This window comes from Psychrobacter immobilis, assembly GCF_904846235.1.
Taxonomy (GTDB): domain Bacteria; phylum Pseudomonadota; class Gammaproteobacteria; order Pseudomonadales; family Moraxellaceae; genus Psychrobacter; species Psychrobacter immobilis_C.
Genome location: NZ_CAJGZN010000012.1, coordinates 1 through 57,671 on the forward strand (window position 1 = coordinate 1; position 57,671 = coordinate 57,671).

Here is a 57,671-nt window from a genome sequence, read left to right on the forward strand (position 1 = left end):
TACTCATATCTTGTTGTTTAACACTTTTAATCACTTGAGCACGGAAGTCTGCTGAATAAGTCATAATCTTTTTACTTTTCGCTTGTTTTAAAACGACTGTACCACTTTTATAAAAGATCTACTATATACTCAGCTCAAATAAAACTGCACACGATGTTAAGCATTTTTGCTGCTACTAAAAAGTTATCTAGCAATAAATACGAATCAATTAAAGTTCGATCATGTGACGGTTTAAAACATAAAATTATTTGGGTTGGCATCTTACAGGCAGGGTGCTTATCTGACTGCCAGTACAGAGTATAAAGAATGAATGACGGTGATGTGTTTCGCAAAAGTGATGTGGGTAGAGAAGAGATAAAGTCTCAAAGTCTTGGTGTATTACCAAGAGAGGCAAGAACGTTGTTGATTATGATCGACGGTAAGCGAACCTACCAAAACTACCTAGATACACTCGATAATAGCAAAATGTTTGCTGACTTTGGTGGTGTTGCACCTCTATTCGAGCTGCTTTTAGAGCTCGAGTGTATCGAAGTGGCGAATACCACGAATACGCGTGCCCGTATCCAGATAGAACCTCAAACATCTAGCAGCACGCAAGTGCCAGAGATCTTGCGATCTCAACCAACACAAAACTCGTTTGATACCAGTACCGAGACAGAATTCGATCGTACTTTTAATAGTAAATCACCTAGCAACGTTATAGACGCTGGTAAAAAATCGCTAGGCGGTATTTTTAAGTCAAAAGTATCTGATAGCAATTATGGAACGATAAAATCGGACTTGGCGACTTATATCGAAAAAAACGCCCCACCTGCGGAGGCTTGGGGTTACCTGTTAAGTTTGGAGCAGTGCAACGACAGCTCGCAATTGCTGCGATTGGCACAAGAGATACAAAAGAGCAGCAACGCAAATTTATCACGCGGTATGAATGAGTTTATCAAAAGAACTCAGTAGCAGAGTGGATAAAACAACTGGCTCGTTATCAAAAGTAAATAAGCTGTCTTTGCTTATCGGGCTATCAAATGTGTAAAAACTATTAAATATCTACAAGCTATTAAATATTTACAAGCCTAACAAACTAATTGGAAAAACCTATGGAATCAGTCGATCTTTCAGAGTCAAATCGTCAAAAAATGCAACATGGAGAGCATCTCATTGTACGTTTGACTTATATTAGCCGTTATAACAATGATAATCTCAACGGTGAGGTGACTCGTATTCTTGAGCAAGCGCAGCAAAACAACGAGCGCAATGGCATTACTGGTGCTCTGGTATTTAACCACAACTACTTTTTGCAGAGTATTGAAGGGGCAAGACCAGTGATCAATGCACTGCTTAGAAAACTCGTCCAAGACGATCGCCACCATTCTTTACAGATCGTTGAGTGCCGCGAAGTTGATCAGCGTCACTGGAACAAATGGTCAATGAAATACTTGATTCCAAGCGATGAGAACAAAGGGATTGCTCTGAAGTTTTCGACAGGTAATGAGTTCAACCCTTACCTGATGAGTACCAACCAAATTATGATGTTGATTGATACGTTATCGGAGCTTCAAGAGCAAGAAGGTCAGCGTACTTCTCAAAAGAAAAAACCTTGGTATGCTTTTGGCTAATTGGTTGATGCCTATAGAGTCTACCTGCTTCTATAACTTTTTTATAAGAGAAAAAATATGACATCAGTAAATACAGATGCTCACATCTTAATGAGCATGACCTATGCCAGTCGCGCAAACCCAGATGTATCGGCTACTGACTTCAATGAGATATTACAGCAAGCACAGATCAATAACGCCGCCAACGGCATTACTGGCATGCTGACATTTAATAAAGATTATTTTTTGCAGACCGTAGAAGGTCCAAGAGCGCAAATTAATCGTTTGCTATATAGCCTGATTGCTGATGAGCGTCATTACGATTTACAGGTTATTGAAACGCGAGAATTAAAGCACAGAGAATGGTCAAAGTGGTCTATGAATTACGCATCTCCAACCGAAGAGAACGCTGCTGTGTATCTAAAATACTCTACTACGAATGGGTTCAATCCGTATTTGTTGAATGCTGACTCTGCCAATGGCTTGATGAATGAGCTGAGTGCTCAAAAAGGTTAGATAAAATATCTGGGTCTCGATAGCAGTCAAATACCCTAGAGTTAATCAAAAAATATTTTGAGATAATAATTAGGATAACAGTCGATTGATTTTTATTATATCTAGTATAATGAATATTTGTTGTGACCAACAATGCTTCATTGCCAATAACGCTCAATTGATAGTATGACAAGATATCAAAACAGCAACGAATGATTTTTAATCAATGAATGATCAAGCAAATTTTCGAAGATACGATATTGATTTAGTTACAAATAGAGTTAATGATGAATGAACATTCATTCAGGTTCTCAATAGGAATGATAGCTCTATTGAGGTGAATAACTTTTATACAATTGGATTTATTATGAGCAAAAACAACGCAATTGATTTAGACAACCTAAACGTAGACGAGCTACGTGCTATTACTGAAAATGCACAACAGCTTATCGCCAAAAAACAGCACCAGCGTTTATATGACGCTTATATGCAGTTCGAAAAAATCGCAAAAGAGAGCAATGCGACTATCGAAGAGATCCTAAAAGCTGGTGAGACGTTAGAGAAGAAACGCAGTATCAAGTACCGCAATGGGGACAATAACGAAGAGACTTGGACTGGTCGCGGACGTAAACCAACGTGGTTGGTTGAAGCCCTAGCAGCAGGTCGTGATCTTGAAGACTTTGCGATCTAATGGTGTAGACCTAGGCCGCCATACAGCACGCAGACGAGCTTAGCAATCTTGTAGATAGTGGTTTATTTACAAGTATTTAGTTGTAATTGACACGGCACCACAAAATAGAAAAGCCAGTATCTATGTTGCCAGTATTTTGGCAAAAAGATACTGGCTTTTTTTCTGTCATCTATAGGCCATTGTTTGTTATGATAATGACGTTTTGGTCTTATATAAGAGTTGTGCAACTGTGGCCCAAGTATCTGAGTTGTCTCATAAACGTCCTCGTAAGCTTTGGTGGCTGATCGGGTTCGTATTGTTTGCACTATTTGCCGTATTGCAGATGCCAGCGGCGTGGCTACTTGAGAAATACGCGCCCAATACCCCATATGTACAGCATGTATCAGGAAATGTCTGGCAGGGCTCTGCTATCTGGCAACTTCCCATATCATCGACACCGCTCATAGGTATGGCCGACTGGTCGTGGCAGCCATGGCAACTGCTCACAGGCAAGCTTGGCGCAGATATCAACATAAAATCAGAACAGACAAGACTTAATGGACAGGTAAAGCTTGGTTTTAACTCATGGCAAGTCGACGATATGAGTGGGAAAATCGCGCCTGAGACTCTAAAAAGTGTCGTTGACTGGCAATTACCTAACACGCCCATTCAGGTCAATGGCGTCTCATTGACGCGTCTATCTGATGACTCTGACAACAATGTATCATCAGAATCTCCTAACAGCGCATCTGCTCAAAGTACTACTGGATTCAGTGCTGCAGAGGGACAGCTGACTTGGGTAGGCGGCGAGGTGGGCTATCCAAGTGGTGGTAAGGTTTTTTATCTGACTATGCCTGCATTACGCGCTGAGCTGAGTGCAGAGCAAAAAAACAATAGAAACCTGTTGCATATCAACCTGTTGAATAATCAAGATAAGCGTCTGGGTGATCTGTATATAGATGGTGATAATATGCTAGATGTCAGTCTGACTCAGCGCTTGCTAGAGAACATGCCTGAGTATAAAGGACAAGCCCCTCAAGATACGCCAGTTGTCAGTGTGCGCCAGCCAATGTTAGCTGGTCTGGGGGCGAACTAAATGCTTAATATCGCCGCAAGCTTAAAACCTGTTATCAATACTCTCAATCGCCTTTCAGCTTGGCTATTATTGTTAGCTATTGCTTGGCTATGCTGGACAGCCGCTCGTCTTTTATGGTTGTTATTAGCAGCGCCTTTAGCACCTGCATTACCGCTAGCCCCTTTGCAAAATAATGCAAAGTCCACCAATGATTATAGTAGTTTGTTTGCGATATTTGCTGATCCTGATCCCATTGCAGCGGCAGTCCAGCCACCGCCCAACGTTGAGCTCAAAGGGGTACTGCTGGCGTTACCTGATAGTATGTCTTCGGCATTACTGAATATCAATGGTGAAGTCAAAAATTACCGCATCGGTGATGGACTAAAGGACAGTGATTATACGCTCGTGGCTGTTGATTGGAATTCAGTCATCATCGCTGATGCTAACGATAAAGAAACCGTTATTAAAATGCCAGAGGCGATGCCATTAGATCAAAGTGATATGCTAGCAAGCGGAATAAGTAATCAGCGTTTGCCAAACAATAGCATGTTGCCTACAGCGCCCCAGCCAGTACAAAATGCTGTTCCTGAGGTAGAAGGGACAACTGGCGCAGACACTTCAAAAAGTCCACAGTCGGCTATCGAAGAAGCGGTTACGGCTTTGCAAGAAAACCCTGCCAGTTATCTAAGTAGAATGGGGGTGATGGCATCGGGCGAGAGCTACCAAGTCACAGCGGCGATGCCTGCTGGCCTACGTAATCGTTTAGGGCTTGAGCCAGGCGATAAGGTACTGACCGTCAACGGACAGAGCGTGGGTAATAACCCAGCGCAAGATGCTGGTGTACTTCAGCAAGTACAGCAAGCAGGTGAAGCGCAGATAGAGGTTCAACGTGGTGAGCAAGTTATTACGATTCGCCAGCAGTTCTAGCAAGGTAGGTTTTTAGCAAAATTGCTCCTTAAAAATTCAGCACATAGTAAGCAATATCACTGTAGGTAATCATCAATATGGTAAGTTTTCAGAATTTTTCAGCCACGCCTTTGTACTGTAGCCTGCAGCGTTTGATGCGCCTGTGTCGTCCACTTTGTCTAGCAGTGCCATTATGGGCTGCTGGTATTGGTCTTGCCAATGCTGAGAGCTGGAAAGTTAATCTACAAGATGCTGATATCAAAGCCTTTATCAATGAGGTCGCGACCATCACGGATCAAAACTTTGTACTTGATCCGCGTATCAATGGCAACGTCACGGTCATCTCCAATAAAGCCCTGTCCCGTGATGAGATTTATCAGCTATTTCTGAGCGTGATGCAAGTGAATGGTATCGCTGCGATTGAATCGGGAACGACGACAAAACTGGTGCCAGATAATATTGCTAAGCAATCTGGTGTGGCGGTTGATTTACGCGGTGATAGTGTTGGCGAATCGCTCGCCACTCGAGTTATTTATTTGACCAATACCCAAGCTGCAGAAGTATTAGGTGTTATTCGCCCATTGATGCCGCAGTCAGCTCACGCGGCCGCTGTACCTGGTGTCAATGCGCTAGTATTGTCCGATCGAGCAGACAGTCTTAATCAGCTGACAGCTCTTATCCGTGACTTAGACAGTAATGTAAATGACAGTTTGCAAGTGATACCACTACGCCACGTCGATGCCGAACGTATGATGGAGTTGATTAGCGCCTTAGTCTCAAGTGCGGGTAGCGGGCAAGCTCAAGGTGGCAACAATCAGCTAAAGGTGATTGCTGATACGTCAAGCGATAGACTGCTAGTCAAAGGCAGTCCTGAAATGATTGCTAAAGTCCAAGAAATGGTCAATCAGTTGGATACCACGCCGACCAGACGTTTAAGTGGTCTACGTGTCTTTCGATTAAAGTATGCTAGTGCTGGTCATATCGCCGATATGTTACGCGGTTTACTCGCTAACCAATCTATCAATAGTGCTGGCGCGACCTCGACACTAGAATCAGCCTCACTAAATGATGTAAGCAGCACAGGCGCTGCAATTAATAATGCAGCTAGCGATAGCCTTGGTAGTAGCAGTGCGGCCGCTGTCTCGACTAGCAGCACAAGCGGAACAAGCACAGGGGTGGGCGGTCGTCCGTTTAGTATTATCGCTGATGAAACTCAAAATGCCGTTATCGTTAACGCCGCACCTGAGCTCATGTTCGAGATTGAAGATGCAGTCAACCAATTAGACAGTCGCCGCGCACAAGTATTAATTCAAGCTGCCATTGTTGAAGTGTCAGGCGATGATGCCACCCAGCTAGGTGTTCAGTGGGCGCTAGGTAACGCCAATAGTGGCTATGGAGTGGTCAACTTTAACAATGTGGGGGCGAGCGCAACGACGCTTGCGGCGGCTGCTTTAGCAGGGACAAGTACGGCAGGCATTAGCGCTGCGGCCAGCTCTATCGCAGGTGCATTGATAGGAATTGGAGACAGTCGTAAAGACAGTCAGGGCAATACAGAGTTTTATGGTGCTATTTTACAGGCGCTTGACTCATCTACCAGTGCCAACTTGCTATCCATGCCATCGATTTTGACATTGGATAATGAAAAAGCCAGTATCTTAGTTGGTCAAAACGTACCTTTTGTTACGGGTTCTTTTACTACCAGTGGCAATAACTCAAACAACCCATTTCAGACAATTGATCGCCAAGACATTGGTATTAATCTGAATGTCATTCCTCATATTGGTGACAATGGCACAGTACGATTAGAGGTATCGCAAGAAGTCTCGTCAGTCGTGCCAGGTAGTACGGGTAATGCCAGTGGGCTAATTACCAATAAAAGCCTTATTAATACGACCATTCTAGCGGATGATCAGCAGACGATTGCCTTGGGCGGATTAATGCGTGATAACACCACCACACGTCAACAGAAAGTTCCTGGACTGGGTAATGTTCCAGTCATCGGTAGACTCTTTCGTTCTGACAATGACAGCACCCAAAAGAGCAATTTGATTATCTTTTTACAGCCGACTATCCTACGTGATGGCGGCGCGGTAGCGAGTGTGACTGAACGCAAGTTCAATCAAATGCGAGTGTTGCAGTTGGTCATTGATAAAAACGGTACGATTAAGCAGTTACCATTGAGCGGCACTGAAGGTTGGAATGGTAATGTCAGTGCAGATTACGAGCTTATGCCGCTCAATCCCCTTATCCCTAAACGTGATCAAGCGCCAAAATCTACTTCGCAAGGTTTTACGAGAGTAGATAGTCCTAATAGCGGTATCACGACCTATCCTCTTAATCGTTAAAATATTAGCTCTATATATAACGGTTAATATGATTCAACCGACATAAATTAATGTACGATGTGATAGATAATAGTTACATCGTACATTAGCTTGCGTATTCATAACACAGATAAACATAGCTGCTTTTATATTTGAGTATATTGGTTACTAATAGAATAATGAATTACGTATCTTACTTTCCACGACAGTAAATCAGAAGCTAAAATGACAGATGATAAAAATACAAAAAAATGGCTTTTACTAAGTGTGGCTGCAACTGCACTATTACTCATCCCTAGGCGCAGTAGTCGAAAGGACAATACGAAGACAGTAAATAATCATAATACCGTATCTAAAGGTAATGATATCAATGATGCTCGTGAAAGTGCAGCTAATAAATAGAAGCTAGTAATTAGAAAATAGAAGCTCAATAATGCGTCTATAGCAATATTCTTATATAAAAATACTTATATAGTAGACCTCTTGCAAAAGTACCAGTTCATTGACTTCCACTGACGGAGTCACAAGGGCTGGCGATGACTTATGCAAGAAGTCTAGTAAAAATTGCTTAGTGTTTATTACTCAATTCTATGTTCTGAAAAGTCAGTTTTGGAGTTTATTAATGTGTGGCAACAAATCAGTGAATATGGCTGAGAGAACAAACGCTAGAGAAGCTTTAGAAAATGTCTATCCTCTTATAGATACGCATACACATTTTGATGCTCCAGTGTTCGACAATGATCGCAGACAACAGGTAGAGCAGGCTTATAGTCAAGGTGTCCGTCACTTAGTGCTAGTAGGTTATTTATACCAGTATTTTGATCGAATGTATGATACTCAAGACTTTATCAATAAACTGTCACAGTCGTCTGCGACCAAGGCAAACAACCAAGATAAATGCAATGTTACAGCCCATATCGCACTTGGCTTACACCCATTTTATATTGAGCAGCATACTGACGATCATTTGATACAACTTGAGCAAATGGTGATAGAGCGTCGTCCATTAGCTATTGGTGAGATTGGATTAGACACCTTTACCGATGCAATGAAGCAGCCTGATATGTTTGCTAAACAAAAAAGGTTCTTTGCGGCGCAGTTGGATATAGCAGTAACCCACAATCTGCCAGTGATGCTGCATATTCGTAAAGCGCATGCTGAAGCGCTCGCAATATTAAAAGCGCATAAATACGATGCGCATAAATTAGGTGGTATTGCCCATAGCTTTAGCGGGGGCGAACAAGAGGCGGAGGCTTTTGTAAAATTAGGGTTTAAGCTTGGTGTCACGGGTCAGATTACCAACCTGAATGCCAAAAAACTGCGCCGTGCTATTCAAGTAGCAGTTGAGAGTCATGGTATCAAATGCTTGGTCATTGAAACGGATTGTCCAGATATGACACCTACTATGTGTCAGACAGCGGATGATACTGATTCACATAATAGAAATGTACCAGCCAATCTGCCATGGGTATTATCAAGCTTGAGTGAGCTATTAGAAATACCACATGATAAACTTGCTAAGCAATTGTGGCAAAATAGCTGTGATGCTCTAAAAGTAGACTGGGCTTATTCAATGTAACTGTGCTATTGATAAGAAAAGCATCGTTGTAATTAGAAGCTAAAAGGTATGAGCCGTATAAATGACAACCAAAATATTTGAAAAGAGAATTTGATCTGTTATGAGTGACACGCGACAATTTGAACAACCAGAATCCGTCGAAGACAGTCTTGCACAAGATGGATTAAACCAACAGGATGAGCAGTACGATCGTCGTTTTCAAGGTACACGGACACTATATGGTACCTCTGCGGTTGATACTTTTTCGGCAGCTCATGTCTATATTATTGGTGTGGGAGGGGTGGGCTCTTGGGCAGCAGAGGCGCTGGCTCGGACAGCAGTGGGAACGATTACGCTGATTGATTTGGATGTATTGGTTGCTTCTAATATCAATCGCCAACTGCCTGCATTGGACAGCACATTTGGTCAAAGTAAAATTGAAGCAATGGCAACTCGTATTAGAGAAATTAATCCCACAGTAACCTTAAATTTAGTCGATGACTTTTTGACAGTAGATAACGTCGCCACACTCCTACCAAGTCGTGAAGCAGTCAGATCTGCCACTGCTCAGGGGAGACCGATTGTTATTTTAGATTGTGTAGACGATATGAATGCTAAATTAGCAATCGCTTTACACTGTCGTTTTAATAAACTAAAGTTGGTCTGTGCGGGCGGTGCAGGTGGTAAGATAGATCCAAGTCAGATTAGAGTAAGTGATTTGCGTGATTGTTATCAAGACCCACTACTAGCAAAGCTACGTAACAAGTTACGCCACGAAAAAGGCATTAATAGTGCTTTAAAAGAAAAATTTGGTATCAAATGTGTCTATTCGACAGAGCCGCCAATTGTAGATAAAAGCTGTCAGACAGGTGGTCTGCAGTGCGGTGGTTATGGCTCAGCAGTGGTCGTTACGTCAGTGGTGGCGATGATTATGGTGAGTGAAGCATTACAATTATTAATAAGACAGACGAGTCGTAACTAATACGTCTGATATTATTTAATGGAGTTTACCTTGTCTATATCTAACTCACCTCAGCAGAGCTACCCTGTCGCGGTAGATGAATTAGAACGTGTCAACAAGCTAAAGAAGTACCAGGTACTCAACGAAGATGATGAGCCTGCGTTCGATCGACTGGTTGCACTTGCAAAACTGTTTTTTGATGTGCCAGTCGTTACGATCACTTTTATGGATGAGGAAACACAGTATTTAAAACCAGCTTGTAAATTTGATAGTGAACCTGAAAGTGTATGCACGACATCACGTGACATTGCTTTTTGTAACTATACGATATTGTCCGATGACGTTTTTATAGTGCCAGATACTTGGAACGACGATCGCTTTAGCCAGAATCCCATGGTCACAGGTTCTCCATATTTACGATTTTATGTTGGTGCTCCTATTATCTTATATGAAGACAATAAAAGGTATCGTCTAGGTACTTTATGCCTTATGGATACGAAACCTAATCATAGTTTTAGTGAGCAACAATCAGAGATCTTGGCAGAGTTTGCAAAAATGGCAGCTGATGCTTTGCAGTTGCAAGATAAGCAGCGTGATGCTAAGCGTGCTAATGAGATGAAATCGAGCTTTTTGGCTAATATGAGTCATGAGATTCGTACACCGATGAATGGTATTATCGGTATGGTAGAGATGTTAGGCGATACCGAACTCAGTAGCGAACAGCGAGAATACGTTGATAACATTAAAGTCTCCAATGAGCATTTGATGGTCATCATTAATGGTATTTTGGACTTATCGAAGGTTGAGTCTGGAAAAATGACGATTGATTCTATTCCATTGAATTTATCTAGCTTATGTAATGAGGTCGTCAGTTTGTTTGCGATTAAGGCACGTCAAAGAGGCCTGACCTTAGATTATCATTATACTGAAACACTATCACCTTATGTAAACGGTGATCCTGTACGTCTAAAACAGATTATTGCAAACTTGGTCAATAACGCGATTAAATTCACGCGTGAAGGTGGTCAAGTAAGTATCGATGTTAAACATATGGACAATTGCTACTGTCCAAATAACATTAACGAAAAATTCGTGAGTACGAGTCAAGAAAAAGAAGCAAGCAAAATAGAATGCGATGAAACTGGTCAGAATATAACTTTGTGTATAGAAGTGAAAGATACGGGTGTTGGTATCAAAGAAGAGTCGTTAGAGGCGATATTTGACGCTTATGACCAAGCAAATAAATTTACTCATCGTATTTACGGTGGTACCGGACTTGGACTGTCTGTTTGTAAGTCTCTGGTCGATTTGATGGGTGGTCGTATTCATGTAAATAGTGAAGTAGGAGTCGGTACGACATTTAGTGTTTTATTACCGTTAACTACTATTGACGAAGACAAGTATGAGGTATGGCAAGACTCTAACGATATGACGATGATTGAACCTACGCATGAGCGGTCTGGCCATATCTTGTTGGTCGAGGATGATGCTGTCAATGCGATTATAGCCAAAAAATCATTAACCAGCAGTGGTCATACTGTCACCCATGTTACGGATGGTCAGCAAGCAATTGAAGCTTTTGCTTTATTTCCTGACCGTTATGATGTGATATTGATGGATCATCATATGCCGATTATGGATGGAGTACAGGCAACTATCAAATTGCATGAATTGTATGATCCTCAAGTATTGCCGCCCATTATTGCTCTAACTGCCAATGCAATGGACGGCGAGCGTGAGAAATATCTGAAAGTTGGTATGCAGGACTATTGCACCAAACCTTTTAAGCAAGAGCAGCTAAATGCCTTGGTACAGTATTGGCTGATACAAAAGCAATCATTGGAAGAAGAGTAACTTACTAAATATTAGTATTGGCGCCATTGATTAGCATTTTAATGTAACTATGATCGGTAAATATAAAAAAAGCTTAACCGCCTATATGGTGGTTAAGCTTTTTTATTGATGATAAAGATATCAGTAAATATCAACTACCAGTCATGTTTAGAGCGATATTAGTTCACGCGAGTTTGGTAGTCGCCAGTACGCGTATCAACACGTACCACTTCACCTTGTTGCACGAATAATGGTACACGTACAACAGCACCTGTCTCTAATTTAGCAGGTTTGCCACCACCGCCTGAAGTATCGCCGCGTACGCCAGGATCTGTTTCTACAATTTCTAACTCAACGAAGTTAGGCGGCGTGACTGACAGAGGAGCGCCATTAAATAACGTAATGGTACATAGAGCATTACTGTTTTCTTTTAACCACTTGATTGAATCACTCATTGCGTTTTTGTCCGCTTGAATCTGCTCAAAGCTCTCAGGATGCATAAAATGCCAAAACTCGCCATCGTTGTATAGATAGTTCATTTCAGTATCCATCACATCAGCAGCTTCTAGGCTGTCACCTGATTTGAAAGTTTGTTCCAGTACTTTGCCACTACGAAGATTGCGCAACTTAACACGGTTAAAGGCTTGACCTTTACCAGGTTTGACAAACTCGTTTTCAAGAATGGCACAAGGGTTGCCATCAAGCATCACTTTTAGACCAGCTTTAAATTCATTAGTAGAAAAACTTGCCACAAGAAACTCCTAGGGGTTGTAAATATAATAGTAAGACATAGGGCTGACTGTACCAAAATTTTCTGTTATGCCAAGTATTTACGGATTAACGAGGATACTTTGATAGGCTAGACATTAAGGGCGTATAATATCGGATTTTGGGCACAGGTAATAGGCTGTCATGATAAACCATTTAATCACACAAAAAAACTGGCAAACGCAATTATCGGAAGCTATTACATCTGTTGATGAGCTATTGAGTATTCTGCAGCTTGAATCAATGCGTGCAGAAGTTTACGTACCTAAGCATTTTGAACTGCGTGTGCCGCGTGGCTTTGTGACAAAAATGGCTATTGGCGACCGTAATGATCCCCTGCTTAAACAAGTGTTGCCAGATCAGCAAGAGCAGATTAACGTCACAGGCTACGTAGCAGATCCGCTAAGCGAAAACACTCAAAATCCTGTAAAAGGCTTGCTTCATAAATATCAGTCAAGAGTATTGTTAACAATTACAGGTGCGTGCGCTATTCACTGCCGTTACTGCTTTCGCCAGCATTTTGACTATAGTGCCAACATGCCAACTGCCGATGCAAAAGAAAATATCATCAACTATATTAATGCAAATCCTGAGGTCAATGAGGTGATTTTGAGTGGTGGTGACCCACTAAATGTGACCAATCGACGTTTGTTTTCATGGTTAGATACTTTGGAGTCTCTTCCGCAGATTACTACCATTCGGCTGCATACGCGTTTGCCATTGGTGATACCCGCACGCTTGGACGCTGCATTGTTAGAGAGGTTATCTCAAAGCCGCTGCCATATTGTCATGGTCATTCACTGTAATCATGCCAATGAGCTAGATGCACCAACTGCTGAGTATTTGCAACGTGCTAGAGCAGCTGGAGTTACGCTATTAAACCAAGCCGTGTTGCTAAAAGGTGTCAACGATACCCTTAACGCGCAAGTACAGCTTAGTCAGCGTTTGTTTGCTTCTGGCGTACTACCATATTATTTATATGTGTTGGACAAGGTGGCTGGTGCGGCACATTTTGATAGTAGTGAGCAAGCAGCGATTGAGCTTTATTGGTCATTGCTAGCATCATTGCCAGGCTATCTTGTCCCTAAGTTGGTTAGAGAGTTACCGAATAGACCTTTTAAAGTGCCGATTGATATTTACAGCAATAGCTAATGTAGGGCACTATATCAATTTAGGAGAATTAGTAAACAAAGAGCGGCTCTTAAAAAAGATACGGATAGTATCTTTAAAAACGAAGATCTAGGATTTATGCTTTTTTATAAGTATAAATAGATATATGATTGGAACAGAATATAGGCTGTCTGTATGTAATCTAACTAAAAAGCATATAACGTTAACTACAAGACTTTGAAAATATGCAGGTATTGTCAGAGCGTACTACTAGATTTAGGCTCACAATAAATAGATATCATCACTTTTCTATAGTCGAGCTTAACAAACATTTTTTATGCCATACATGTATTTGTACTGCTGCATATTACTGATTGCCTCAGAGTGACTAATAGAGAGTAAAGATACTGATGATAACGTTATCAATGCTTCAAGAGCATTTAGATTCTACAGAGCCACTACCTCCGCTATCTAATCGCTCAGTAAATGGTCAAGAACGTTACTTGTTAAAAATGTTGGCAACGCTACCGGCGCTCAGCCAAGAGCAGCAAACAGAACATTTAGAGAGTCTACTGACAGTATTACGTGAATCCAATATGGATGAACAACAGCGTCTTAAATTAATGGCAACAGTCGTTGATGCCTCAGACCGACTGATTGCAGCTTTTAGGCAGCACTATATCTATGAGACAGGCGCGCTTAGTCAGGATCAGATGTCTTATATCGCTCAAATGCAATCGCTACATTATTTAATTATCATGGTTTACGACAAAGTCATACGTCGTGAGACGCAGTTGTCAGAAGCCTCCCTAAACCAATCTTCTGGTAAAGGTTGGCAGCGTTTTTTTGGTGCTGAGACTAAACCTGATAGCACGCTTGCCATTGCGATTTATCAATCACTATTAAGATACCAAAAACTATTAGCAGAAGAAGCACTGTGCTATCGAAAGCCATCAGATTACCTGTGGTCTAAAGTCAATCAGTTATATTATCTGGCTCATCAGAGAAAAGTAGCTGATATTGATTTAAGCATACATACTGTCACGAACCAAACAAACAGTATTCATCAGCTATATTGCCAAATTTGTTTGCATCACTTGTTAAATTTGCGTGCTATGAGGCGCCCGAATATCTTACTCGTACAGCGTCTATTGCCTGAATGGGCTAAACACATGGTCGCGACAATGGAACCTGCCACCGAGACAAAGGTTTTTGTTGATCTTCATAGTAGTAATCCACCAAGCTATCTAACCGTCAACTCTCATATCAACCCATATGAAGATCGTCATGATTGTCTATTTATAGAACTGACACCGATAGTTGAATATTTTGAGTCCCGTAAAAAAGATTTTATCGAGGAAGGTGGTACAGTAGAATATAGTCTGATTAATGCTATTTCGATGACCATCAGCTATCGCTATTTGCAGCCGCCAATTACCTTGCCAACCAAATATAGTAGCAAACAGCAGGCAAAATTAATCACTAATTTTAATGATATACACTACCATGTAGGTCATTCAAAAACTTTCGCCAATCTAATCGCTATCAAACATCTACGAGAAGAAGATAGGCCTTTATACGATACATTTGATAACGAGCGTGGCCGCAGTAGCATCATAAATATTGAGACATTTGATGACCATGACAGTTCTTCAGCATATCGCACACTGCATTTGTTGCCAAAAGATGATGAGCTCAATAAGAATGGTGTCGATAAAAACATTCTCAATCAAAAAGGGTTTAACGTTGAACAAACTGACCCTGACGTTTCTCTAACAGCACCTCAGCCTTTACACATAATGAGTTTGATTTTAGTCTATGGCTCTGAAAGTACAGAACAACCTAATTGGTCAATAGGGGTGGTACGCTGGTTCAATGTCGATACTAAAAATCCAGAAGTGGAATGGCAGATACTCGGGCACAAAATTGTGGCATGTGGATTACGTTTGGAAGGCAGTAAAACGCGAAGTCATCATTTTGTACCAGCATTTATTCTCGGTAAAGATGAACAGCTACAGACGACTGGCACGCTAATCGTACCACCTTCGTACTTTCAAGTTGATGATAGAGTCGTCATGCGTATTGGTAATAAACAAACCTCCCTACGATTAGGACGTAGGCTGATGATGACTGATAAGTTTAGTCAATATGAGGTGGCTCAGTTATAGCGCTTAGGGATGCTTAGATGTGACAGGAGTTTCAGGCCATAACGAAGAATTTATATAGATTGTCACCAGTAATATAGTAGGCGACAAAGGGCATAAGTTAATCTGCAGTTGGTCTAATTATTGTCTATAATGATAAATATTGTTACTCTGACTTTTATGATATCTCTAACTATAAAATAATTATCATAGTGAAAACTCAGTCTATACTGATAGGATTCATAGAATATTAACGTTAGCGTCTTTTATGTGCTAGGTTAGTTTTAGACAAAGATTTAAAGTAGCAAAATAATAGATAACAATACGTACGACTAAAAGGCTCCTTATGCGCTCTCAATCTCTTTTAAATTTATTGGTGATCAATGACGATCAGCTCTATGCTGAACGTCTTGTTCAGTTATTGAGTCCTTATTATGATAGTGTGAATTTGGGGTTTTTGGACGATAAAGAAGAGCTATTAAAACTTCTGCGCCAACCGTGGGATGTACTGGTATTTGGCAAAGCTTATAATATGAGCTTTACAGATGTGGTGAGCCTCGTACAAGAGCAAAACATCGATCTGCCAATGATCTGTTTAACGAATGAAGAGATAGCGTCGACTGCCTACAATGAGTATGAGCTACCGACTGTGATTAGTGGCACGATGGTCAAAGCGCTTGAAATGGATCAAGAAATGCCAGTGGTAATGGCTATTTGTCTGCAGCATAGTAGTTTGCGCAGTCGCCGTGAGCTAAAAACTTTACGCCAAGTGCTTTCTGAAGCAGAACAACGTGCCAATGTATTGATTAAGAACTCTAAGAGCGCGGTCGCTTATATAGACGAGGGTATCCATATATTTGCTAATGAGCCCTATCTTCAGCTATTCGGCTTTAAATCGATGAATGAAGTGGTAGGCGTGCCTATTATTGACCTGATTTCAGGTAGAGATAATGTTCAAGGGTTTAAACAGTTTTTACGTCAGTTTGACAAAGGTAGTCGCCAAGACGTTGAGTTTAATTTTGAAAGTGTACGGACAGATGGTAGTACTTTTGAAGCAAAGCTACAACTAGCATCAGCCACGTTAGAGGGTGAGCCAGTCATTCAGATTATTATTCAGCAGAATAGTAATAATAGTGCGGAGGTTGCTAAGCGTTTAGCTGAAGCTGAACGTAAAGATAATTTAACTGGCCTAGATAATCGTCGCGGTTTTGAAGATCAGATGATAGCGATACATCAGCAGGCGTCCCAAGGACTAATAACCGCAGCCCTGCTATATGTGCAGGTTGATAATGTAGGTAAGATCAGAAGTAGCTTAGGTCTACAAGGAATAGATGCAACGGTCAAGCAAGTTGCCCATACGTTGACTGAGCTAGTACCTGATGGGCATGTAAGCCGTTTCAGCGATACCGCATTCACGATTTTAGTAAAAAACAAGACGACGAGTGATATTGAAGAACTTGCTGCGCATATCGGTTCGTCAATCAAGGGTATGTTTATTGAAGTTGATAAACGTACAACCAATACAACAGTTAGTATTGCTGTTGTCAAGATTGAAAAAAATCCTGTAGAGCCTGTCATCATATTAGAACGCGCCATGGATGCTATCAGCCAAATCATGGTAGAGACTTCTAATAGTGGTGGGTCTTACCGTATATATGACCCAAGCGAACATGCCAATAGCGATGATCATGCACTTGCTGAGTCATTAGTGGATGCCATTACTAATAACCGCTTTGAGCTATCATTTCAGCCGATATACGACATCAACAACGATCGTAGCGACTTTTTTGAAGTGTATCTACGGTTACCGCTGTCAGATGCTGACAATACGGTATTAACCCCTGATCAATTTATGGCGGTGGCTAAAAAACATCAACTGTTAGAAAAGATTGATCGATGGGTGCTTATCAATGCCTGTAAGAAAATCAATGACGTCCGTAAGGTTCATCCTGAAGCCAGATTGTTAGTACAATTAACTAATGCTTCACTGGTTGATAAAAAACTGCCGATTGTCGCCAGTCAATTGATAAAAGCGGTAGGCGGCGCAGCTGGTGTATTGACACTCCAGTTTAATGAAATAGATATCTCTGATCACTTAACCGTCGCCAAATCTCAATTTTCCGCACTCAGCGATGTTAGCTGTCAACTAGGTATTAATAATTTTGGCTCTTCTGTCAAATCTATTGAAATTGCCAATTTTGTCCAGCCTGATATGGTACGCTTGGCGCGCAGTTATATCCAAGATATTGGTTCAGCAGAAAATCTAGAAACGGTTAAATCTCTTATTGCGCGTACTAATGATATCAAGGTTGATGTGCTCATGCCTTATATCGAAGATGCAGCAACGATGTCGGTCGCTTGGAGTGTGGGCGCGCGCTATTTGCAAGGGTATTATTTAGAAGAGCCTAGTAGCACAATAAAGGTAGCGAGTTAAAAGGCCAATACATCATATCGTTTATGTTATGGCGATGATATTCCTCAACCAAAGATTGCTAAAAATGTCCCTTATCAATAGATATCAAATGAGCAGCCTTTTGGCTGCTGTTCTGTTGCTCACAGCTTGTGAGAAAACACCACCTGACCACCGTGCTCCTGTGACTCTACCCTTATATACTGATGGCGATGCAGACAACGGCTCGATAATTTATAAAGATGCCTGTGGTCAATGTCACCAACGTAATGCGGGCCTGAATAAGAAAGGCCCACAATTAATGAATATATACGGTGCGCCGGCTGCCGAGTTAAAAGATTATACCTACAGCAAAGGACTAGAAGATTCAGGTTGGGTGTGGGACGCAGAGACACTCGATCCATATATTGCAGATGCCCAAAAAGCCATGCCAGACTCCAAAATGCTGTCTGACCCGATGCCAGATGCGAAAGAGCGTGCCGATATCATTGCTTATTTATCTACGCTCCGTGCCGCTGCACCAACCGTTACAGATGATGTGAACTGACTTATCATCGCTATGACCTAAAAAATGAGCCAACAACCTACTATGACCCATGCAGCTAACGATAGATCATTATCCATCTCTCAGAGAACAGCGAATCCGCTTAGCCAGTCCATCCCTAGTACGGCTGATTTTCAACGCAATCAGCAGAAAATTGCACAGCTGTTAGCGCAATTAAATCAGATTGTATTGGACAAGCCGCAAGCAGTTAGGCTAGCGCTCAGTTGTATATTAGCGGGCGGTCATTTGTTATTGCAGGACTTGCCTGGTATGGGTAAGACGACTTTGGCACAGGGCTTGGCACAGTTATTAGGTTTGAGCTTTAGCCGAGTGCAATTTACCAATGATATGTTGCCTGCTGATATTTTAGGTATGAGCATCTACGACCAAAGTAAACAGCAATTTGAGTTTCGTCCGGGACCTATCTTTACTCAGTTATTACTTGCTGATGAAATAAACCGTTCCAGTCCCAAAACGCAGAGTGCGTTACTTGAAGCGATGGAGGAGCGCCAAGTCACGCAAGATGGCCAGACTTATCCTTTGCCGCAGCCGTTCTTTGTCATTGCCACCCAAAATCCATTGCAACAAGCAGGTGTCTATCCGCTCCCAGAGTCGCAGTTAGACAGATTCTTGTTATGTTTATCATTGGGTTATCCATCGCCTGCTGCAGAGCGTGAGCTGCTAAAAGGTAAGGACCGTCGCGAGCTACTCAAAGACTTGAATACGGTACTTGATACTGAAGCTGTACTACTGGCTCAGCACGCTGTCAGGCAAGTTTATGTAGCAAATACAGTACTGGATTATTTGCAAAGACTGGTTGCAAAAACTCGTGCAAGCCAAGAGTATCATGGCTTATCGCCTCGCGGCGTGTTGTCGCTACAGCGTGCTGCCCAAGCGCATGCCTATGTATCGGGATATATGGAAGTGACCCCTGAAGATATTCAAGCGGTGTTTGCTGCGGTCACTGATCATCGCCTCGGTCAGCGTTTCGTACCTGCGCATGTGACTGGTGGTCAAGCAACAAAAACCATCGCCCAACGCATCCTAGCAGAAGTGTCAGTCGTCGCTTAGCAGCTAATATGCTGTTTGACCCTATTGATTAACTACATCGCTGAAATATAGTTCTACACACAGTCAAAGCTATATAACTCATAACGAAATATCAAAGTCACTCAGTTCACTATTTACGGTATTTTCGCCCGCTTTTCTTGTATTCTAATTGTCCGGAATCAACTATGTCGTTCTATTCGTGAGTTTGTTTGTCAGTCAGATATAAATACAAATACCGACAGCATTGTCAATCAGATGGTAATAATAGGGTAGTCATGAGCTTGTTACCAAAGGCCTTAACCGCACCAATAAAATTAGCTCTGAGCCGCTGGTTTGCCGCGCGCGCACCTAAGAGTGACAGTGCTACGCTTAATTTGCGCAATGTCTATATTTTCTTTAGTCGTGAAGGGATGCTATTCGCCGTATTGTTAGTAATTACCTTTATCGCAGGTATCAACTATGGCAACAATTTGGTGCTTGGTTTGTGCTTTTATCTGGTCAGTATTTGGCTAATTAGTTTTCATGTTACTTTTGCTCATATATCTGGTCTGCAAGTGCGTCTGTTAGAAGTCACTATGACAGAAGCAGGCTTGCCTGTTTGGGTGACGCTACAACTAAATAGTGATAGTCGCCAACCACGGCGTCAGTTGCTATTTGAATTTGAGCTGATAACCAATAAGAAAACCAAAAATGGCATAAATGCGCAAAGTTCAGTGCTTATCACGCGATTACAAGGTGAGCAAGTCATCCGACTGCCTATTCAAACCAATACTCGTGGTCAGCTTGAACTGCCGCGGTTAAAAATAAAAACAGTTTATCCTCTAGGTATCATGCGTGCATGGTCTTATGTTTACTTTGCGCGTACAGCTTGGGTATATCCAAAGCCTGAAGTCTTTGACTGGCAAGCAAAATATGCAATCGCAAGCTTAGAGGACTTACCAACAGGTGGACAGTATAGACAGGGTCAGGACGACTTTGAGCGACTAGATAACTATGTCGAGGGTGAATCATTGGCCCGAGTCTCTTGGGGGCATGTGGCGCGGGGACAAGGTATGCTAACCAAGCACTTCGCTGATCCGGTCGGTCATGAGCAAACGCTTGATTATGCAGATATGCCAGCTGCACATCACGAGCAAAGACTTGCACAATTGGCTTATGGGGCATTGACGCTGGGTCAGCTAGGCGTGCCGTTTCAAATGCGTTTACCTAGTGATACTCCTGCTACTGCGGAGATGGGTAACGGGGAATCCTTTGCGCAAGCATGCTTGCTAAGGCTTGCGAAAGCACCATGACCAACTCTAAACGCTCATCTTCTGCTGATGTTGATACACTGTCCACAGAGTATTCTGCGGTCGATGCTACAAAAAGGGCTAGCTTTGAGCAGTTGGCTTTAGGTCAAAAAGTCTCGTTTCGACCTGAGCGAAATGACGATAAATGGTATCGTAAGTTATTTGCACTGCCAGCTTATTATTGGGTATTAATTGCCCAAGTCGTCGTTGTGTTACCGCATGCCGCACATTTACCATTATGGTTGATAGGATTTGCCGCCGTCAGTATCGCCGCTCAATTGCCTTATATCAAAGCTAAATTCAAAAAACTATCGCACCTAAAGCGTATTTATCAAAGTGTACAAATGCTAGGCTTTCTGCTGGGGCTATTAGGTCTGTGGCTAACCTACAATACAGCATTTGGGCTCGATATGGGTGTGGCATTTCTAGTGCTATGCCTAGTTAGCAAACTGTGGGAGCTGTATAAGCGCCGTGATGCTTATGTAGTGTTGAATCTATCATTGTTCGTGCTTGCGGCATTGTTTTTGATGGACCAAGGTTTACTGACTACTTTAGAAGTGATCGTTGGCGCAGTCATTGTATTGCTAGCATTTATTGCGCTTAATGATGATAGCAATACTAGCGGTAATGGACGCTTGCGGACATTGGGCGTGTTAGGGGTTGGCGCCTTGCCATTATTGGTGGTGCTATTTTTGTTTTTTCCGAGACTGCCCCCACTGTGGTCTGTACAGCTCTCCGGTCAGCAAGCTACTACAGGTGTGTCTGATAGCATGTCTCCTGGTGATTTTGCCAATTTAGGGCAGTCAACTGAGCTAGCCTTTCGCGTAGAGTTTGCTGATGAGCGTCCACCGCAACAGCAGTTGTATTGGCGCGGTTTGGTATTTAGTGATTTCGATGGGGTTACATGGCGTCCGGCCCCTCAAAAGGATCAATGGTCGTCGAGATTGCAAGCACCTGCATGGATTCAGAATGCCTTTGCTACAGTACCTGATGAATCAAGGGCGGCACCTGTCAATTACAAGGTTATCTTAGAACCCACTCAGCAAAACTGGCTATTTGGTCTTGATTATCCGTTCTCCCAGCAGCCAGATATCAATACTACCTCTGAATTTACCTTATCAAAGGATCAACCTGTTACGCAGCAGCTTCGCTATGATGTATTGCAGTTTGCACAGATGCGTATTGATCCAGTTCTGACAGAGGCATCAAGACTTGAGAACCTTGCCTTGCCTAATGAAGGTAACCCTCAATCGCGCGCGCTTGCTAAGCAATTATTTGAGCAGTCAGGTTCAGACCCTGTGCGCTACATAGCGGCTATTGAGCAATGGATCAATCGAACCGAGTTTCGCTATACGCTGTCGCCACCACGGCTCAACACCAATCGCATTGACGAATTTTTATTTGAAACCAAAGCAGGGTTTTGTGAGCATTACTCGTCAAGCTTTACCTTTATGCTACGCGCCGCTGGCATTCCTGCACGAGTAGTAGCGGGCTATCAAGGCGGTGAGCCAAGTCGTAATGGTAACGTATGGGAAGTGCGGCAAATGGATGCGCATGCATGGACTGAGGTTTGGCTTGAGGGCCAAGGCTGGGTACGTGTGGATCCGACAGCCTTTGTGGCGCCTGAGCGAGTAGAGCAAGGTATGAATACGATGACCCAGCAGCAAGGGGCGGCTATGTTTGGCAATGGCGCCAGTGCACAAATCAGCTATCAGCAGTATCAAATGCTACAAACGCTACGCCGCCTATCAGACCAAGCGAGCTACTACTGGCAAAAAGACGTAGTCGGCTATGACCAAGACAAACAGGCAGATTCGCTACTCAAATGGTTCAATATCAGCTCAATCATGCAGCAAATCACTTGGTTAGCCACCAGTGCGGTTTCCGTTATGGCTATCTTAGTTTTTGTCATTTGGTATCGCCGCCGCAAACGCTGGCACCCAGCAGACCTACCTCTTGCTCAGCTCTCAAAACGTGTTGCCAAACATGATAAGTTATTAGCTCGCAATGATAATGAGGGGCAGCTAGCTTGGCTGGAACGTTTGGCATCAGCTATTGATAGCCGTAAAGATAACAATGCTCACTCTGCTACAAGTCAGCTAACAGATAGTAGCGACCCAATCGTTATTCAGACAAAGCTTATTGAAATTAGACAAAACTACCGTCAGTTACGCTATGGACGACTGAGTACATTTGATAGCAGTCATAGTGAATATCAAGAACGACTCAAACAACTTAAAAAAGATGTACGCGCATTGTTATAGAGATTTTGGGTGATAGTGTTATTAAGTTGCTAAGGTATCTTGAACTGACGACAAGTTAGATAAGCGAATTAGTGGATAAGTAGAGAGGCGGTTATATGGCGATATATGTAGATTTTGTGCAGATAAAATTCAAAGGCCATAAGTGGTGTCATATGCTGGCGGATAGCTTGCAAGAGCTGCATGATTTTGCGGCATTTATTAATGTGGATGCGCGTCTATTTCATCGTAATGCTAGCTATCCTCATTATGATATCACGGTTCAAATGCGTGAAATCGCTATTGCACAAGGTGCTATTCCTGCCGATAGAAAAAAGATTATTGAGTGTGCAAAGAAATTAAAACTAGAGCTGAATGACCAGATAGAGCAATCTAGTCATTCTTGATATGAAAGCTTTTTAAGTAAATAAGTAATACTTCCGTAGCACATTTCACTTATTTACTCGAATGTATATTTATTCAACTATATCGATCGCATTATTTTGCTATTGCTGCAGTACTGATAGCGTTAAGTGCTTTTGAGATATTAGCAATCTCGGTATCGCAACCTTTGATATTGTGACGTGTCTTGAGGTAGTCAGGGTTGTTGTATGACAGCCATACTTTTTTATCGGCATCTTCGCTAATTAAGATTTTTTGCGGCAAATCAATGGCAACAGTTTGCTCACAGTTCATTAATGGCGTACCCGCTTTAGGGTTGCCAAACATAACGACTTGCGTTGGTCTCAATGATAAGTCGATACTCTGTGCATTTTTCTGATGATCGACTCGTGCAAATACTTTCATACCCTTGCTTTCGATGACTGAGACCAGTTTGTCTGCGGTATCTTGAACGGAGTGATCACTTTGCATAGTTACCAAGCCTTTTTCGGCACTAATAGAGGTTGTGGTGTCTGTCATAGCACCAGTGCTCTTGGTTTTATCCAGCAGCGTATCGATACTGGCACAAGAGGAAACGGCCACTGCTAGGGCAGCGATAGAGACGATTTTAATCATAATTACACCTATAAGTTGTCTGTAGTATGGTCAGTCCTAACTATAATGAGCAACATCGAATATTCATTGTGCGTAATCAGTTTTGTGATTGCAATACGTCTTAACAGAACGTTAAACCAAATGTTCTGCCAAATAATCTACGAGCAGCCTAATTTTTGGTGATAAATGACGGTTGTGCGGATAAATAGCCCAAATGCTTTCTTCGGGCTCTCTATAGTCATCAAGTAAACTGACCAACTCGCCGGACGCTAAATACTTTTGTACATAATAATCAGGCAGCTGTACGATACCCAGCCCTTTTAGTGCAGCATCGACCAGACTATAGCCGCTGTTATATTGCACCGTACCAGAGACACGCAGGTTCCGCTCTATACTTGCTTGTTGGTTGTCCGTCTTACCATGAGTATGACTGTTCTCTTTTACTTTAGCAGTATCTATAAAGTGCCAGTAATCACGAGTACCCAATAGGCAGTTATGTTGACTTAAATCACTTAGATGGTGTGGTACGCCGTGTTTTTTTAGATAAGAGGGTGCCGCGCAGACAAAGTTAGTACGCAGGCTAAGTTTCTTTGCCATCATCGTCGAGTCATGCAATTTGCCAATACGAATGGCCAAATCATAACCCCCTTCAATCAAATCAATTTTCTGATTACTCAAAAAGGCAGTCACTTCGATATCGTGATACTGCATCATAAAATCATTGATCAGTGGTAATAACTGCTGCTCACCATAAGTAACGGGCGCTGTTAGTTTTATCCTGCCTTGGGGCTTTGATTGTAAGTTACTTACGGCTTGCTCAGCGGCATCCAAACCATCGAGCACACTGCGGCAATGCTGATAGAATACTCGGCCTTCTTCGGTCAGTGAGACCTTGCGTGTGGTTCGATATAGCAGCTTTATATTTAAACGTTTCTCTAACGCGCTGATCTGACGGCTGACTTGTGCAGTCGAGATACCCAACTCTTTTGCACCACGTGTAAAGCTCTCATATTCTGCGACATACACAAACTCACTAATCCCTTCCCAGCGCATGATTATTACCAATATGTAAAAGATATTTGCAAATATAGCATATTGTTATCCGCTCAGAAATAAATATAATGGTTAGTATCAATGTAAACAGATGGTGTTTTACTGTCATCGATGCTTGCCTATAGAGGGCAGGCAAGATAAGCTCAGTCTATCTTTATTTGTTTTAACTATAGATATAGTAAACGCCAGAAGCCATAAAATGCGTTAGCAAGTGACTAGAATGGCTTGCACTTATCGTAAAACTGTTATGTCATTACCTATAAAAAACAATCAATTAAAAAGAGAGATTCTTATGTCAGATAAATTTATTAAATCAAAAGCCGCCATCGCGTGGGGTCCAAAGCAGCCGCTATCTATCGAAGAAGTGGACGTCATGCTGCCACGCAAAGGTGAAGTGTTGGTAAAAATCGTTGCCAGTGGTGTGTGTCACACAGACGCTTTTACCTTATCTGGTGAAGACCCAGAAGGCGTGTTCCCTGCGATCTTGGGTCATGAAGGCGGCGGTATCGTTGAACAAGTTGGCGAAGGCGTGACCAGTGTTCAGGTCGGCGACCATGTCATTCCGTTGTACACGGCGGAATGCGGCGTTTGTAAAATGTGCCGCTCAGGTAAAACCAATCTTTGCTCGGCAGTGCGCGAGACTCAAGGTAAGGGTTTGATGCCAGATGGCACAACGCGTTTTTATAAAGACGGTGAGCCTATCTATCACTACATGGGCTGCTCAACGTTCTCTGAATATACGGTGCTACCAGAAATCTCATTAGCCAAAGTCAATAAAGAAGCGCCATTAGAAGAAGTTTGCTTGCTTGGTTGCGGCGTGACTACCGGCATGGGCGCAGTCATGAATACAGCAAAAGTTGAAGAGGGCGCTACCGTTGCTATCTTTGGTCTAGGCGGCATTGGACTATCCGCAGTCATCGGTGCTGCTATGGCAAAAGCCAGCCGTATCATTGTGATTGATATTAACGAGAGCAAGTTTGAGTTAGCTAAAAAACTAGGCGCAACCGATTGCATCAATCCGAAAGATTACGATAAACCAATTCAAGAAGTGATCGTTGAGCTAACCGATGGCGGTGTTGATTATTCGTTTGAATGTATCGGTAATGTCGATGTTATGCGTTCAGCGCTAGAGTGCTGCCACAAAGGTTGGGGCGAGTCAGTCATCATCGGTGTGGCTGGTGCTGGACAAGAAATCTCAACCCGTCCATTCCAGTTAGTGACGGGTCGAGTCTGGAAGGGCTCCGCATTTGGCGGTGTAAAAGGTCGTACAGAACTACCAGGTTATGTCGAGCGCTATCTAGCAGGGGAGATTCCTTTACAAGACTTCATCACTCATACGATGCCGATAGAAGACGTCAATGAAGCGTTTGACTTGATGCATAAAGGCGAAAGTATCCGTACAGTTGTACACTTCTCAGAGTAATCAACAAAGACATTATTGTCTTAGAAATGCTTTATTAAAAACAAAAAGGCTGCTTCAGTATTGAAGCAGCCTTTTTTAATGTTATTTGCAGACATAGCTTAGTGGTTAAATGTATCAAGCATTCTTTTTGCTAATGATTTGATCCGCTAGTGTCGATAAATCTGATGCGGTCAAATCAGGAACTGGTACATTGGGCGCGTTCAGCATTGCATTATACGGTCGCGTGAGAAAGGCCGCGCGACAACCTGCCGCTTGTGCACCTATAGTATCCCAGAGGTGACAGGCAACAAGGCATAAATCGGACGTATCAACAGCAAGCGTATCAGCTACCATTTGGTAGGTCTCAGGTGCTGGCTTGAACTTGCCAACAGTCTCAATACTAAAGTGCTGCTCAAAGAATTGACTGAGATCTGCTTTTTCTAATGGCGTTGGGGACGCACTGCTTGCTGAATTGGTCAGCGTGACCAGTCGAAACCCTGCATCGCGCAAACGAGTCAGTGCTGGCGCTGCATCAGGATGCGCCGGTAACGCGCTCATTCTTTCTTTGAACTCATTGATATCAGCATCTGTCAAAGTCACTTGTCTGATATCAGCAACCATTTGCAGAGCACCAACGCCAAGTTCACCAAAAGGCGTATAGAGACCGGATAACGTCATAGTTTGCGAGTACAGTACTAGCTGAGCGAACCATTCTCGCAGTACTCTTTGCTTGCCAAAGACGCGTATGAATAAAGGCGTTAGCGTGTCGATATCGAGCAGTGTTTCGTTGACGTCGAACACAATAATCGAGGGAAAGCGTTCAGAAGACATAAAGTATCCTTTTATAGAGTGACATTTTTATAACGTCAAGTGGTTTACTCAGTCATGTTGGCCAATTGCTCTAATATACTGATGTAGTTCTCGACCCCTTGCGCACCGCTGACCAAATGACGCTCATTAAAGATAATCGCTGGTACACTTTGGATGCCTTGCTGTTGCCAATGCTGCTCTTCTGCTCGTACTTCTTTTGCAAAGAATTGACCTTCCAACACTGCTAATGACTCACTACGATCAAGCCCAGTCTCTGCTGCAATATCGGCAAGCACATTGATATCTGAGATATCTCTGTTATTGGTGAAATGCGCGGCAAACAAGGCTTGCTTTAGCTCATGCATGCGGCCTTGCTGATCAGCGAAATGTAGCAGCTGATGCAAATTAAAGGTGTTGTGCATACGTGTGTCATCATTGAAGTTAAACTCAAAGCCAACTTCCTGTCCAGCTTCAGTCATTCTGACTCGGCTAGCATCTGACTCCTGCTTGGTAGAGCCATACTTCTCGATGATGTGCTCACGTAGGTTTTGCCCTTCGCTTGGCATGTTTGGGTTTAGCTCAAACGGATGCCAGTGGATAGTGTGAGCGGTATTGGTTTGCTCAAGTGCTACTGCTAATTGGCGATAACCGATGACGCACCAAGGGCAGACGACATCTGAGACGATATCTATTCGGAGTGGTTTTTCTGATGTGCTCATATTTCCTCGCGGGTATTATTATTTATGTTTTGTTTGGGATGTATGGATAGAGGCATATCAGTTGGAATCAAGCAGATATACCTAGTTATCAGACAACTATAACTGGTTACCATATATCAAGTCAGTTCATACTAAGAGAATGGCTAAGTGATTACAATGTAGTCTGCGCAGTTGGCGTCGCCAATTCGGTAGCGTAATTGTAATCATTACTAATAAGAAAGTAGGCGTTTTTGCAATACGCTGACTCAGTCATAACAAAACCTACGAATACTTAACCAAGCAGGCATGGTCATAAAATAGCTTTTTATTTAAAGTGGTTTCGTTAAATGGCAATCGAAGAAGAAAAATTCTAAGAAAGAATAAAAAACTAATATCGATAACGGAGTCACAGATGAAAAATATCACTGAAGCAATGAACTGGCGCTATAGTACAAAAGAATTTGATACCAATAAGAAAATCTCAGCAGAAGACTTCCAAAGTCTAAAGGATATTTTGCGCCTCAGTCCTTCGAGTACCAACATTCAACCTTGGCATTTTGTGATTGCTGATGATGAAGCTGGTAAAGCCCGAATCTCAAAAGGCACTGAGGGCATGTATGAGTTCAACGATGCCAAAGTAAAAGGTGCCTCGCACGTCATTGTATTCTGTGGCCGTGTCTATGCTGATGATGAGTTTTTGATGACATCTTAGAAAAAGAAGATGCAGATGGTCGTTTTGCAGAGCCAAAATTTAAAGAGCAAATGCATCAGACGCGTAAAATGTTTTTGGACATTCGTCGTTATGAGCAAAAGGACGAGCCACATTGGTTGGTAGAGCAATTGTATCTTAATATGGGCGCGCTGCTACTAGGGGTTGCAACCTTAGGTATTGATGCGGTGCCGATGGAAGGAGCGGACTTAAAAGCACTTGATGAAGAGTTTGATTTACGTAGTAAAGGCTACACCGCTGTGGCGGTCGTGTCGCTTGGTTATCGTAGTAAAGAGGACTTTAACGCTGAGCTGCCAAAATCACGTTTTGATGAAGAAACGATTATCACGAAAGCCTAGCCAGTTATTATCTAAGCAAAGAACATTTTTAATAGACATATCTACTAAATACTATATGTAAAAAGTCTATTCAAGAGCCTCATAAACTGACTGTTTATGGGGCTTTTTTTAGCCAGATTTACTTTGAAATAACGTTAAAAACTAAGGATAAAAAATATACCACCTATTAGCAGCGCTAACATTTCGATACTCTCGCAGATTAGAAACTACACTGGAATCCCTACAAAGTAAAAACAAAACAACTGTTTTCATACGTCATAATAAATTTATTGACGCTGTCATTTTGAAGCGTATTTCACCATTCTATTATGTTCATCTGCCAGCGAGAAGCCAGCATGTCTACTTTGACCTTAACAATCAATAAGCAAGATTATCAGCTTGAAAATCTTGACGCCCGTACGACACTGCTCGACGTCTGTCGTCAGCACCTACAAATTACTGGACCCAAAAAAGGCTGCGACCATGGTCAATGCGGGGCATGTACCATGCTCATCAATGGACGACGGGTTAATTCTTGTCTGACGCTCGCTGTTATGCATGATGGTGATGACATCACAACGATCGAAGGCATTGGAATGCCAGAGTCATTATCGGCATTGCAGCAAGCATTTAAAGACAATGATGCTTTTCAGTGTGGGTATTGTACGCCTGGTCAGATTTGTTCAGCCACCGCATTGATAGAAGAAGTGAAGCAAAACTGGCCAAGCCATGTCAGCACCGACTTAAAAAATCCTGATGGTCTCCTTGTACAAGAAATTGCTGAGCGCATGAGCGGTAATATCTGCCGTTGCTCAGCTTATCCAAATATTATCAAAGCCATTTCACAAGTGCTTGAAAGCCAGGTATCAGATAGTCAAACACAAGAGCCTAGTACTCAAAAAGCAGACAATACAGTGCAAAACTCAAGCGTGACAGGTATTTGGTCGCCGCCACCGAGCGAGGCGCAACTTGGTAAGACCTCAGCGAATAACAAGACAGCAACTGCTACAACAGGAGGCCGCTCATGAAACGCTTTGAATACAGTCGTGCTGATGCACCAGAGCAAGCGGCAATATCTGCCAGTACTGAGGATGCGTCTTTTATCGCAGGCGGTACCAACTTATTAGACTTGATGAAACTAGAGATTGAGACGCCAGTTAAATTGGTCGATATTACCCGCTTAGAATTAGAGCAAGTTGAATCTACTGCTGATGGTGGTTTGCGTATCGGTACGCTTGTGACCAATAGTGATTTGGCGGCTCATCCTAAAGTTATTGCAAATTACCCAGTATTATCCCGAGCGATTTTGGCAGGGGCGACTGGTCAGTTGCGCAATAAAGCAACGACTGGCGGTAACTTCTTACAGCGTACCCGTTGCTACTATTTTTATCAGACAGATAGCGCATGCAACAAACGTGAACCGGGCACAGGTTGTCCTGCTATTAATGGTGAGAACCGTACGCTGGCTATTCTAGGCACGAGTGATGCCTGTATTGCTCAGCACCCATCTGACATGGCAGTGGCCATGCGCTTGCTGGATGCCACTATTGAGACAGTCAAAGCTGACGGCTCGACTCGTACCATCAATGTGAAAGACTTTTATTGCTTACCGAAAGAGACGCCGCATATCGAAAATGTATTAGAGGCAGGGGAGTTAATCACTCATGTTGTATTACCTGCGCCTATCAAAGGTATGCACACCTATGACAAAGTGCGAGATCGCGCCTCATATGCGTTTGCGCTCGTGTCCTGTGCCGCAGTGATAGACGCTGATGATAACGGTAATCTAAAAACGGTACGATTGGCATTTGGTGGTATCGGTACGGAGCCATGGCGTAATGAAGAAGTTGAGGCACTTTTAACGGATACCGATGGCAATAATGACATTATCGCGCAAGCCGCTGATCTGTTATTGAATGATGCCAAAGGTAATGGTCAAAACGACTTTAAGATACCGTTGACGCGTCGCCTACTAAAACAAGTCATTCAGCGCGCACTAGCGGGCGAGGGAGCATAATCATGTCATTATTTGAATCAATCACTCAGTCAGAACCGACCAAAAAAATGACCATGGATGAACCTGTTGAGTCTTTGTTTAGCACAACAGCGAGCAAACTGGTCGGTAAGCCAATTAACCGTGTTGACGGCTCGCTGAAGGTTAGTGGGCAAGCGCCTTACAGTGCCGAAATTCACTTAGATAACAAAGCGTACGGTGTTTTAGTCGGTGCGACCATTGCCAAAGGTCAAGTCGAAAATATTGATAGCAGTTCTTTAGATGGCATTCCTAATATTATCAAGGTCGTGACAGATCCTAAGCATTTCTTGCGTAATTCTCAGCAAGGCGGACTAAAAAAAGCCCCGAAGCAGGGAGCGACTGAGATCTTTTATCATGGTCAACCTATTGCGGTGGTCATCGCTGAAACCTTTGAATCAGCAACAGAAGGGGCAAATGCGCTTAAAGTCACTTATAAAGATGAAACTGACCAAGCAGCATTAAATTTTACTAAAGAGTTGTCCAACGCTCATGAAGTCGATGAAAAAAAAGGCTCTGACAAAAATTATGTCCAAGGCGATCCTGAGCAAGGTCTAGCTGATGCTGAGGTAACACTAGATCGCTTCTATCATACGCCAAGTCAAAACAGTGCGGCGATGGAACCACATGCGACGTTGGCGCATTGGGAAGAAGATAAGCTGATACTTTATACTTCTAATCAAATGCTAGCTTCTTGTAAGCAGCAAGTGATGGATGCGCTAGATCTAAACAAAGATCAAGTTCAGCTAATCGCATATTATGTGGGTGGTGGGTTCGGTAGTAAGCTCGGTATTGCCCCTGAATCTATTGCCGCTGCCATTGCGTCAAAAGAGCTTGGTCGTCCAGTATTGATTACCATGACCCGTCCACAGGTGATGGAAGCAACCGTCAGACGCTCAAATACTCGTCAGCGCATTGCAATTGGCTGCGATAAAAATGGCGTTATCGATACGTTGATTCACGATACTATTTCTAGCAATTTGCCAGATGAGGCGTTCTTTGAGCCAACTGCCTTGTCTACGCACTATCTATATAGTGGTAAAAACCGCCGTGTAAATTATGAAATGGTCGACATGAACCAAGTGCTATCAGGTTCGATGCGTGCGCCTGGTGAAGCGGTCGGTATGATTGCCGTTGAATGTGCAATGGATGAATTGGCTGCGCAGTTAGACCTTGATCCTCTAGAGCTGCGCCGCCTTAATGAACCCGAAAAAGACCCTAGTAAAGACATTCCATTTTCGACGCGCCAGCTGATTGCCTGTATGGAGCAAGGTGCTGAGCATTTCGGTTGGAGTCAGCGCAACACAAAACCTGCCAGTCAATTAGAAGGCGACTGGTGGATAGGCACAGGCATGGCTGCGGCCGCACGTGGTAATCAGTTACAGTCTTCTGAAGCGCGCGCAACTTTGCAAATCGATAAGTCAAAAGCGCTCGGTGTCAAAGCGGTTATTGAGACAGATATGACAGATATTGGTACAGGGTCTTATACAGTGTTTTCTCAGGTAGCTGCAGATTTATTAGGACTACCTATTGACCATATCGAGATGAAGTTAGGCGATAGTGCCTTACCACCTGCATCTGGTTCTGGTGGTAGTTGGGGCGCAGCGAGTGCAGGTAGTGGTGTATACCTTGCTTGTGAGCAGCTGCGTGAGATGCTAGCAGAAAAAGTCGGTCTATACCCTGATACGATTCAGCTAGATAATGGTCAAATTAAGCAAGTAGGCAAGCATGATCTGACTACAATAGAGGCAGCCAAAGAGAACGGTCAAGCGTTTGCTGATAGCACTATTGATAAGATATCTGAAACGACCGGAGTCTCATTTTCAGAGAATGTATTAGAAGAACAGACAGCATCAGAAAAATATGATTTTGACAATACAGAATCATATGCGCTTGCTGACGTGATCGCAGGCTACGAGGAGCAAAAAGTCAGTGCCAAAGGACAGATAAAGCCAGGTAAAAATGGTAAAAAGTATCGTCAGTCTTCTTTTGGTGCAAACTTTGCTGAAGTAGCTGTTCATAAAGTTACTGGTGAGATTCGAGTAAAACGCATGACAGGCGCATTTGCCGCAGGTCGTATTCTTAACCATAAAACAGCGACTTCGCAATGCTATGGTGGCATGGTATTCGGTATTGGCTCAGCGTTGATGGAAGAGGTCATCCACGATAAACGTGACGGACGCATGTGTAACCATGATCTCGCTGAATATCATGTGCCAGTCAATGCCGATGTACCACAGTTAGATGTGATATTGGTCGAAGAGGATGATCCTTGTACCAACCCAATGCATATCAAGGGTATTGGTGAGACAGCTATTGCTGGCGCTGCCGCCGCGATTGCTAATGCTGTCTATAACGCAGTTGGCGTACGTGTTTATGATTTTCCGATTACGCTTGATAAGCTACTTTACGAGATGCCAGAGTAATTTTTTGAGCCATATGTACGACAGGAACCCGCTTAATGAGCGGGTTTTTATAACTCAATCAGCAGTATATTTCGTCATTTTCAAGAAAATAACTACCAAATAAGAGGCGTTATGAATCAGGTCGCTGACATTCTTAAGCTAGCAATCAAAGCTAAGCAACAAGGTATTGATGCTGTATTGGCAACGGTGGTACGTACTGAAGGCTCAGCATATCGCCGTGCTGGCGCGATGATGCTCATCTGTGAGGATGGTCGCTCAGTTGGGATGATTAGTGGTGGTTGCTTGGAGCCGCATATTATCAAACGTGCCTTTTGGCTTACTCGTAACGGTGCCAATGTGCAAGTTTATCAGACGGGTGATGATATTAAATATGCTGACGATGGCCAAGCGCAAGCAGGTGTGAAGCAAACTAAGTCTGATATATATGATGAGCCAGATAGCAATTTAAATAGCGGCTTAGATGGCGGTTTAGATGAAGCAGACTTTGATGAGCTAAATTTTGGATTGGGCTGTAATGGGCGAGTGCACGTATTGTTTGAGCGACTAATGACAGCTACGCCATTGCTAGAGACAGTCCGTAATGTTCGACGTACTCAGCAGCCGATTATTGTAGCGACTTTGATTCGTGCTAACGACTATCAGCATCAAGGTTCTATATTGCAAGACAGTGGTAATTTGCAAATTGGGATGCGTATTAATTTAGGTGAATACTGCAATTTGGGAAGTGTTTCTGCACTAGGGAAAACAACTTTTTCAAGCATACTTGCCAATACTGTAGAAGAATTAGCAGAATATAAGCTGTCTGATAAAAATGCCGAATATGTGATAGTGGAAAACGGTAAGGTAACAACAGAGTGGCTTGTGCAACGCCTGCAACCACAATTACGTCTATTGATTTGCGGGGCAGGTAACGACGTGATGCCACTAGTGACGATGGCTAAACTACAAGATTGGCATGTGACAGTTGTAGATAGCCGCGCGCAATATGCGACGCGTATGCGGTTTCCTCAAGCGGACGTTGTAATGTCGCTATCTTTAGACGACAGTGAGACTTTGCTGGAGCTCAGTAACAACGCAGCAGTTGCTCTGATGTCACACAGCTTGAGTCAAGATCGCGCGCGGCTAGCAATAATGCTCAAGCATCCAGACAATTATAAATACTTAGGACAATTAGGGCCGCGCTATCGTACCGAACGCTTGATTAATGAAATCAGCACGAATATTAGCAATCCTACTATGTTAGAAGCGGGCATTCATAAACTGCATTATCCGATTGGTTATAAGCTGGGTGGAGACGGCCCTGAGGCACTTGCGCTCGGCATCATGGCAGAGATTAATGCGGTCATGCACAATCAAGACGCTCCAGTAAATGGTTCATATAACAATGTTTCAAATATCCCAGCGGTGAGTAACGATACGGATGCCAATATTGTCCAGAGTGGCGTATGAGTAAGCGTGCATTTACAGAAGGTGCTGAACACACAAAAAGTACTGAACAGCATAGCCAAAACCATGCGGTCATTATCTTGGCAAGTGGTCTCAGTCAGCGTCTCGGTGAACCTAAGCAGCTACTCATTAAGAATGGCGAGCCGTTGATTACTGATATGACTCGATTGGCAATAACGACCAATCCGCAAGTTATTGTCATTGTCATTCCTGATAACCATCGTTTGATTGCTAGTATGATGACAGAGTTGGCCAATCAATATCCAACGGTTCAAATAGTGGTGAACTCACAAGCTGATACTGGTATGGCGCATAGTTTACGTTTGGGTATTGAGACAATTGTTGCTTTTGAATCGACTTCAATCGATCAAGTACTCATCATGGGAGTCGATCAAGTATTGTTAGATAAGCTACATTTAACAGCTTTGCTAGCGGGCAAGCAGACGGTAGTGGCCAGTCGCTATCACAGTTGGCAAGATTTAGCGAAACATCAAAATCGAGATCAAACGGTGTCTGATATTATAGGTCTGCCTTTAGCAGTTAACTATAAATTGCTTAGACAGTGGCAGTCAGAATTGATAGGAGATAAAGGGCTTCGTCACCTCATTAGAGGGTTGCCCGCTGATCAAATAGGTGAGGTCGATAATGACCAACTTAGCTACGATATTGATACGCCCGAGCAGCTAGCATTTGCCAAACAACAAGGCTGGCTTGATAGCTAACCTGATTAATTTAATTTATTTGAATAGTATTCATTTTGAACAACGAAATGCGAGAGAATAAAATTATAAATACGATAGAAACCGAACGACTGTATCTCAGACAGTGGCAAGCGAGCGACTTTGCGCCATTCGCTGAGATGAACGCTAACCCTGAAGTAATGGAATACTTTCCTAAATTATTAACTACTTCGATGAGTAATACTATCGCCAAAAAATGCCAGTCGCTGATTGATGATAATGGGTGGGGTTTTTGGGCGGTTAGTCTAAAAGAGACAGATACTTTTATCGGTATGGTTGGGTTAAATCATGCGTATGCCGATATGCCGTTTTCTCCTGCTGTTGAGATTGCTTGGCGCCTGCATAATGATTATTGGGGATTAGGGTATGCGACAGAGGCGGCAAGGGCTTCATTGAATTTTGCATTCGATACATTAGGACTAGATGAAGTCGTTGCCTTTACTGCCGTTATCAATAAGCGCTCACAATTGGTTATGGAGCGCCTTGGTATGACCAATACACAGGAGGATTTTTTTCACCCTATGCTTGAGTCTAATCATCGGCTCGCTGAGCATGTGCTGTACAAAATCACTCGGCAGCAGTGGCAGGATACGGTGCTCACTTAGCTGCATTGATGGCTGTCTTTTACTCTGTTTGGCTACTATTATCACGCGAAAACGTCAGAATATGCCCTTTAAAAGGTAAGTCTAGATAAGTAGTATTTTCAGGTTTGACATGCTTACTACTAAAGCCAAACTCAGTCATCTTGTTGGTTAACTTGTTTTTGCGACCGCGACCAGGATCGACCACGATGACCTCGCAAGTCGGCATAGCATGACGGTCAATGAACTCAGCCAATATATCAATGTGTTGGTCTTCATATAGCAAGTCACTGCCGATAATCATATCAAATTTACCCAAATGGCTATTGTCTTCTGCCCAATCTAAACGCTCAAAATTAATCTCTTTATTATTATTCAGCGTGGTATTTCTATCAAGGAAATACTCAACCGTTGGATGATAGTCAGTCGCTGTGATGTCCGCATGTCTATGATTCAGTAGCAAACTAGAGAGCGCCATACCGCAGCCAACTTCCAAAATACGTTTGCCTGCAATATCGTAATCGAGCATATGATTGGCCAGCACCAAGCTTGACGGCCATATCACCCCAAACATCGGCCAAGAAGCGGAGCAAATGCCAAGTTTTAACGCTTCGTCATCAGGGTCGCTAAATTGTTGATTGTCACGTAGTGTGCAAATATGAATGTCGGTATTGCCAATTTCAATCGTTTGATAACGCACGCGCACAGTGGTCAGCGAAGTCATAAACTGTCCTAAAAAATAAGCAAGAATGCAAGGTTTGGCAGGGGTTGCCGATTTCGGTAGGGTACAACGTTGGAAAAGATAATTAAAATATTGGAAGCTGTATAGATATTTGAATGATTAGAGGTTTGTGGCAACTTAAGTCGTGGCAAGAAAATACCTAAGCGTCTGAGGAGAGTATGACCTAAATTCTGACAAGTTATTGTTAATTCTGAGAGTATTGTTATTACTGCGTAGAGTAAACTAATATCAGAGACTGATAGAGATAAAGATGGTACGAAAGAGATCTATATGAGAATAAGCGGTGCGCTTGATTTGAGCTAAGCGCACTGCTTATGCTCGCATAAAAGATTGAGATTAGGCATCAAATCAGTCAATGCAACGGAATGAATTAAGCGAGTTAAATCAGTTAAGAAACCTCCTTAGTTAAGAAATCTCAATCCAGAGGTTTTGAGTGCCCATACCAGCTCTACAAAAGCGCGACTGTTGGTCAAAGGTTCACCATCGATGATGAGAACGTAGCCTGCATTATCTATCCATAAAAACACAAAGCTGGTCTCAGGAATGAGTAGGTCGACCTGCTGAAAAAACGAGATGGCTTGGCTTTCTACCGCCCATCCACGTTGCTTTTGGCGAAGCATAAATCCTGAAAAATCAGCGGCGGCGACACTGAGCATATCTGCTTCTTCTTGACTATAGCCCACTCGCGCTAAACAAAACCCTTCATCAGAGCCGATCGCGGCACGGCGTTTACCAGATAAGCTCGCCACGACATAAGGCAAAAACTGGTCCAATGGCAAGTTAGGCGCTGGTAAAAACAGCGACAGCTTTTCAATCCAACCTTGTTCGATAAAGCCTTGTAGCCATTGTTCAGAATAACGCTGAAGCCAGTCAGCAGCGAGCAGTGTCTGATCATAAGACAGCAAATCCTGTAATGCCAGCTGCTCATCAGTTGGTTCGTTCTGTGAAAACGCCTCAAAAATACCAGCTGGCGTCAGGGTAAGATAGGTTTTATCAGCATTTAAGTAAGAGGACATAGTAACTACCATTATGATAAAAGTGATTAATAAGTGACAAATTAAGCTTTCATATCGTTGAGTTCAAATAATTTCGATACAAGGAAACCGAGCGTAAGTTATACATTAGTATGCTTAGCGAGGATAACGATGTAGCGGATTTATATGGATTTGACTATAGTTTGATCGAGATGTTGTTGGCAGTTGTCCCAGCGTGCATCGAACTGCCAATCACTTCTACCCAAGCGAAACCATACTAGCGAAAATGCGAGACGATCATTGCGTGCAGTACAATGGGCAAAAAACTCGTTTTCGATTTGCTCAATCGTACCCCAGTCTTCGTCCTCACGCGCTTGCATCAGCTCAGTGGTGATGTCTTTAGCGATTTCTCGGGCATCGTCGCTGCTGATACGCAGTCGTTGCTTTTGCTCATTGAGAGAAGGAGATATCAGCACACTCCAACGTGTAGCCAACATACTATTGCGCTGGATGTATCTTTTTTTATCAATGCACTCGCGAAAGCCTTGCTGGACATGAGGATACAAACGATCTTTGATACGAGTAAACAGATTGTTTACATCGTATGGGATATCAAACCAGCAACCATAAAAAAAGTCTGCCACTGCACCCTGTAGCGGTTCTTTCTCCGTCAATAGCAAAGCTGCGTTGATACGCTGCTCATGAAAGTGACGGTTGTTAGGAGCTAAAAATACTTTACGAGAGTAAAACCGAAATACTCGATGCGCGACTCTTTCATTTTCTTTGATAAGGTCTGAATCAGACATAATAATACCCTCCTATCATCGCTATTATTACGACGGTGCTTGTTTCAATGATAATGATGTTGTAAAACAAACGATGACTTCATCTCGCAAAATAGCGCTTGATATCAATATAATGATTGAGCGACTAATCCAATAATGTCTGCATCAAATCAATCATAAATTCGGCATCTTCTTCGCTCATTGGCTCAAACCCTTGAGGCATGCCAAGCTCAGCCAAGGCCTCTTTACCATCTGCATCGTTGTGCAAATTCAGGATGGCTTCTAGGAAGATTTGTGCATCGGGAAAGTCTTCTTTAACAAGGAGTACATGACTGATATCAGCCAAGTCACTTTCGATAAGTACCGACAGCTGAGTTTTGGTCAAACGTGAAAAGCTATGAAAAATCTCTGCCAAAAAGAACGCGACTTGGGCTTCACCTTTGATGACTTTGCGGGCAGCCGCTTGATAGGTCTCGGTCACATCCCAGTTGAGATCAGACGCTTCTATATCGACGACTTCTAGCAATCGCAAACCAATCAGTTTGACATCTCGGTTGTCAGCCATCGCGACAGTAGCCCCTGCTTGAATGTCTTCCAAACGGCTGATAGTGCTATTGGCAGCGGCTGCAATGATCATCTCGTCAGATTTACCGATAGGTCGGGCAATGGCTCGATAGCCTTGCTCGCGGATGAGAGTGGCTGCATCAAAAGGGTTGGCATAAATGATTTGAATGTCACCGGCACTAATGACCTGCTCTTGCTCAGCGTGAGAGGCAGGAATATTGAGATGCATGTTTAAGTTGGCACGTTTTTGAATCAAGGTGTTGAACATGTGCCAGCCTGCAAAGCGATCAGGCGAAAAATCAGGGGCGATTAACATATTGTGTGTCGTCATGAGTTAGCCTTCCTCATCTTGTTTCATTTGGGCATATTGAGTCATCGCCGCTTCAATTTTGCTGCGTGATGGTTTGCGTCGTACCGAGGTGTAGCCGACGGTTTCACCGCGACGCACGTTAGGCACCACAGTGGCATAGACCCAATAATGACTGCCGTCTTTGCATAAGTTTTTGACATAGCCATGCCATTTTTGTCCAGACTCGGCAGTACTCCATAAGTCTTTATAGGCAGCTTTTGGCATATCAGGATGACGCAAAATATAGTGCTGTTGGCCAATCAATTCATCTACATGATAGCCACTGATTTCGACAAAGGCGTCGTTGACGTGAGTGATGATACCGTCGAGATTGGTACGCGAGACAATCAGTTTGCCATCTGGGTAGGGGCGCTCTATACCAGTATCATAGACAGTCCGTGACGTGCCATCATGATAAGTCATCGTGATTTGCTCAGCAGGCATATCGGGTTTGTGTGCATCAGGGATTGGAGAACCCATGGTCATCTCCTTCGTTGATCGTTATATCGTCAATCCTCTATAAATTGAACACGGTGTCAGCCTTGCTTAGTCTACTACTTGTAGTACTCTCACTCGGCTTCCTTGTATCCAAATTATATTGAATCAACTATGTTTATAGTAATTAAAAGCTAATAAATTCGATAAGCAGTCGCTAATCAAATGAGCTTTGCCAACGCTTCTGAAGCGCGCTTAATATCTAGGAATATCAAGCCAAGCTTGGCATTGGGCTTTGCCATGATGGTGAGTACGGCTTCATCGCCTGATGAGGTCATGATGACGTAGCCTTTCTCGCCTTGAATCATAATACGATCGATACTACCGCGTGCCAACTCGCGGCCTGCACGGTCACCTAATGATAATAATGCTGCTGACATAGCACCCACACGATCTTCATCCACGCCGGTTGGTAGAGCTGAAGCAATCATAAGACCATCGTTAGAGATTAGCGCAGATGCTTCAACATCTGCTGATGAACTGTTTAAGTCTTCCAATATCTGCTGAAATGAATCTGTACGCATATCGCTTTCTCTGTACTGGTGATTGGTTTTTTATTTATGAACTAATGAAGTTAGTCAAAAATATCCTTGTTTAAAGAAAGGTATTATAATTCCTTACTAATAATATTGATATACATTTGCCCAATTAAAAGTAAATTTTTTGGACTTTTATGCCTTTTGTCATCAAATCATTACCCTTTATCTTTATTTTTTCGAGGAAAATGGTGATTTTTTATTATGTCTAGTCGATGAGCGGTTGAAGACCTAGCAAGATCCTTGGTATTTTTTTGAATAGAGATATTCTTTGTAACTATAGATTAATGTCCATCATTGCTATCAAACGGAGCCGCTGGAATTTAGTTAATAAAAATCGCTTATAGATTCTTATGATGAAGATATTTACTAGACTTATAAGTCTCAAAAATGATATACAGTCATGAGGGGATAAATGTTGACACTTCTAAATGCGTTATAAAAATACAAATTGAGTCAGCTTTTTTGATCCTATCAGTCTCTATACATAATCTTGTATAGGGGCGATTTCAGTTTTACATCAACGTTTATAATCCTTTTGTTTACTCAATATATTGTAGCGTCGATGTAAATAATTACTATCACCAGTTTTATCCTAAGGAAGAAATACATGAGCATCAGTGAAGCCATCCAAAAAGTCGAAGCACGTTATGCCCATCAGCCCGAATTCATTCAAGCAGTAAAAGAGGTGGCAATTACGATTCAACCTTTATACGATGCGCAGCCTGAATATAGTACGTTAAAGGTATTCGAGCGTTTGGTAGAGCCTGATCGGGTATTTGGCTTTCGTATCAATTGGGAAGATGATCAAGGCGTGGTACAAGTCAATCGTGGTTGGCGTGTGCAGTTTTGCAATGCTCTAGGCCCTTACAAAGGCGGTCTTAGATTCCATCCTACCGTCAATCAATCCGTATTGAAGTTCTTAGGCTTTGAGCAAATCTTTAAAAATGCCTTAACTGGCTTGCCTATTGGTGGCGGTAAAGGTGGGTCAGATTTTGATCCTAAAGGTAAAACAGACAGCGAGATACGTCGTTTTTGCTATGCTTTTATGCGTGAGCTACATCATTACGTGAGCAAAGACATGGATGTGCCTGCTGGTGACATCGGCGTCGGTGGTCGAGAAGTTAGCTATATGTTTGCGATGTATAAGAATTTAACGCGTGAATCAACAGGGGTTATCACTGGCAAAGGCGTGGGCTTTGGTGGCAGCTTGATGCGTACAGAGGCGACTGGCTACGGTGCAGTCTACTTCTTAGAAAATATGCTCATCGCTCAGAACGATAAGCTTCAAGGCAAAAAGGTGCTGATATCAGGAGCAGGTAATGTCTCATTACATGCTGCCGAAAAAGTGAATGCGCTAGGTGGTATGGCAATAACTGTCTCTGATTCACAAGGGACGTTGCATGATGAAAATGGCCTCAATCAAGAAAAAATTGATTGGCTCAAAAAACAAAAGCAGCAAAACAAGCCTTTAGCAGAGTATGTTGATGTTTATGGTGGCGAGTGGCTTGCCAAACAGAAACCGTGGCAGTTTGAAGCTGATATTGCGATCCCATGCGCTACTCAAAATGAAGTCAATGAAGCTGATGCCAAATTATTGGTCGAAAATGGCGTGAAGTATGTGGTGGAAGGCGCTAATATGCCGCTCACTGCGGAAGCAATTGATTGTATCCGTTTGCACCGTGTTCATTATGCACCTGGTAAAGCTGCTAATGCGGGCGGGGTAGCAGTATCTGCGCTTGAAATGTCGCAAAACTCTGTCCGTCAATATCAAACCTTTAAGCAAGTCGATGAGCGTCTAAAAGGTATTATGAAAGATATCCACGACAGTGCTGCGAATGCTTCAGAACAATATGGTCAAACTGACAATGGTTATGTCGACTATATGGCTGGTGCCAATATGGTTGGTTTCAAACGTGTGGCTGATGCGTTGGTTGCTTTTGGTATTTTGAACTAGTCTTACTTATAAGTGGTAAACAAGCCTTAGCGGTTGGTTCATACGGACAAATAGCAAAGCCCCAGTCACTGAATGATTGGGGCTTTTTTAATTGAGATAAACAAAGGTAGGTTGATTACAGTGTCTCGCGCCATTGTCCTTGAACCATAATGCCTTGGGTAGGATTTAGTCCCATCTGATAGGCCAAGTCAGCAGGACGAGCGATATCCCATAGCGCTAAATCAGCATCACAGCCCACTTCCACTTTTCCTTTGTTGGACAGCCCTAACGCTTGTGCCGCATAAACGGTTGAGCCTGCCAATACTTCTTCAGGCGTGAGGTAAAATAGCGTACAACCCATATTCATCGCCAACAACAGCGACGTCAACGGTGAGGTGCCAGGGTTACAATCGGTTGAAATAGCCATAGGAACGTGATGTTTACGTAAAGCTTCAATCGGTGGCAACTTGGTGTCACGTAGCGTATAAAACGCCCCTGGCAATATCACGGCAACGGTATTGCTAGCCGCCATTTTTTTGATGTCTTCTTCTGATAAGTGCTCTAGATGGTCGCTCGATAGCCCTTTATATTCAGCAACTAAGGCACTACCACCTATATCAGACAGCTGCTCAGAGTGCAGTTTGACTGGTAGATTTAATGAGCGAGCCACTTCAAAGACTCGTCTGATTTGCTCTGTGCTAAAGGCGATGTTTTCACAGAAACCGTCGACCGCATCGACTAAACCTTCTGAGTGTAGAATAGGTAGCCATTCGCAAACTTGCTCAATATAGTCGTCCGCATGGTCTTTGTACTCAGTGGGTAGGGCATGCGCTGCTAGGTAAGTGGTACTTACATGGATGTCGTATTTGTTTCCCAGTTGACGAGCGACCGTGAGCATTTTGCGTTCAGTGTCCAAGTCCAAGCCATAACCTGACTTGATTTCGATACTGGTGACACCTTCTTTCATAAGTGCGATTAAGCGTTTTTCACTTTGGGCAAATAGCGATTCAATACTGGCGGCGCGGGTAGCACTGACCGTCGCGACAATACCGCCGCCTTGTGCAGCAATATCTTGATAACTAACGCCCTGCAATCGCGCTTCGAACTCATTGCTGCGGTTGCCGCCATAGACAATATGCGTATGACAGTCGATAAGCCCTGGAGTTATCCATTTGCCATCGGCGTCTGTAACCTGCTTGTCTTGATAATGTGGCAGATGCGTCGTGATTTGCTCTTGTGCCCCAATCCATGCAATCTTGCCGTCTTTAATACCGATAGCCGCGTTCTCTAACTGACCATATGGGATACTACGAGCGTCTTCATTCTTATCATTATTAAAACCATAGTGCGCTGAAAACGTCGCAATATTGGCATTGATAATGAGTTGATCAAACGATGTCATAGTAGATTTGTCGAGCGTCTGCTCTTTAAAATTTTCTGATTCATTCATAGTATGCTCCTAATAATTGGGAGGCGAGTAACCTGTTAAGACCTTTTTTTGTAAGAGCTAGCTGACAAGTAAGTGCTGTTCTACAATCGTTGCCAGCAGTCGAGCAGCGACTTTGCAGCTACGACTATCCACATCAAAGGTCGGGTTGATCTCAGCAATATCTGCCATTTTTACTTTGCCTGACGACACAATCAGCTTGACCATACGCTCAACAAAACCAAGCTCAATACCAAAAGCAGCAGGCGCACTGACACCCGGAACGACACTAGAGGGGAGACAATCCATATCAATAGTGAGATAAATAATATCAACCTGATCTATGAAGCTTTTGACCTGCTCGGCAATGGTGTCCCAAGGTTGATAATGACAGTCTTCATCACTAATAACCTGTACGCCCAGTTGCTCAGCGCGATCAAAGAGCGCGGCGGTATTAGAAAAGCGACTGACGCCAATACAGCAATAATGAAAGGGCTGATCGTGTGCGTCAAGATGCTCGGCAATCTGGCGAAACGGTGTACCAGAGGTTGCTACATCAGACTGACGAATATCAAGATGGGCATCGAAATTAATAATCCCGATAGTAGGCGCTGTGTTTGTGCTGATAGTTATATCGTTTGCCTTTTCTAAGGCCTGCCATAATCCCAAAAAGCTACCATAAGCAATGGCATGACCACCGCCAAGCCCGATGGGTAATCCACCTTGCTTGACGATAGTGCTCACTGCATCGGCATATTTGATCTGAGCTTGCTCAAGAATATTGTCGGCAAAGCCATCATTATCATCACAATGAATGTCGCCAGCATCACCTAATAAGGTTGATAATTGACTATCAAAGCGTTGTTGCAAATCAGCGATGACTGGCAGCGTAGCAAAAGCTCGACGAATCAATGACGGTGCAGCTCTAGCACCCACGCGGCCTTGATTGCGTCTGACGCCTTGATCACAGGCAAAGCCAATTAGCCCAATATGTTGAGCCTCATAAGGCTGAGCAAGCTGATACCAATAGCGGGCACGCGTAGTCTCAAACGGCTCTGCGCGTCCTGTCCACTGAGTCATATCAGCGGGTGTATGGCTAATGGGTGTGGTCATGTTTGTGACTGCCATCATGGCTCTCCTTTTACCAGCCAATGCTTATTTAGACTCGTACCAGTTGTGACGTAGTTCTTGCCAGTGCTGAGCAAGTGTGCCGTCTAGTACTAACTGCTTGGCCGCTTCGATATCAGGGGCGAGGTAGCGATCTTTATCATAGAACGTCACTTTCTCACGTAGTTTTTGATGTGCCACAGTCAACGGCTCTGATGTCTCGAGTCCTCGATGAAAATCAATACCTTGACCAGCAGCCAGTAGCTCAATACCTATGATAGTCGCAGTGTTTTGCGCCATCTCATATAGGCGGCGTGCGCAATAGGTAGCCATTGAGACGTGATCTTCTTGGTTGGCAGAAGTCGGGATGCTATCGACGCTACCAGGATGGGCGATAGATTTGTTTTCTGACGCCAGTGCTGCGGCGGTTACATGAGCAATCATAAAGCCTGAGTTTACCCCAGCGTTATCGACTAGGAATGGTGGCAGACCACCTGACAAAGTTGCATCGATCAGCAAAGCGACACGGCGCTCAGACATCGAGCCAATCTCAGCGATAGCCAATGCTAAAATATCCGCGGCAAAAGCGACTGGCTCAGCATGGAAGTTACCACCTGATATGGCGACCGGACCATCTTCATTATTAAAGATAAGCGGATTGTCTGTTACCGCATTAGATTCGATGAGCAGCGTTTTCCCTGCTTGGTTGATGATATCAAGACAAGCACCCATGACCTGTGGCTGGCAACGTAAGCAATATGGGTCTTGAACTCGATCATCTTGTTCGCCATCGTGCGAAGCACGGATAGCACTGCCTTTGATCAGTTGACGGTGTGCTTTGGCGATTTCAATTTGACCATGATGACCGCGTACTTCGTGAATACGGGCATCAAATGGTGAGTCCGAGCCTTTTGCCGCATCAATTGATAGTGAGCCGACAATGGTCGCAGTCTCAAGCAAATCACGCGCCAAGAAATAACCACGTAATGCCAATGCGGTTGATACTTGCGTACCGTTGATCAGTGCAAGGCCTTCTTTGGCTGCAAGAGTAATTGGCTCAAGTCCATGCTGGGCTAGCGCGTTTGCTGCAGGCACTTTTTTACCAGCGACAAACACATCACCTTCACCCATCATCGCAAGCGTCATATGTGATAATGGCGCTAAGTCACCAGATGCGCCAACTGAACCTTTGGCTGGGATATTGGGTGTGATTTGATTATTGATTAAGGCAAGTAAACTATCAACTACCTCGCGGCGTACACCAGAGACGCCTTGCGCCAGACTGGCAATTTTCATCACCATAATCAGTCGTACCACGCCTGCAGGGAGAGCTTCACCCGTGCCCACTGAGTGAGAAACGATCAGGTTACGCTGAAGTAGCTCAAGCTGATCATCACTGATACGTGTCTTAGCAAGTAGGCCAAAACCAGTGTTGATACCATAAGCGCTTTTGTCTCGCGCAATGATGGTACGTACATCTTCGTGCGAGGCATCTATCGCCTCATAAGCGCTCTCAGGTAGTGTCAATATGACAGGCTGCTCGTAGATATCACGTAGCATCTCAAAGCTAAGCTGGCGAGGATGTAGGGTTAGTTGTTTGATATTGTTCATAGGGGTAATCCTAGTATTGTAAGTCATATAGTCATTCCACTATAAAGGTATTATAGCGTTAACCTCACTTGAAGTAGTACATATACATCTACACTCGGTTGCCTTGTACTACTTTTAAATTGCATCGACTATATGGGTTATATTATTTTTAATGCGTATCTTTATTAAAATGAAGTTGTTGAAAGGTTTTTAATCAGCAAAATATCTATTATTGAGTTTGAGCTTTTTAGCCAATCCAATTGAGGTACATAGCCAGATGCCCGAATGCTGCAGCCAATAAAATACTAAGTACCACACGCTCGAACCAAATAATGACCATCTTACCAACGGAGATAGGAATCTCGGTCGCAAGCACGCATGGAATCATGGCTGAGAAGAACAGCACACTGCTAATGGAGATGACCCCTGCGACATAGCGTGTCAGAATATCTGCCTCACTTAGTAGTAATGCTGGCAGGAACATCTCAGCCAATCCCGCTGACATGCCTTTGGCAGCGACAAGTGGTTCTGGTAGGCCGCCAAGCCATGTAAAGGGATAAAGAAGTAAGCCTAGGGCATCGAACACCGGCGTATATTTTGCTAATAGTAATCCTGTTAAACCGACTGCAATGATGGACGGCACAATGGCGGCTGCCATCGTTAGACCGTCGCGGAAGTTAGACCATAATATTTGTTTGAGGTCAGTTGCACGGCGGGAAGTGGATAAACCCAAATCAAATGCTGCAGCCAACCGTGTACCACGTTTATGGTTTAAAGCGGGGCGTTCGACATGATCGTCAAAGAGACTGATAGGCGGAATACGAGCAGTAATTGCAGTAACAATAAAAGTAATCACTAGCGTAGACCAAAAGAACACATTCCAGAACTCCATCAGGCCAAGCGTTTTGGCAACAATCACCATAAACGCCGCTGATACAGTCGAAAACCCAGTCGCAATGATAATGGCTTCACGCGCTGAATATTGCTTTTGCAAGTACACACGATTGGTGATGAGCAATCCAATAGAGTAGCTACCGACAAAGGAGGCCACGGCATCAATCGCTGATGAACCTGGGGTCTTCCAAATAGGTTTCATGATTGGCTGCATGAGCACACCAACCATTTCTAATAAGCCAAAGCCAACCAAGAAGGCCAATATTAGTGCCCCAAGCGGTACAATCATGCCGACTGGTAAGGCCAGTTTTTCAAACAGAAACGGCAGCATGTCCTTTTCCATCATAAAGGTAGGCGCTATGTCAGCCACATACATCACTGCCAACATCAGACCAATGACCTTGAAACCAGTCATAATCATATGGGTGATATTTTTGCGCCATGAGCCATCGATAAATGGCTTACTCACGCCATAGAGCATGAGTAAAAATAATAGCGTCACGGACAAGGTATGCTGTTGAGTGACTAGATAGGTTGCGCCATGATCGAACAAAATCGTGCTTTTCTCGCCAATGGTAAACGGCACAAAAAACATCACCAAACCGATCGCACTGAATACGATAAGCTGTATTAAAGCAATAGGGGTTGATAGTAGTTTTTTCGATGATGTCGTTGTATTTTCATCGTTCAGACTAGATGTCGTATTTTGCTCAATCATATTATCCTCCTTGATAAGACGCCGATTATGTCCTTATACCCAGCTACAGCGTATAAGAACAAGGGACAAACTATTTAATCATTGGCAAATTTAGACCATAGTCTTTCGCTGTTTTAATCGCCAACTCATAACCTGCATCTGCATGACGCATGACGCCTGAGCCGCAATCATTGACAAGCACGCGTGACAATCTTTTGGCTGCGGCGTCAGTACCATCCGCGACGATGACCATGCCTGAGTGCTGCGAGTAGCCCATGCCGACACCGCCGCCATGATGCAGTGATACCCAAGTTGCGCCACCAGCGACATTGAGCATACCGTTCAATAGTGCCCAATCAGATACTGCGTCTGAACCATCTTTCATGCTCTCTGTTTCGCGGTTTGGACTGGCGACAGAGCCCGTATCCAAATGGTCACGACCAATGACGATTGGGCCTTTTAGCTCACCATTCTTGACCATTTCATTAAATGCCAAACCTGCTTTGTCACGTTCACCAAGACCTAACCAACAGATACGAGCAGGCAAACCTTGGAATTGAATACGTTCCTTTGCCATATCTAACCAGCGATGGATATGTTTATTTTCAGGGAATAGCTCTTTAATTTTTTGATCAGTCTTATAGATATCTTCTGGATCGCCTGATAACGCTACCCAGCGGAATGGACCTTTACCTTGGCAAAATAGCGGACGAATATACGCAGGGACAAAACCTGGGAAATTAAAGGCATCTTTGACACCTTCATCAAAAGCGACCTGACGGATGTTATTACCGTAATCAGTCGCTGGAATGTCCATCGCTTGCAAGTCTAAAATCGCTTGGACGTGTACGGCACAAGACTGAGCAGCGGCTTTGGTCAATGCTGCATGTTGCTCTGGATCTTCTTGGGCGGCTTTCCATTCCTCTACTGTCCAACCGCTTGGTAGATAGCCATTAATCAAATCATGCGCTGAGGTCTGATCAGTGACCAAATCAGGCTTCATGCCACCAGCGTTAGCGCGCTTGACCATCTCAGGCAAGATATCTGCGGCATTACCAAGTAGGGCGATAGAGACAGCTTCGCCAGCGTCAGTATGTTGTTTGATTAGCTCATAAGCGTGGTCAAGATTGTCCGCTTGCTTATCGACATAACCCGTGCGCAAACGGAAATCGATGCTAGACTGCTGACACTCGATGTTTAACGAAGTCGCACCTGCAAAGGTAGCAGCTAATGGCTGTGCGCCGCCCATACCGCCTAGACCAGCGGTCAAAATCCAACGACCCGCCCAGCTACCGTCATAATGCTGACGACCCGCCTCCACAAAAGTCTCATACGTACCTTGAACGATGCCTTGCGTGCCGATATAAATCCAGCTACCTGCAGTCATTTGACCATACATAAATAGGTCTTTGCGATCGAGCTCGTTGAAGTGCTCCCACGTTGCCCAGCGCGGTACAAGGTTGGAGTTAGCAATCAAGACACGCGGTGCGTTTTCGTGTGTTTGAAACACGCCGACTGGTTTACCAGACTGTACTAGCAACGTCTCATCATCTTCTAATTCTTTTAGTGATTCTAAGATTTGATCATAGCTTTCCCAGTTACGGGCTGCGCGTCCGATACCACCGTAGACGACCAGGCTTTTTGGGTTTTCTGCCACATCAGGATGCAGGTTGTTTTGCAGCATACGATAAGGTGCTTCGGTCAGCCAGCTTTTGCAATGTAGCGTGCTACCAGTAGGCGCAGCAATATTACGGCTCTCATCACGGCGAGTCAGCTTAGTCTCTTTGTTGGTTCCATTGTCAGTAGTCATGATCATATCCTTGTGATAGCGAATAGGGCGATAAAGTCATCAAAGTAAGTGTCTTACAGTCAGCCTAGATATTCATTGACTAAGTATTCATCTAAATTCATAAAAATATCGAATCGATAAAGCAAATTTTCTAGCACTGCTGTATATTTGTATATACAAATTATCAAAGATACTTTTTTCATGCAAGGTTTTTTTTCATGAGCTGATTATTTTTGCTATTTACTCAGTCGATTTAGATAACACCGAGTGAGTTGAAAAACGCCCTAGTCAACACTGAACGCTCAGACATTTTGACTAAGGCTTGCACGGTGGTCTCGTGATATTATGTGGTCATTCCTATTAGCAAAACTGACGGTCAAAGGCGGATATGACAAAGACGATTCCGGCGTATCAACGCATAAAAAACGCCATACTAGACAACATCCATTCTGGTAAGTGGCAAGCGGGCAACGCAATTTCGACAGAAATGGCACTGGCTGAAGAGTTTGGCGTGTCAAGAATGACGGTCAACCGTGCGCTAAAAGAGCTGAGCGAGGAGCGGGTGTTAGAGCGTCGGCAAGGGTCGGGCACGTTTGTCGCGCAGCAACAGTTCAATCATACCTTTGTTGAGGTACGCAACATCGCTGAGGATTTAAAGTCTGCCAATCGTGATTATGAGGCACAGGTCGTGAGTAAGCGTGCTATTACGGCTGATATGCTCGATAATGAATTGTGTCGTAAGTTTGGTATTAGTGAAGGGGCTGTGATTGATGAAGAGTCTGTGCCTGTTAACACAAGCGCTCAGACAGATGCTAGTGATGAAGCTCTCCTGTATGAAGTAAAAATCATTCACTTTGCCGATGGTCAGCCCATACAGTTTGAAGAACGCTGGGTCGATGCCAAAAAAGTGCCGAAGTTTATCGATCAGGACTTTAGTGTGGTCAATACCAGTGATTACTTAATTGCCAAAAGTCCTCTAGAGAGTGGTAGCTATACCATCCGAGCATTGGCAGCCCCTGATGAAATAGCTGAATTTTTACAAATTGCGCCGCAGTCACCAACGCTTGTGTTGCGCCGGCAGACCTATTCGGCTGGCCAAGTCGTTACCTTTGTAAAAATGTGGCATGCGGGTGATCGCTATCAGTTCTCAGGCGAATTGTAGCAGATATAGTCAAGCCTATATAAATCCGCTACATCGTTATCCTCGCTAAGCATACTAATGTATAACTTGCACTCGGTTTCCTTGTATCGAAATTATATTGAACTGACTATAGCTTACGTATGCTCACTGATTGTGTACGTTTTTCTGTCTAAAGTGAGATACTATATCCATAAGCTGCTATTTAATAAGATAGCAATTGGTGTTAATTAAACTCGCCAGAATATTTGAACAATCGTTAAAAATTAAAATATAATATAGAAACAGTATTGAAAAATAGCCCAAATAGCCTCAAATCGGGCAACCAAAGCCGAATATCATAGAAGAGCTTATATTGTTCTTCTGTATCGGCTTGTCCTATTTATTAGCACCGTATACTTTATTAGCATTATGTGTTTTTACTTTATTCATTCACTCTTATAAGGACGTCTTATGAAACGTCGTACTCTTTTAGCCCTTGCCGCCAGCACTATGCTCCTTGCCGCTTGTGGTCAATCTACTACCAACGAAGCCGATACCAGTGCAACTGACAGCGCTGCAACAGGCGGTTCTGATTTGCTACAACGTATCAACAACGGCGGCACCATCAACGTCGGTACAGAGGGTACTTATCCTCCGTTCACGTACCATGATGAGAGTGGTAAACTAACGGGTTACGACGTTGAAGTAACGCGTGCAGTAGCGGATAAACTAGGCGTAGACGTTGAGTTTAAAGAAACTCAATGGGATGCGATGCTGGCAGGTTTGGATTCAAAACGCTTTGATATGGTGGCTAACCAAGTCAGTTTGACCACGCCTGAGCGTAAAGCAAAGTATGACAAAGCGATGGCTTATAGCTGGTCAGGTGCGGTTGTATTGGCACCTACTGATGACAACCGTTATAGCTCGTGGGAAGGTCTAAAAGGTCTACGTACGGCGCAATCACTTAGCAGTAACTACGGTGAGCTTGCAGAGCGTTATGGCGCAGAGATCGTTCCTGTCGATGGTATGGCGCAAGCGATTCAATTAGTGAAGCAAGACCGTGCTGACTTTACGATGAATGACAATCTAGCGGTATTGGATTATCTCAAAAAATTTCCAGATTCTAATCTTGAGATTAAGCTAACTGCCCCTGCAAGTGAACAAACAGGTTCAGGCCTAGTGCTTATCAAAGGTGATGATGAAGTTGTAGCTAAATTAGATGAAGCAATGGCTGAGTTGGCTGCTGAAGGCACACTCACCAAGCTTAGCGAACAGTTCTTTGGTGCTGATATAAGTCAACAAAAATAATGTCAGTTTCTATCATGTCAGCTTCTGTAATGTCTACATCATGGTTCGCGGACTTATTGGCAGTATTGCCATTTATGAGTCCTGATCGAGCGCAGATTGTCATCTCGTCGTTTTGGCCAATGCTCAAAGGCGGTATCTATTATTCGATACCGCTGGCATTGATCTCATTTGCGATTGGTATGGCCATTGCACTGACAGTGGCATTGATTCGTATCATTCCGCGTGCCACTTGGTTCCATGAAATCATTTATCGGCTCGCTCGTGTCTATGTGTCCGCCATTCGCGGTACACCGATGCTGGTTCAGCTGTTTATTATTTTCTATGGTCTGCCAAGTGTCGGGGTGAAGCTTGATCCCTTTCCCTCAGCGATTATCGCATTCTCATTGAACATCGGTGCTTATGCATCGGAGACAGTGCGTGCTTCGATTTTGTCAATACCAAAAGGGCAGTGGGAAGCAGGCTCGACGGTTGGTTTGACGTATCTACAGACTTTTCGTCATGTGATTTTACCGCAGGCGCTTAGAGTATCGGTGCCGCCGTTGTCCAATACCTTTATCAGTCTGGTAAAAGATACCTCACTTGCCTCACTGGTACTGGTCACTGAGCTATTCAAACAAGCGCAGATTATCACAGCTCGTAACTATGAGTTTATGCTGGTCTATACAGAAGCGGCAATTATCTACTGGGGTATCTGTCTGTTCTTGACCTTCATCCAAGGCAAGCTTGAAACGCGCCTTGATCGATATGTGGCAAAATAAGCTACGTAGTAAAATAAGTTATGGCTCAATAAACACGCCCTAGCACAACAGGAATTTTTATGATCAAAGTCACTAATATTCATAAAGCCTTCGGTGGCAATCAGGTGCTAAAAGGCATCGACTTGACCATTAATAAAGGTAAAGTGGTCGTAATATTAGGACCTTCAGGATCGGGTAAAACCACCTTTTTGCGTTGTTTAAATGCGCTAGAGATTCCTGATCAAGGTGTGATTGCTTTTGATGATGATAGCTTGAGCGTCGACTTTGCGACTAAGCCAAGTAAAAAAACGCTACTAGCTTTACAGCGTAAATCAGGCATGGTGTTTCAGTCTTATAACTTGTTTCCACATAAGACAGCCATTGAAAACTTGATGCTTGGGCCTACGGTCGTACAAGGGCAGAGCAAAGCGCAAGCCCGTGAGCAGGCATTGGTACTACTTGAGAAAGTTGGACTGTCGGATAAAGCGGATCTCTATCCGTTCCAGCTATCTGGTGGTCAGCAGCAGCGTATTGGTATTGCCCGTGCGCTTGCTATTGAGCCATCGCTCTTACTGTTTGATGAGCCAACCTCTGCACTTGACCCAGAGTTGGTACAGGATGTGCTTGAGACAATGAAGCAGCTCGCCTCTGAAGGTTGGACGATGGTCGTAGTGACTCACGAAATCAACTTTGCCCGCGATGTTGCCGATCATGTTGTACTGATTGAGGATGGTCATGTGGTTGAAGAAGGCAGTGCCAAGCAGCTGTTTGAAGACTCAAAGCATCCGCGTACGCAGGCATTTTTGCAACGTATTGAGCAGTAAAAACGTTTGTTTTTGCGTAAGTAATAAAAAAAGAAGCTCCAATCATGATGCCATGGTTGGGGCTTTTTTTATCGCAATAAATAGGACGTATTTCAAATGAATAGACAGTAAACTATATTTTTTGTCGTTGCTTTAACCAGCGAGGTACGCGAGTGGCGGTACCGTTCAACACAGCATTCAACAAAGCCGCCAGCAAAATGAGCGCCACACCCAGATATTGAATCCAAGACAAAGATTGATGCAATAATAGCATGGCAAGTGCAATCGCAGTCAACGGTTCAAAAATCGTAAATACCGATGCACGAGTGGCGGGCAGCTTCTCCAATGCCTTCATATATAGCCCAAATGGCACGACGGTTCCCAGCAGTGATAATCCCAAAACATAGCCCCAAGTCATTAAGGGGAGATCTAATAGCTGATTATAAGTGTTATAGGTCTCAGGCAAGAGCAGTAGTACGCCAGCACTAATGATAATGGAAGTGAAAAACACCAAAGGGGCAGGGTGAGCGTAATGCATTGCGCGCTTGCCCAATACGCCATATAACGAATAACACATTCCTGCTGATAGACCGAGTAAAATCCCCCAGTTAACTTTCGCTTGCTCGCCTAACATCGTCAATCCAACACCAAATACTGCCATTAGTGCTAGCAACACTGATTTCCGAGTGATGGACTCGCTCAGTAAGAACTTCGAGAACAATAAGCTAAATACAGGCGCGGTATAGAGCAATGCAACGGCAGGGCCAGCACCGACATAACTGACCGCAAAAAAATAGCAGACCGACATGCCAAGGACACCTATCAACGACTGCATCGCCAGTCCAAGCCACTGTTTTGGCTGTAATTTGATAAGGTGTGGCCACAGTGTTGGTAGCATGGCTAAAATGATAAAGGCCGCTGTGATAATGCGTAATATGGTTACTTGCCACCCACTAAATCCAATTTGGTTGAGATAGGTCGAGAATATACCCAACGTACCCCAACAAATAGCAGCCGTGATGATTTGAATGGTGCCTAGCCATGATTGATGCGAGTGGTTCGTCATTCCGTTGTCGATGTTTGCCATACTGTTTTCTTCTTACGCTCTAAGTGACACAAGATGTTGTAAGATTGCTATTGATACAATCTCTCCAAGCAATGCTAAAATAAGAAAAGACAACCGGTTCAAGGGCTGTCTTTTGTTTATTATTTTCAGTCTATCACTAAAAGATAATAAATGACTACTAGGGCATGGTCTAAATTTAATCGACTGTCATTTAAAATAGAAGGCGTGGCTGAATAGTAGTGCTTACACCTGCAATAAAAAGTTACTCAGCAATCGCTTAGCGCCCTCAGTGGCAAACGACTCAGGATGAAACTGTACGCCTTGGATTGGGTACTCTTTGTGCGCCAGTCCCATAATCTCATCACCAGTCAATGCTGACTCAGCAAAGCTCAATTCAGCACGGTTGTCATTAGCGACTACCGAGGTAATTGTCAGACAGCTTGGTATGGTGTCGGCTTTTACCACCAGTGAGTGATAGCGCATGATCTCAAGCTCTTGTGGTAAGCCTTGATAGATACCTGAATTATCATGGCGAATCGATGAGACTTTGCCATGCATCGGCACACTAGCGCGTACCACATCACCGCCAAATACATGAGCAATACCTTGCATACCCAAGCAAACGCCTAGTAGCGGCACAGTTTTGCCTAGTGTTTCAATGACCTCGCTACAGATACCAAAGTACGCGGGATCGTCAGGAGAGCCAGGGCCAGGTGAGATAATTATTCTATCAAGATTCATCGCTTGCACATCTGCTAAGGTAATTTCGTTATTGCGTTTAACGATGACGCTGGCTTCTTCATCACTGTCTAAGGTTTGTAAAATCTCGCCCACATACTGGTAGAGGTTAAAGGTAAATGAGTCGTAGTTATCGATAATTAAAACATTCATGGGTCATAAACTCTTTTGTGAAAATATAGCTAGGTAAAATATGGTCAATTTATGCAATACGTTTAGCTTCAATTATGATTGCATAAAGCTGTCTAACACGACTTTCATCGCCGACAGTTTGCGCTGAATCTCTAAGTACTCATCGGCTGGGTTTGAGTCGTAAACGTTACCGCCACAAGTTTGAGCGTAGGCAGACTCGCCATTGATAAACAGACTGCGAATAGGAATGGCAAAGATACAATCACCATTGAAATTGAACGAGCCTAATGCACCACCGTAAGCACCGCGACCATCAGGCTCTAGCTCGTTGATGACTTTGATGGCTTCTACCTTGGGCGCGCCTGATAGTGTCCCAGCAGGGAAGTTACTGGCAAGGGCACTAAACATATCTTCGTTAGGATGCAAGATACCAACGATTTCAGAAGAGATATGCTGCACGTGAGAGAAGCGTTTGATATCCATTAAGCTACGTACTTTTACTGTACCAAATCGAGCCACACGGCCAATATCATTACGATGTAGGTCGACTAGCATATTGTGCTCGGCAATTTCTTTATCATCGTTGAGCAATGCGCGGGCAAGCTTACGGTCTTCGATCACATCGGCGCCGCGCTTGGCAGTTCCTGCGAGCGGATAGGTTTCCATTTCACCCTGACGCAAGCGGAATAGTAACTCAGGAGAAGCACCAATGATGCACTGCTGGGCAAATTTCATAAAATACATATGCGGTGATGGATTGACGGCACGCAGCTTTTCATAAATCGGCATTTTGTCACCGGCAATACGATATTTAGATTTAAAGCCTACCTCGCACTGAAAAATACGCCCAGCGATGATGTCTTCTTTAACTTGCATAACGACATTGGCATGCTCTTCTTGGCTCATGCCATCACCTAAAAATTCAACTTTGGGCGGCTCATAACTAGGCGTTGGCTCATCGAGTAGGGCTTTAATTTGCTCGATGCGGTTTTCTTGCTGAGCGGTTGGGTAATAAAAGTAGAAGATTTCCCCAGTCATCTTATCTAGGGTCAATCCATCTAAATACACGCCAAACTTAAATGGTTCAAAGTCTTCGCTGGCTTTTGCATTGAGGCTAGGTTCAAAGAAGTTCACGCAGTCATAACCCAAATACCCGACCAGACCGCCGCTTTGGTCACGGGCGATGACATGCTGCGGTGTTATCTCACGCAGCAATTGATAAGGGTTGTCAGTTTTATAGCAACTTGTCTCAGCGGTTTTATTATCGGTAATCGCAAGCGTGTTGCGGTCTAATGCGGCGATAGTCGTCACAGGGTCAAAGCCGATCGCATGATGGCGCGAGATATGGCTGTCTTCACCTAATGATTCGAGCAAATAGCAGGTATCAAACGCGCTTTCGATACGTTTGAATAATGCAAAAAAATCGATATCTTGCGTCAGTTTGATACGTTGTGGTTTGCTCGGGATATCGATAGGAGCAGGTTTGGTCTGTGTGCGAGTGCTAGAGGTCATAACAAAGTCCGAAATGGTTCAAATATGTGTTGATTAATGAGTGTTGATTAATGAGTGTTGATTAATGAGTGTTGATTAATGAGTGTTGATTAATGAGTGTTGATTAATGAGTGTTGATTAATGAGTGTTGATTAATAAGTATAAGTTTCGTCAGTAAAAAGCTAGATAGTA

At 43.5% G+C, this 57,671-nt stretch carries 52 protein-coding genes; 33 read left to right on the plus strand and 19 right to left on the minus strand.

The features are described from left to right. Positions 1-306: 306 nt before the first annotated feature. The 11 genes from JMX07_RS09030 to JMX07_RS09080 all read left to right on the plus strand — a co-directional run bounded on the left by JMX07_RS09030 (position 307) and on the right by JMX07_RS09080 (position 11,435). Complete coding sequence (locus JMX07_RS09030) at positions 307-954, plus strand: hypothetical protein (RefSeq protein WP_201607540.1); 648 nt, start codon at positions 307-309, stop codon at positions 952-954. Between the two features lie 140 nt (positions 955-1,094). Then, entirely contained in the window at positions 1,095-1,613 is a 519-nt protein-coding gene (locus tag JMX07_RS09035; RefSeq protein ID WP_201607541.1) for a BLUF domain-containing protein, read from the plus strand. 57 nt (positions 1,614-1,670) lie between these two features. Then, positions 1,671-2,108 (plus strand): BLUF domain-containing protein, encoded by a 438-nt coding sequence (locus JMX07_RS09040; RefSeq protein ID WP_201607542.1) that lies wholly within the window; start codon positions 1,671-1,673, stop codon positions 2,106-2,108. Positions 2,109-2,454: 346 nt separating this feature from the next. After that, on the plus strand, positions 2,455-2,778 hold the full coding sequence (locus JMX07_RS09045) for an H-NS family nucleoid-associated regulatory protein (protein WP_201607544.1): 324 nt from the start codon (positions 2,455-2,457) through the stop codon (positions 2,776-2,778). A 229-nt stretch (positions 2,779-3,007) separates the two neighbouring features. Beyond that, positions 3,008-3,853 (plus strand): type II secretion system protein N, encoded by an 846-nt coding sequence (gene gspN, locus JMX07_RS09050; RefSeq protein ID WP_201607545.1) that lies wholly within the window; start codon positions 3,008-3,010, stop codon positions 3,851-3,853. Further along, positions 3,854-4,759: a type II secretion system protein N gene (locus JMX07_RS09055; RefSeq protein ID WP_201607546.1), complete on the plus strand. Its 906-nt coding sequence runs from the start codon at positions 3,854-3,856 to the stop codon at positions 4,757-4,759. 77 nt (positions 4,760-4,836) lie between these two features. Continuing rightward, the gene (gene gspD, locus JMX07_RS09060) at positions 4,837-7,083 is read left to right on the plus strand and encodes a type II secretion system secretin GspD (protein ID WP_165596936.1); all 2,247 of its coding nucleotides are present in this window, start codon (positions 4,837-4,839) and stop codon (positions 7,081-7,083) included. A gap of 204 nt (positions 7,084-7,287) precedes the next feature. Then, on the plus strand, positions 7,288-7,464 hold the full coding sequence (locus JMX07_RS09065) for a hypothetical protein (protein ID WP_201607547.1): 177 nt from the start codon (positions 7,288-7,290) through the stop codon (positions 7,462-7,464). Between the two features lie 244 nt (positions 7,465-7,708). Beyond that, positions 7,709-8,641, plus strand: a complete 933-nt coding sequence (locus tag JMX07_RS09070; RefSeq protein ID WP_201607548.1) for a TatD family hydrolase — start codon at positions 7,709-7,711, stop codon at positions 8,639-8,641. A 100-nt stretch (positions 8,642-8,741) separates the two neighbouring features. Further along, positions 8,742-9,602, plus strand: a complete 861-nt coding sequence (locus tag JMX07_RS09075) for a ThiF family adenylyltransferase (protein WP_201607549.1) — start codon at positions 8,742-8,744, stop codon at positions 9,600-9,602. Between the two features lie 30 nt (positions 9,603-9,632). Further along, the gene (locus JMX07_RS09080; RefSeq protein WP_227684745.1) at positions 9,633-11,435 is read left to right on the plus strand and encodes a GAF domain-containing hybrid sensor histidine kinase/response regulator; all 1,803 of its coding nucleotides are present in this window, start codon (positions 9,633-9,635) and stop codon (positions 11,433-11,435) included. Between the two features lie 158 nt (positions 11,436-11,593). Here the strand turns inward: JMX07_RS09080 and efp are convergent, their stop codons facing one another. Then, positions 11,594-12,166: an elongation factor P gene (gene efp / locus JMX07_RS09085; RefSeq protein ID WP_160022040.1), complete on the minus strand. Its 573-nt coding sequence runs from the start codon at positions 12,164-12,166 to the stop codon at positions 11,594-11,596. Between the two features lie 160 nt (positions 12,167-12,326). Here efp and epmB point away from each other — a divergent pair, with 160 nt between their 5' ends. The 8 genes from epmB (at position 12,327) to JMX07_RS09125 (ending at position 23,376) form a co-directional block, all read left to right on the plus strand. After that, the gene (epmB, locus tag JMX07_RS09090) at positions 12,327-13,334 is read left to right on the plus strand and encodes an EF-P beta-lysylation protein EpmB (protein ID WP_201607553.1); all 1,008 of its coding nucleotides are present in this window, start codon (positions 12,327-12,329) and stop codon (positions 13,332-13,334) included. 368 nt (positions 13,335-13,702) lie between these two features. Beyond that, on the plus strand, positions 13,703-15,460 hold the full coding sequence (locus JMX07_RS09095) for a hypothetical protein (RefSeq protein WP_201607555.1): 1,758 nt from the start codon (positions 13,703-13,705) through the stop codon (positions 15,458-15,460). 322 nt (positions 15,461-15,782) lie between these two features. Then, positions 15,783-17,870: an EAL domain-containing protein gene (locus tag JMX07_RS09100; RefSeq protein WP_201607557.1), complete on the plus strand. Its 2,088-nt coding sequence runs from the start codon at positions 15,783-15,785 to the stop codon at positions 17,868-17,870. Positions 17,871-17,958: 88 nt separating this feature from the next. Then, a complete protein-coding gene (locus JMX07_RS09105) occupies positions 17,959-18,393 on the plus strand; it encodes a c-type cytochrome (protein ID WP_224737767.1) in 435 nt (144 codons plus the stop codon). A 24-nt stretch (positions 18,394-18,417) separates the two neighbouring features. Beyond that, the gene (locus tag JMX07_RS09110) at positions 18,418-19,461 is read left to right on the plus strand and encodes an AAA family ATPase (RefSeq protein WP_227684747.1); all 1,044 of its coding nucleotides are present in this window, start codon (positions 18,418-18,420) and stop codon (positions 19,459-19,461) included. Positions 19,462-19,715: 254 nt separating this feature from the next. Continuing rightward, positions 19,716-20,732 (plus strand): DUF58 domain-containing protein, encoded by a 1,017-nt coding sequence (locus JMX07_RS09115; RefSeq protein ID WP_201607558.1) that lies wholly within the window; start codon positions 19,716-19,718, stop codon positions 20,730-20,732. Then, on the plus strand, positions 20,729-22,993 hold the full coding sequence (locus tag JMX07_RS09120; protein WP_201607560.1) for a transglutaminaseTgpA domain-containing protein: 2,265 nt from the start codon (positions 20,729-20,731) through the stop codon (positions 22,991-22,993). The genes JMX07_RS09115 and JMX07_RS09120 overlap by 4 nt, the downstream gene beginning before the upstream one ends. A gap of 95 nt (positions 22,994-23,088) precedes the next feature. After that, positions 23,089-23,376, plus strand: a complete 288-nt coding sequence (locus JMX07_RS09125) for a DUF4031 domain-containing protein (protein WP_201607561.1) — start codon at positions 23,089-23,091, stop codon at positions 23,374-23,376. A gap of 91 nt (positions 23,377-23,467) precedes the next feature. Here the strand turns inward: JMX07_RS09125 and JMX07_RS09130 are convergent, their stop codons facing one another. Both JMX07_RS09130 and JMX07_RS09135 read right to left on the minus strand, forming a co-directional pair. Then, positions 23,468-23,986: a DUF302 domain-containing protein gene (locus JMX07_RS09130; RefSeq protein ID WP_201607562.1), complete on the minus strand. Its 519-nt coding sequence runs from the start codon at positions 23,984-23,986 to the stop codon at positions 23,468-23,470. 111 nt (positions 23,987-24,097) lie between these two features. Beyond that, on the minus strand, positions 24,098-25,018 hold the full coding sequence (locus JMX07_RS09135) for a LysR family transcriptional regulator (protein ID WP_102078348.1): 921 nt from the start codon (positions 25,016-25,018) through the stop codon (positions 24,098-24,100). A 292-nt stretch (positions 25,019-25,310) separates the two neighbouring features. On the opposite strand from JMX07_RS09135, the gene JMX07_RS09140 reads away from it, so the two are divergent. Then, the gene (locus JMX07_RS09140; protein WP_102093853.1) at positions 25,311-26,441 is read left to right on the plus strand and encodes an S-(hydroxymethyl)glutathione dehydrogenase/class III alcohol dehydrogenase; all 1,131 of its coding nucleotides are present in this window, start codon (positions 25,311-25,313) and stop codon (positions 26,439-26,441) included. Between the two features lie 114 nt (positions 26,442-26,555). On the opposite strand, the gene JMX07_RS09145 is transcribed toward JMX07_RS09140, so the two are convergent. Both JMX07_RS09145 and JMX07_RS09150 read right to left on the minus strand, forming a co-directional pair. Beyond that, entirely contained in the window at positions 26,556-27,251 is a 696-nt protein-coding gene (locus tag JMX07_RS09145) for a haloacid dehalogenase type II (protein WP_201607563.1), read from the minus strand. Positions 27,252-27,295: 44 nt separating this feature from the next. After that, entirely contained in the window at positions 27,296-27,949 is a 654-nt protein-coding gene (locus JMX07_RS09150) for a DsbA family protein (protein WP_201607564.1), read from the minus strand. Positions 27,950-28,340: 391 nt separating this feature from the next. Here JMX07_RS09150 and JMX07_RS13685 point away from each other — a divergent pair, with 391 nt between their 5' ends. From JMX07_RS13685 to JMX07_RS09185, 8 genes are all read left to right on the plus strand, one after another. After that, positions 28,341-28,640: a nitroreductase family protein gene (locus tag JMX07_RS13685; protein WP_265088361.1), complete on the plus strand. Its 300-nt coding sequence runs from the start codon at positions 28,341-28,343 to the stop codon at positions 28,638-28,640. Positions 28,641-28,690: 50 nt separating this feature from the next. Then, positions 28,691-28,996: a nitroreductase family protein gene (locus JMX07_RS13690; RefSeq protein ID WP_265088362.1), complete on the plus strand. Its 306-nt coding sequence runs from the start codon at positions 28,691-28,693 to the stop codon at positions 28,994-28,996. A 335-nt stretch (positions 28,997-29,331) separates the two neighbouring features. Further along, on the plus strand, positions 29,332-30,003 hold the full coding sequence (locus JMX07_RS09160; RefSeq protein WP_201607565.1) for a 2Fe-2S iron-sulfur cluster-binding protein: 672 nt from the start codon (positions 29,332-29,334) through the stop codon (positions 30,001-30,003). Continuing rightward, a complete protein-coding gene (locus JMX07_RS09165; RefSeq protein ID WP_201607567.1) occupies positions 30,000-30,992 on the plus strand; it encodes an FAD binding domain-containing protein in 993 nt (330 codons plus the stop codon). Before JMX07_RS09160 ends, JMX07_RS09165 begins: the two co-directional genes overlap by 4 nt. Before the next feature lie 2 nt (positions 30,993-30,994). Then, on the plus strand, positions 30,995-33,433 hold the full coding sequence (locus tag JMX07_RS09170; RefSeq protein WP_201607569.1) for a xanthine dehydrogenase family protein molybdopterin-binding subunit: 2,439 nt from the start codon (positions 30,995-30,997) through the stop codon (positions 33,431-33,433). Between the two features lie 111 nt (positions 33,434-33,544). Continuing rightward, the gene (locus JMX07_RS09175) at positions 33,545-34,882 is read left to right on the plus strand and encodes an XdhC family protein (protein WP_201607571.1); all 1,338 of its coding nucleotides are present in this window, start codon (positions 33,545-33,547) and stop codon (positions 34,880-34,882) included. Then, positions 34,879-35,601 carry a nucleotidyltransferase family protein gene (locus JMX07_RS09180; protein ID WP_201607573.1) on the plus strand — a complete coding sequence of 241 codons (723 nt, stop codon included), beginning with the start codon at positions 34,879-34,881 and terminating at the stop codon, positions 35,599-35,601. Before JMX07_RS09175 ends, JMX07_RS09180 begins: the two co-directional genes overlap by 4 nt. 47 nt (positions 35,602-35,648) lie before the next feature. Next, positions 35,649-36,224, plus strand: coding sequence for a GNAT family N-acetyltransferase (locus JMX07_RS09185; protein WP_201607627.1), 576 nt, complete (start codon positions 35,649-35,651; stop codon positions 36,222-36,224). A gap of 19 nt (positions 36,225-36,243) precedes the next feature. Here the strand turns inward: JMX07_RS09185 and JMX07_RS09190 are convergent, their stop codons facing one another. The 6 genes from JMX07_RS09190 to JMX07_RS09215 form a co-directional block, all read right to left on the minus strand. Then, the gene (locus tag JMX07_RS09190) at positions 36,244-36,924 is read right to left on the minus strand and encodes a class I SAM-dependent methyltransferase (RefSeq protein WP_201607575.1); all 681 of its coding nucleotides are present in this window, start codon (positions 36,922-36,924) and stop codon (positions 36,244-36,246) included. Positions 36,925-37,343: 419 nt separating this feature from the next. Then, positions 37,344-37,958, minus strand: coding sequence for a hypothetical protein (locus JMX07_RS09195; RefSeq protein ID WP_102090409.1), 615 nt, complete (start codon positions 37,956-37,958; stop codon positions 37,344-37,346). 140 nt (positions 37,959-38,098) lie between these two features. Next, positions 38,099-38,722, minus strand: coding sequence for a hypothetical protein (locus JMX07_RS09200; RefSeq protein WP_165598499.1), 624 nt, complete (start codon positions 38,720-38,722; stop codon positions 38,099-38,101). A 124-nt stretch (positions 38,723-38,846) separates the two neighbouring features. Next, complete coding sequence (locus JMX07_RS09205; protein WP_201607577.1) at positions 38,847-39,596, minus strand: PhnD/SsuA/transferrin family substrate-binding protein; 750 nt, start codon at positions 39,594-39,596, stop codon at positions 38,847-38,849. Between the two features lie 3 nt (positions 39,597-39,599). Beyond that, positions 39,600-40,094 carry a PAS domain-containing protein gene (locus JMX07_RS09210; protein ID WP_101205202.1) on the minus strand — a complete coding sequence of 165 codons (495 nt, stop codon included), beginning with the start codon at positions 40,092-40,094 and terminating at the stop codon, positions 39,600-39,602. 176 nt (positions 40,095-40,270) lie between these two features. Beyond that, entirely contained in the window at positions 40,271-40,633 is a 363-nt protein-coding gene (locus tag JMX07_RS09215; RefSeq protein ID WP_010201036.1) for a roadblock/LC7 domain-containing protein, read from the minus strand. A gap of 622 nt (positions 40,634-41,255) precedes the next feature. On the opposite strand from JMX07_RS09215, the gene gdhA reads away from it, so the two are divergent. Further along, positions 41,256-42,602: an NADP-specific glutamate dehydrogenase gene (gdhA, locus tag JMX07_RS09220; protein WP_201607579.1), complete on the plus strand. Its 1,347-nt coding sequence runs from the start codon at positions 41,256-41,258 to the stop codon at positions 42,600-42,602. 115 nt (positions 42,603-42,717) lie between these two features. Here the strand turns inward: gdhA and hutI are convergent, their stop codons facing one another. The 5 genes from hutI to hutU all read right to left on the minus strand — a co-directional run bounded on the left by hutI (position 42,718) and on the right by hutU (position 50,105). Beyond that, positions 42,718-44,031: an imidazolonepropionase gene (hutI, locus tag JMX07_RS09225; RefSeq protein ID WP_201607581.1), complete on the minus strand. Its 1,314-nt coding sequence runs from the start codon at positions 44,029-44,031 to the stop codon at positions 42,718-42,720. 57 nt (positions 44,032-44,088) lie between these two features. After that, on the minus strand, positions 44,089-45,120 hold the full coding sequence (hutG, locus tag JMX07_RS09230) for a formimidoylglutamase (RefSeq protein ID WP_201607628.1): 1,032 nt from the start codon (positions 45,118-45,120) through the stop codon (positions 44,089-44,091). Positions 45,121-45,162: 42 nt separating this feature from the next. Next, positions 45,163-46,725 carry a histidine ammonia-lyase gene (hutH, locus tag JMX07_RS09235; protein WP_201607583.1) on the minus strand — a complete coding sequence of 521 codons (1,563 nt, stop codon included), beginning with the start codon at positions 46,723-46,725 and terminating at the stop codon, positions 45,163-45,165. A 226-nt stretch (positions 46,726-46,951) separates the two neighbouring features. Then, a complete protein-coding gene (locus JMX07_RS09240) occupies positions 46,952-48,316 on the minus strand; it encodes a YjiH family protein (protein WP_201607585.1) in 1,365 nt (454 codons plus the stop codon). A 70-nt stretch (positions 48,317-48,386) separates the two neighbouring features. After that, complete coding sequence (hutU, locus tag JMX07_RS09245) at positions 48,387-50,105, minus strand: urocanate hydratase (protein ID WP_227673229.1); 1,719 nt, start codon at positions 50,103-50,105, stop codon at positions 48,387-48,389. A gap of 367 nt (positions 50,106-50,472) precedes the next feature. Here hutU and JMX07_RS09250 point away from each other — a divergent pair, with 367 nt between their 5' ends. The 4 genes from JMX07_RS09250 to JMX07_RS09265 all read left to right on the plus strand — a co-directional run bounded on the left by JMX07_RS09250 (position 50,473) and on the right by JMX07_RS09265 (position 54,073). After that, complete coding sequence (locus JMX07_RS09250; RefSeq protein ID WP_201607587.1) at positions 50,473-51,246, plus strand: UTRA domain-containing protein; 774 nt, start codon at positions 50,473-50,475, stop codon at positions 51,244-51,246. Positions 51,247-51,675: 429 nt separating this feature from the next. Then, the gene (locus tag JMX07_RS09255) at positions 51,676-52,512 is read left to right on the plus strand and encodes an amino acid ABC transporter substrate-binding protein (protein ID WP_201607589.1); all 837 of its coding nucleotides are present in this window, start codon (positions 51,676-51,678) and stop codon (positions 52,510-52,512) included. 74 nt (positions 52,513-52,586) lie between these two features. Then, a complete protein-coding gene (locus JMX07_RS09260) occupies positions 52,587-53,270 on the plus strand; it encodes an amino acid ABC transporter permease (RefSeq protein WP_179797881.1) in 684 nt (227 codons plus the stop codon). A 59-nt stretch (positions 53,271-53,329) separates the two neighbouring features. Further along, positions 53,330-54,073, plus strand: a complete 744-nt coding sequence (locus tag JMX07_RS09265) for an amino acid ABC transporter ATP-binding protein (RefSeq protein WP_057761251.1) — start codon at positions 53,330-53,332, stop codon at positions 54,071-54,073. A 112-nt stretch (positions 54,074-54,185) separates the two neighbouring features. Here the strand turns inward: JMX07_RS09265 and JMX07_RS09270 are convergent, their stop codons facing one another. The 3 genes from JMX07_RS09270 to JMX07_RS09280 all read right to left on the minus strand — a co-directional run bounded on the left by JMX07_RS09270 (position 54,186) and on the right by JMX07_RS09280 (position 57,500). Further along, entirely contained in the window at positions 54,186-55,139 is a 954-nt protein-coding gene (locus JMX07_RS09270) for a DMT family transporter (protein WP_201607592.1), read from the minus strand. 222 nt (positions 55,140-55,361) lie between these two features. Further along, a complete protein-coding gene (locus JMX07_RS09275) occupies positions 55,362-56,009 on the minus strand; it encodes an anthranilate synthase component II (protein ID WP_114700516.1) in 648 nt (215 codons plus the stop codon). Positions 56,010-56,081: 72 nt separating this feature from the next. Then, positions 56,082-57,500 (minus strand): anthranilate synthase component I family protein, encoded by a 1,419-nt coding sequence (locus tag JMX07_RS09280; RefSeq protein ID WP_201607594.1) that lies wholly within the window; start codon positions 57,498-57,500, stop codon positions 56,082-56,084. Positions 57,501-57,671 lie beyond the last annotated feature (171 nt).

Bases quoted from the DNA above. Each gene is read 5' to 3' on its own strand.
- gspD (WP_165596936.1), top strand. From the start codon at position 4,837: ATGGTAAGTTTTCAGAATTTTTCAGCCACGCCTTTGTACTGTAGCCTG.
- JMX07_RS09055 (WP_201607546.1), top strand. From the start codon at position 3,854: ATGCTTAATATCGCCGCAAGCTTAAAACCTGTTATCAATACTCTCAAT.
- JMX07_RS09070 (WP_201607548.1), top strand. From the start codon at position 7,709: ATGGCTGAGAGAACAAACGCTAGAGAAGCTTTAGAAAATGTCTATCCT.
- JMX07_RS09190 (WP_201607575.1), bottom strand. From the start codon at position 36,924: ATGACTTCGCTGACCACTGTGCGCGTGCGTTATCAAACGATTGAAATT.
- JMX07_RS09120 (WP_201607560.1), top strand. From the start codon at position 20,729: ATGACCAACTCTAAACGCTCATCTTCTGCTGATGTTGATACACTGTCC.
- hutI (WP_201607581.1), bottom strand. From the start codon at position 44,031: ATGAATGAATCAGAAAATTTTAAAGAGCAGACGCTCGACAAATCTACT.
- JMX07_RS09215 (WP_010201036.1), bottom strand. From the start codon at position 40,633: ATGCGTACAGATTCATTTCAGCAGATATTGGAAGACTTAAACAGTTCA.
- JMX07_RS09105 (WP_224737767.1), top strand. From the start codon at position 17,959: ATGAGCAGCCTTTTGGCTGCTGTTCTGTTGCTCACAGCTTGTGAGAAA.
- JMX07_RS09210 (WP_101205202.1), bottom strand. From the start codon at position 40,094: ATGGGTTCTCCAATCCCTGATGCACACAAACCCGATATGCCTGCTGAG.
- JMX07_RS09165 (WP_201607567.1), top strand. From the start codon at position 30,000: ATGAAACGCTTTGAATACAGTCGTGCTGATGCACCAGAGCAAGCGGCA.
- JMX07_RS09135 (WP_102078348.1), bottom strand. From the start codon at position 25,018: ATGCGCTGGGAAGGGATTAGTGAGTTTGTGTATGTCGCAGAATATGAG.
- JMX07_RS13685 (WP_265088361.1), top strand. From the start codon at position 28,341: ATGAAAAATATCACTGAAGCAATGAACTGGCGCTATAGTACAAAAGAA.
- JMX07_RS09100 (WP_201607557.1), top strand. From the start codon at position 15,783: ATGCGCTCTCAATCTCTTTTAAATTTATTGGTGATCAATGACGATCAG.
- JMX07_RS09265 (WP_057761251.1), top strand. From the start codon at position 53,330: ATGATCAAAGTCACTAATATTCATAAAGCCTTCGGTGGCAATCAGGTG.
- JMX07_RS09110 (WP_227684747.1), top strand. From the start codon at position 18,418: ATGAGCCAACAACCTACTATGACCCATGCAGCTAACGATAGATCATTA.
- JMX07_RS09270 (WP_201607592.1), bottom strand. From the start codon at position 55,139: ATGGCAAACATCGACAACGGAATGACGAACCACTCGCATCAATCATGG.
- JMX07_RS09075 (WP_201607549.1), top strand. From the start codon at position 8,742: ATGAGTGACACGCGACAATTTGAACAACCAGAATCCGTCGAAGACAGT.
- JMX07_RS09030 (WP_201607540.1), top strand. From the start codon at position 307: ATGAATGACGGTGATGTGTTTCGCAAAAGTGATGTGGGTAGAGAAGAG.
- gdhA (WP_201607579.1), top strand. From the start codon at position 41,256: ATGAGCATCAGTGAAGCCATCCAAAAAGTCGAAGCACGTTATGCCCAT.
- JMX07_RS09185 (WP_201607627.1), top strand. From the start codon at position 35,649: ATGCGAGAGAATAAAATTATAAATACGATAGAAACCGAACGACTGTAT.
- JMX07_RS09140 (WP_102093853.1), top strand. From the start codon at position 25,311: ATGTCAGATAAATTTATTAAATCAAAAGCCGCCATCGCGTGGGGTCCA.
- JMX07_RS09115 (WP_201607558.1), top strand. From the start codon at position 19,716: ATGAGCTTGTTACCAAAGGCCTTAACCGCACCAATAAAATTAGCTCTG.
- hutH (WP_201607583.1), bottom strand. From the start codon at position 46,725: ATGAACAATATCAAACAACTAACCCTACATCCTCGCCAGCTTAGCTTT.
- JMX07_RS09240 (WP_201607585.1), bottom strand. From the start codon at position 48,316: ATGATTGAGCAAAATACGACATCTAGTCTGAACGATGAAAATACAACG.
- JMX07_RS09200 (WP_165598499.1), bottom strand. From the start codon at position 38,722: ATGTCTGATTCAGACCTTATCAAAGAAAATGAAAGAGTCGCGCATCGA.
- JMX07_RS09170 (WP_201607569.1), top strand. From the start codon at position 30,995: ATGTCATTATTTGAATCAATCACTCAGTCAGAACCGACCAAAAAAATG.
- JMX07_RS09125 (WP_201607561.1), top strand. From the start codon at position 23,089: ATGGCGATATATGTAGATTTTGTGCAGATAAAATTCAAAGGCCATAAG.
- JMX07_RS09280 (WP_201607594.1), bottom strand. From the start codon at position 57,500: ATGACCTCTAGCACTCGCACACAGACCAAACCTGCTCCTATCGATATC.
- JMX07_RS09065 (WP_201607547.1), top strand. From the start codon at position 7,288: ATGACAGATGATAAAAATACAAAAAAATGGCTTTTACTAAGTGTGGCT.
- JMX07_RS09095 (WP_201607555.1), top strand. From the start codon at position 13,703: ATGATAACGTTATCAATGCTTCAAGAGCATTTAGATTCTACAGAGCCA.
- hutU (WP_227673229.1), bottom strand. From the start codon at position 50,105: ATGACTACTGACAATGGAACCAACAAAGAGACTAAGCTGACTCGCCGT.
- JMX07_RS09250 (WP_201607587.1), top strand. From the start codon at position 50,473: ATGACAAAGACGATTCCGGCGTATCAACGCATAAAAAACGCCATACTA.
- JMX07_RS09255 (WP_201607589.1), top strand. From the start codon at position 51,676: ATGAAACGTCGTACTCTTTTAGCCCTTGCCGCCAGCACTATGCTCCTT.
- JMX07_RS13690 (WP_265088362.1), top strand. From the start codon at position 28,691: ATGCATCAGACGCGTAAAATGTTTTTGGACATTCGTCGTTATGAGCAA.
- JMX07_RS09160 (WP_201607565.1), top strand. From the start codon at position 29,332: ATGTCTACTTTGACCTTAACAATCAATAAGCAAGATTATCAGCTTGAA.
- JMX07_RS09205 (WP_201607577.1), bottom strand. From the start codon at position 39,596: ATGACGACACACAATATGTTAATCGCCCCTGATTTTTCGCCTGATCGC.
- epmB (WP_201607553.1), top strand. From the start codon at position 12,327: ATGATAAACCATTTAATCACACAAAAAAACTGGCAAACGCAATTATCG.
- JMX07_RS09275 (WP_114700516.1), bottom strand. From the start codon at position 56,009: ATGAATGTTTTAATTATCGATAACTACGACTCATTTACCTTTAACCTC.
- hutG (WP_201607628.1), bottom strand. From the start codon at position 45,120: ATGACCACACCCATTAGCCATACACCCGCTGATATGACTCAGTGGACA.
- JMX07_RS09040 (WP_201607542.1), top strand. From the start codon at position 1,671: ATGACATCAGTAAATACAGATGCTCACATCTTAATGAGCATGACCTAT.
- JMX07_RS09145 (WP_201607563.1), bottom strand. From the start codon at position 27,251: ATGTCTTCTGAACGCTTTCCCTCGATTATTGTGTTCGACGTCAACGAA.
- JMX07_RS09150 (WP_201607564.1), bottom strand. From the start codon at position 27,949: ATGAGCACATCAGAAAAACCACTCCGAATAGATATCGTCTCAGATGTC.
- JMX07_RS09260 (WP_179797881.1), top strand. From the start codon at position 52,587: ATGAGTCCTGATCGAGCGCAGATTGTCATCTCGTCGTTTTGGCCAATG.
- JMX07_RS09195 (WP_102090409.1), bottom strand. From the start codon at position 37,958: ATGTCCTCTTACTTAAATGCTGATAAAACCTATCTTACCCTGACGCCA.
- JMX07_RS09045 (WP_201607544.1), top strand. From the start codon at position 2,455: ATGAGCAAAAACAACGCAATTGATTTAGACAACCTAAACGTAGACGAG.
- JMX07_RS09175 (WP_201607571.1), top strand. From the start codon at position 33,545: ATGAATCAGGTCGCTGACATTCTTAAGCTAGCAATCAAAGCTAAGCAA.
- JMX07_RS09180 (WP_201607573.1), top strand. From the start codon at position 34,879: ATGAGTAAGCGTGCATTTACAGAAGGTGCTGAACACACAAAAAGTACT.
- JMX07_RS09035 (WP_201607541.1), top strand. From the start codon at position 1,095: ATGGAATCAGTCGATCTTTCAGAGTCAAATCGTCAAAAAATGCAACAT.
- JMX07_RS09130 (WP_201607562.1), bottom strand. From the start codon at position 23,986: ATGATTAAAATCGTCTCTATCGCTGCCCTAGCAGTGGCCGTTTCCTCT.